The organism is Campylobacter concisus (assembly GCF_003048535.1).
Lineage (GTDB): Bacteria > Campylobacterota > Campylobacteria > Campylobacterales > Campylobacteraceae > Campylobacter_A > Campylobacter_A concisus_S.
Genome location: NZ_PIRQ01000006.1, coordinates 57,672 through 115,342 on the forward strand (window position 1 = coordinate 57,672; position 57,671 = coordinate 115,342).

52 protein-coding genes, 1 tRNA gene and 1 other RNA gene (2 of these 54 cut by a window edge) are annotated in these 57,671 nt (G+C 37.5%); 24 read left to right on the forward strand and 30 right to left on the reverse strand.

All coding sequences use genetic code 11. The features are described from left to right. The 8 genes from ccsA to pyrE all read right to left on the reverse strand — a co-directional run. Positions 1–1,056, reverse strand: the 5' portion of a protein-coding gene (gene ccsA / locus CVS93_RS06695; protein WP_107687050.1) for a cytochrome c biogenesis protein. 1,560 nt of this gene lie to the left of the window's left edge; only the first 1,056 of its 2,616 coding nucleotides appear in the window; its start codon is at positions 1,054–1,056; its stop codon lies off the left edge, out of view. Between the two features lie 14 nt (positions 1,057–1,070). Further along, positions 1,071–2,036 (reverse strand): NrfD/PsrC family molybdoenzyme membrane anchor subunit, encoded by a 966-nt coding sequence (gene nrfD / locus CVS93_RS06700; RefSeq protein WP_107687051.1) that lies wholly within the window; start codon positions 2,034–2,036, stop codon positions 1,071–1,073. A gap of 1 nt (position 2,037) precedes the next feature. Next, positions 2,038–2,709 carry a 4Fe-4S dicluster domain-containing protein gene (locus CVS93_RS06705; RefSeq protein ID WP_021090331.1) on the reverse strand — a complete coding sequence of 224 codons (672 nt, stop codon included), beginning with the start codon at positions 2,707–2,709 and terminating at the stop codon, positions 2,038–2,040. Between the two features lie 20 nt (positions 2,710–2,729). After that, positions 2,730–3,488, reverse strand: a complete 759-nt coding sequence (locus CVS93_RS06710) for an FKBP-type peptidyl-prolyl cis-trans isomerase (protein WP_072595292.1) — start codon at positions 3,486–3,488, stop codon at positions 2,730–2,732. 44 nt (positions 3,489–3,532) lie between these two features. Then, a complete protein-coding gene (locus CVS93_RS06715; RefSeq protein WP_021090404.1) occupies positions 3,533–5,599 on the reverse strand; it encodes a multiheme c-type cytochrome in 2,067 nt (688 codons plus the stop codon). 95 nt (positions 5,600–5,694) lie between these two features. Then, positions 5,695–7,122 carry a DUF3365 domain-containing protein gene (locus tag CVS93_RS06720; RefSeq protein ID WP_107687052.1) on the reverse strand — a complete coding sequence of 476 codons (1,428 nt, stop codon included), beginning with the start codon at positions 7,120–7,122 and terminating at the stop codon, positions 5,695–5,697. Next, positions 7,112–7,801: a response regulator transcription factor gene (locus tag CVS93_RS06725; RefSeq protein ID WP_054197345.1), complete on the reverse strand. Its 690-nt coding sequence runs from the start codon at positions 7,799–7,801 to the stop codon at positions 7,112–7,114. Before CVS93_RS06725 ends, CVS93_RS06720 begins: the two co-directional genes overlap by 11 nt. A 244-nt stretch (positions 7,802–8,045) precedes the next feature. Continuing rightward, positions 8,046–8,654: an orotate phosphoribosyltransferase gene (gene pyrE, locus CVS93_RS06730; protein ID WP_107687053.1), complete on the reverse strand. Its 609-nt coding sequence runs from the start codon at positions 8,652–8,654 to the stop codon at positions 8,046–8,048. A 119-nt stretch (positions 8,655–8,773) separates the two neighbouring features. Between pyrE and CVS93_RS06735 the strand changes: the two genes are divergently transcribed. The 3 genes from CVS93_RS06735 (at position 8,774) to thyX (ending at position 13,454) form a co-directional block, all read left to right on the forward strand. Continuing rightward, positions 8,774–10,141, forward strand: coding sequence for a Na+/H+ antiporter NhaC family protein (locus tag CVS93_RS06735; protein WP_103579966.1), 1,368 nt, complete (start codon positions 8,774–8,776; stop codon positions 10,139–10,141). A gap of 120 nt (positions 10,142–10,261) precedes the next feature. Continuing rightward, positions 10,262–12,706 (forward strand): flagellar hook protein FlgE, encoded by a 2,445-nt coding sequence (gene flgE / locus CVS93_RS06740; RefSeq protein ID WP_107687107.1) that lies wholly within the window; start codon positions 10,262–10,264, stop codon positions 12,704–12,706. 118 nt (positions 12,707–12,824) lie between these two features. Continuing rightward, a complete protein-coding gene (thyX, locus tag CVS93_RS06745; protein WP_107687054.1) occupies positions 12,825–13,454 on the forward strand; it encodes an FAD-dependent thymidylate synthase in 630 nt (209 codons plus the stop codon). Positions 13,455–13,503: 49 nt separating this feature from the next. Here the strand turns inward: thyX and CVS93_RS06750 are convergent, their stop codons facing one another. From CVS93_RS06750 to ruvC, 4 genes are all read right to left on the reverse strand, one after another. Beyond that, on the reverse strand, positions 13,504–14,610 hold the full coding sequence (locus CVS93_RS06750) for a DNA adenine methylase (RefSeq protein WP_107687055.1): 1,107 nt from the start codon (positions 14,608–14,610) through the stop codon (positions 13,504–13,506). A gap of 1 nt (position 14,611) precedes the next feature. Beyond that, entirely contained in the window at positions 14,612–15,127 is a 516-nt protein-coding gene (gene luxS / locus CVS93_RS06755; RefSeq protein ID WP_072595298.1) for an S-ribosylhomocysteine lyase, read from the reverse strand. A gap of 134 nt (positions 15,128–15,261) precedes the next feature. Beyond that, positions 15,262–15,951, reverse strand: a complete 690-nt coding sequence (locus CVS93_RS06760; protein ID WP_107687056.1) for an MOSC domain-containing protein — start codon at positions 15,949–15,951, stop codon at positions 15,262–15,264. A gap of 17 nt (positions 15,952–15,968) precedes the next feature. Next, positions 15,969–16,448 (reverse strand): crossover junction endodeoxyribonuclease RuvC, encoded by a 480-nt coding sequence (gene ruvC / locus CVS93_RS06765; RefSeq protein ID WP_188115405.1) that lies wholly within the window; start codon positions 16,446–16,448, stop codon positions 15,969–15,971. A 122-nt stretch (positions 16,449–16,570) separates the two neighbouring features. Here ruvC and dnaA point away from each other — a divergent pair, with 122 nt between their 5' ends. From dnaA to CVS93_RS06790, 5 genes are all read left to right on the forward strand, one after another. Next, the gene (gene dnaA, locus CVS93_RS06770; protein WP_054195855.1) at positions 16,571–17,881 is read left to right on the forward strand and encodes a chromosomal replication initiator protein DnaA; all 1,311 of its coding nucleotides are present in this window, start codon (positions 16,571–16,573) and stop codon (positions 17,879–17,881) included. 154 nt (positions 17,882–18,035) lie between these two features. Further along, the gene (dnaN, locus tag CVS93_RS06775; protein WP_107687058.1) at positions 18,036–19,103 is read left to right on the forward strand and encodes a DNA polymerase III subunit beta; all 1,068 of its coding nucleotides are present in this window, start codon (positions 18,036–18,038) and stop codon (positions 19,101–19,103) included. Positions 19,104–19,117: 14 nt separating this feature from the next. Continuing rightward, positions 19,118–21,427 carry a DNA topoisomerase (ATP-hydrolyzing) subunit B gene (gene gyrB, locus CVS93_RS06780; protein ID WP_107687059.1) on the forward strand — a complete coding sequence of 770 codons (2,310 nt, stop codon included), beginning with the start codon at positions 19,118–19,120 and terminating at the stop codon, positions 21,425–21,427. 52 nt (positions 21,428–21,479) lie between these two features. Beyond that, entirely contained in the window at positions 21,480–22,139 is a 660-nt protein-coding gene (gene queF, locus CVS93_RS06785) for a preQ(1) synthase (protein ID WP_234400104.1), read from the forward strand. Next, the gene (locus CVS93_RS06790; protein ID WP_107687060.1) at positions 22,139–23,374 is read left to right on the forward strand and encodes an HD domain-containing protein; all 1,236 of its coding nucleotides are present in this window, start codon (positions 22,139–22,141) and stop codon (positions 23,372–23,374) included. Before queF ends, CVS93_RS06790 begins: the two co-directional genes overlap by 1 nt. Here CVS93_RS06790 and ffs read toward each other — a convergent pair. Next, positions 23,361–23,458: signal recognition particle sRNA small type (gene ffs, locus CVS93_RS06795), an RNA gene on the reverse strand. The genes CVS93_RS06790 and ffs overlap by 14 nt on opposite strands. 113 nt (positions 23,459–23,571) lie before the next feature. Between ffs and CVS93_RS06800 the strand changes: the two genes are divergently transcribed. Then, a complete protein-coding gene (locus CVS93_RS06800) occupies positions 23,572–23,997 on the forward strand; it encodes a hypothetical protein (protein WP_107687061.1) in 426 nt (141 codons plus the stop codon). A gap of 44 nt (positions 23,998–24,041) precedes the next feature. Here the strand turns inward: CVS93_RS06800 and CVS93_RS06805 are convergent, their stop codons facing one another. The 3 genes from CVS93_RS06805 to CVS93_RS06815 are packed head-to-tail and all read right to left on the reverse strand — an operon-like array spanning position 24,042 to position 27,759. After that, positions 24,042–25,640 carry a flagellar hook protein FlgE gene (locus CVS93_RS06805; RefSeq protein ID WP_107687109.1) on the reverse strand — a complete coding sequence of 533 codons (1,599 nt, stop codon included), beginning with the start codon at positions 25,638–25,640 and terminating at the stop codon, positions 24,042–24,044. Between the two features lie 8 nt (positions 25,641–25,648). Then, a complete protein-coding gene (locus CVS93_RS06810; protein WP_021090228.1) occupies positions 25,649–26,356 on the reverse strand; it encodes a flagellar basal body rod modification protein in 708 nt (235 codons plus the stop codon). Between the two features lie 8 nt (positions 26,357–26,364). Next, complete coding sequence (locus CVS93_RS06815; protein ID WP_107687062.1) at positions 26,365–27,759, reverse strand: flagellar hook-length control protein FliK; 1,395 nt, start codon at positions 27,757–27,759, stop codon at positions 26,365–26,367. A gap of 161 nt (positions 27,760–27,920) precedes the next feature. Here CVS93_RS06815 and typA point away from each other — a divergent pair, with 161 nt between their 5' ends. From typA to CVS93_RS06845, 6 genes are all read left to right on the forward strand, one after another. After that, on the forward strand, positions 27,921–29,723 hold the full coding sequence (typA, locus tag CVS93_RS06820; RefSeq protein WP_107687063.1) for a translational GTPase TypA: 1,803 nt from the start codon (positions 27,921–27,923) through the stop codon (positions 29,721–29,723). 259 nt (positions 29,724–29,982) lie between these two features. Continuing rightward, a complete protein-coding gene (locus CVS93_RS06825; protein ID WP_107687064.1) occupies positions 29,983–30,612 on the forward strand; it encodes a hypothetical protein in 630 nt (209 codons plus the stop codon). Then, a complete protein-coding gene (gene proC / locus CVS93_RS06830) occupies positions 30,609–31,523 on the forward strand; it encodes a pyrroline-5-carboxylate reductase (RefSeq protein ID WP_107687065.1) in 915 nt (304 codons plus the stop codon). The genes CVS93_RS06825 and proC overlap by 4 nt, the downstream gene beginning before the upstream one ends. A gap of 20 nt (positions 31,524–31,543) precedes the next feature. Then, entirely contained in the window at positions 31,544–32,233 is a 690-nt protein-coding gene (locus tag CVS93_RS06835; RefSeq protein ID WP_107687066.1) for a tetratricopeptide repeat protein, read from the forward strand. A gap of 414 nt (positions 32,234–32,647) precedes the next feature. Beyond that, positions 32,648–33,217: a hypothetical protein gene (locus CVS93_RS06840; RefSeq protein WP_107687067.1), complete on the forward strand. Its 570-nt coding sequence runs from the start codon at positions 32,648–32,650 to the stop codon at positions 33,215–33,217. A 20-nt stretch (positions 33,218–33,237) separates the two neighbouring features. Further along, a complete protein-coding gene (locus tag CVS93_RS06845; RefSeq protein WP_107687068.1) occupies positions 33,238–35,679 on the forward strand; it encodes a molybdopterin-dependent oxidoreductase in 2,442 nt (813 codons plus the stop codon). A 31-nt stretch (positions 35,680–35,710) separates the two neighbouring features. Here the strand turns inward: CVS93_RS06845 and CVS93_RS06850 are convergent, their stop codons facing one another. Together CVS93_RS06850 and CVS93_RS06855 are read right to left on the reverse strand one after the other, a co-directional pair. Next, on the reverse strand, positions 35,711–36,019 hold the full coding sequence (locus CVS93_RS06850) for a YolD-like family protein (protein ID WP_234400105.1): 309 nt from the start codon (positions 36,017–36,019) through the stop codon (positions 35,711–35,713). Further along, positions 36,009–37,271 (reverse strand): DNA repair protein, encoded by a 1,263-nt coding sequence (locus tag CVS93_RS06855; protein ID WP_107687069.1) that lies wholly within the window; start codon positions 37,269–37,271, stop codon positions 36,009–36,011. The genes CVS93_RS06850 and CVS93_RS06855 overlap by 11 nt, the downstream gene beginning before the upstream one ends. Before the next feature lie 345 nt (positions 37,272–37,616). On the opposite strand from CVS93_RS06855, the gene CVS93_RS06860 reads away from it, so the two are divergent. Beyond that, positions 37,617–37,967: a hypothetical protein gene (locus CVS93_RS06860; RefSeq protein ID WP_107687070.1), complete on the forward strand. Its 351-nt coding sequence runs from the start codon at positions 37,617–37,619 to the stop codon at positions 37,965–37,967. A 201-nt stretch (positions 37,968–38,168) separates the two neighbouring features. On the opposite strand, the gene aroC is transcribed toward CVS93_RS06860, so the two are convergent. The 4 genes from aroC to CVS93_RS06880 are packed head-to-tail and all read right to left on the reverse strand — an operon-like array spanning position 38,169 to position 41,356. Continuing rightward, positions 38,169–39,236, reverse strand: a complete 1,068-nt coding sequence (gene aroC, locus CVS93_RS06865; protein WP_107687071.1) for a chorismate synthase — start codon at positions 39,234–39,236, stop codon at positions 38,169–38,171. Between the two features lie 8 nt (positions 39,237–39,244). Then, a complete protein-coding gene (gene rnc / locus CVS93_RS06870; RefSeq protein WP_107687072.1) occupies positions 39,245–39,916 on the reverse strand; it encodes a ribonuclease III in 672 nt (223 codons plus the stop codon). After that, complete coding sequence (gene rnhA / locus CVS93_RS06875) at positions 39,913–40,347, reverse strand: ribonuclease HI (protein ID WP_107687073.1); 435 nt, start codon at positions 40,345–40,347, stop codon at positions 39,913–39,915. Before rnhA ends, rnc begins: the two co-directional genes overlap by 4 nt. Next, entirely contained in the window at positions 40,325–41,356 is a 1,032-nt protein-coding gene (locus CVS93_RS06880; protein ID WP_234400106.1) for a tetratricopeptide repeat protein, read from the reverse strand. The genes rnhA and CVS93_RS06880 overlap by 23 nt, the downstream gene beginning before the upstream one ends. Positions 41,357–41,411: 55 nt before the next feature. Between CVS93_RS06880 and dnaG the strand changes: the two genes are divergently transcribed. The 8 genes from dnaG (at position 41,412) to CVS93_RS06920 (ending at position 50,247) form a co-directional block, all read left to right on the forward strand. After that, entirely contained in the window at positions 41,412–43,091 is a 1,680-nt protein-coding gene (gene dnaG, locus CVS93_RS06885; RefSeq protein ID WP_107687075.1) for a DNA primase, read from the forward strand. A gap of 104 nt (positions 43,092–43,195) precedes the next feature. Beyond that, positions 43,196–44,431 carry a M20 family metallo-hydrolase gene (locus CVS93_RS06890; protein WP_107687076.1) on the forward strand — a complete coding sequence of 412 codons (1,236 nt, stop codon included), beginning with the start codon at positions 43,196–43,198 and terminating at the stop codon, positions 44,429–44,431. Between the two features lie 10 nt (positions 44,432–44,441). Continuing rightward, positions 44,442–45,761 carry an amidohydrolase gene (locus CVS93_RS06895; protein ID WP_107687077.1) on the forward strand — a complete coding sequence of 440 codons (1,320 nt, stop codon included), beginning with the start codon at positions 44,442–44,444 and terminating at the stop codon, positions 45,759–45,761. Next, positions 45,758–46,456, forward strand: a complete 699-nt coding sequence (gene pepE / locus CVS93_RS06900) for a dipeptidase PepE (RefSeq protein ID WP_087580527.1) — start codon at positions 45,758–45,760, stop codon at positions 46,454–46,456. The genes CVS93_RS06895 and pepE overlap by 4 nt, the downstream gene beginning before the upstream one ends. Before the next feature lie 14 nt (positions 46,457–46,470). Next, complete coding sequence (gene dcuC / locus CVS93_RS06905; RefSeq protein WP_103582118.1) at positions 46,471–47,781, forward strand: C4-dicarboxylate transporter DcuC; 1,311 nt, start codon at positions 46,471–46,473, stop codon at positions 47,779–47,781. A gap of 11 nt (positions 47,782–47,792) precedes the next feature. Further along, on the forward strand, positions 47,793–49,016 hold the full coding sequence (gene pepT, locus CVS93_RS06910) for a peptidase T (RefSeq protein ID WP_107687078.1): 1,224 nt from the start codon (positions 47,793–47,795) through the stop codon (positions 49,014–49,016). 59 nt (positions 49,017–49,075) lie between these two features. Next, on the forward strand, positions 49,076–50,065 hold the full coding sequence (locus CVS93_RS06915; RefSeq protein ID WP_107687079.1) for an argininosuccinate synthase domain-containing protein: 990 nt from the start codon (positions 49,076–49,078) through the stop codon (positions 50,063–50,065). A 105-nt stretch (positions 50,066–50,170) separates the two neighbouring features. Next, positions 50,171–50,247, forward strand: a tRNA-Met gene (locus CVS93_RS06920). 731 nt (positions 50,248–50,978) lie between these two features. Here CVS93_RS06920 and CVS93_RS09955 read toward each other — a convergent pair. The 8 genes from CVS93_RS09955 to CVS93_RS06955 all read right to left on the reverse strand — a co-directional run. Then, positions 50,979–51,338 carry a hypothetical protein gene (locus CVS93_RS09955; protein WP_234400107.1) on the reverse strand — a complete coding sequence of 120 codons (360 nt, stop codon included), beginning with the start codon at positions 51,336–51,338 and terminating at the stop codon, positions 50,979–50,981. Positions 51,339–51,369: 31 nt separating this feature from the next. After that, positions 51,370–52,482, reverse strand: a complete 1,113-nt coding sequence (locus CVS93_RS06925) for a relaxase/mobilization nuclease domain-containing protein (RefSeq protein ID WP_234400108.1) — start codon at positions 52,480–52,482, stop codon at positions 51,370–51,372. 47 nt (positions 52,483–52,529) lie between these two features. Further along, positions 52,530–52,817, reverse strand: coding sequence for a plasmid mobilization protein (locus tag CVS93_RS10130; RefSeq protein WP_103604482.1), 288 nt, complete (start codon positions 52,815–52,817; stop codon positions 52,530–52,532). 407 nt (positions 52,818–53,224) lie between these two features. After that, positions 53,225–53,512 (reverse strand): type II toxin-antitoxin system RelE family toxin, encoded by a 288-nt coding sequence (locus CVS93_RS06935; RefSeq protein ID WP_103604483.1) that lies wholly within the window; start codon positions 53,510–53,512, stop codon positions 53,225–53,227. Then, positions 53,502–53,753, reverse strand: a complete 252-nt coding sequence (locus tag CVS93_RS06940) for a type II toxin-antitoxin system prevent-host-death family antitoxin (protein ID WP_103604484.1) — start codon at positions 53,751–53,753, stop codon at positions 53,502–53,504. Before CVS93_RS06940 ends, CVS93_RS06935 begins: the two co-directional genes overlap by 11 nt. Positions 53,754–54,379: 626 nt before the next feature. Beyond that, complete coding sequence (locus CVS93_RS06945; protein WP_107687080.1) at positions 54,380–56,407, reverse strand: AIPR family protein; 2,028 nt, start codon at positions 56,405–56,407, stop codon at positions 54,380–54,382. A gap of 9 nt (positions 56,408–56,416) precedes the next feature. Next, positions 56,417–57,325, reverse strand: a complete 909-nt coding sequence (locus tag CVS93_RS06950; protein WP_103604120.1) for a PD-(D/E)XK motif protein — start codon at positions 57,323–57,325, stop codon at positions 56,417–56,419. Beyond that, a protein-coding gene (locus tag CVS93_RS06955) for a Z1 domain-containing protein (RefSeq protein WP_103604119.1) crosses the window boundary here: on the reverse strand, positions 57,318–57,671 show its final stretch. Its footprint extends 2,310 nt past the window's final position; 354 of the gene's 2,664 nt are visible here — the last part of the coding sequence; the start codon falls outside the window, past its right edge; the stop codon is at positions 57,318–57,320. Before CVS93_RS06955 ends, CVS93_RS06950 begins: the two co-directional genes overlap by 8 nt.

A 57,671-nucleotide genomic window follows, 5' to 3' on the forward strand; every position in this document is an offset into this window, starting at 1 on the left:
GGCAAATTTGCTTGCATGAGCGTCTAAATTTTTATTATTTTCATTGGCAAAATTTGGAGTAGCATTTAAAAGCAAAATAGCCAAAAATACGATTTGCGAACCTTTTATAAAATTTAGCAGCCTAAAAAATCGGCTCTTTTTACTAAATAAATTTGCCACAAAGCCAAGACAAAGCAAGAAATATCCGATATAAGTTGGGATTTTGCCAGGATCACGGCTGATCTCAAAAGCGCTTCCAAGCTCATCAGGATCGTATGAAGACTGAAAAATTTTATAGCCATCAATCGTTAGTGGACTATTTAGCGAGATGTCGTACTTGCCGCCAGCGATACTTACTTTGCTTGTATAAGATGATGGACTATTTAGCCCCGCATATCGCTCTAAAATAAACTCGTCAAGCTTTAATGAAAATGGCAAAATTAAAGCCTTTGAGCTAAAGTAAAATTTCACCTCTTGCCCACCAAAACTTAGCACACTAGGCTCCAGCTCATATCCAGCTCCACCTTTTAGCTTAACGCTCTTTTTTTCGCCGTTAAAACTTATCTCTAAACTAAGCGTAGCAGGAGCGTTTTTCTCATCTTTTTTATATCCAAGCAAGTTAATTATAAATTCCTTGCCATCTATAAAATTTTTAAACTCAAAGTCGTTTTTACCAAATAAGCTTAATTTTAATGGATAACTAAAATTTTCTCCAAGCATTTCGACTCTAAGATAAGGCTTGACGCTTTGCATTACATTTGAGCTTTGCAAGGTTCTAAGATGCATAACGCCCTCTTCGCCAAAATACCTTGTAAGCGTAGCCCCGATGAAAATAACGATAAAAGCAAGATGTATCAAAAATGCGCCAAATTTTTTATACATCTTGGTTTTTACGATACTAATGGCTAAACAAATGGTGCAAGCAAACATAACACACTCGTACCAAAGCGCTTCATAAACAAGCACTCTGGCTGTTTGTGTGTCATAAAAATTTTCTAAAAAAGTCGCAAGCCCTGCACCAAAAGCAAGAATAAATAATAATATCAAAGACAAGCGGTAGATATTTAAAATTCTCATCGCTCGCCTCTGCTTTAAATGCTATAAGTTTGTCCCGCATAAAGTATAAACACCCTAAGCAGTAAAACACCGATAACAGCCGCTAATGAACTGATATAAAAGCTAAATTTTAGGCTAGCTACTTTTTTGCCAAATGCAAAATTTAAAACAAAAGGCACAATAAAGCCAACTAGCACAACACCAAGCCAAAAGAAATTTGCCCAAACGCCACTATAAAAAGCAACAGCTGCATTTTGCTGATAACTTGAACCAAGTAAAAGCGATACAAAAAGCATTAAAATGAGTAAAATTTCAGCTCCCAAAACGCTAAATTCTACGCTATGAAGCGAATGAAGGTCGCTTGAATGTGGATCTTCTTTAAATAAAGCTGCTGCGACCAAGCTACTGCCACTTATGCCAGCACTTAGTCCTGAAGCTATAAATAAAGCTGGAAGCACAGCTGTGTTTAAGAGTGGAAATCTAATCAAAACTGAGATCAAAAATCCAGTATAAGCACAAATTATTACAGCAAAAATAAGACAAATACGACTTAAAAATGGATAAAGCGGTATTAAAATTTTCATTATTAGCGCAAAAAGAGTGCTAAAGGATTTTAAACTTTTGGCTAAGAAATTTGAAATCTCATCATTAAATGCATAAAGGCACATCAAAAAGCTAAGCGGTATAAATACACAAAGTCCAGCAACACCGATAGACATAACTGATGTGAAATTATAATTAATTAAAATTTTCCAAAATAAAAGCGGTTTTTCAAGGTCAGCTATCAAGCAAACCATACCAAGCATGATACTAACAAATGCTAAAAGTGAAGCAGCCTTAAAAAATGGGCTAAAACTCTCTTGCTTTTTATAGTGTTTTAAAAGTATAGCAGCGATTAGCGCTCCACCACTCATACCAGCTAGCAAAAGATAAACAGCGATCGGCCAGCCCCATTCTACTCCATGCGAAAATGTTGCAGTAAAATTTAATACACCATCCATCTTACACCCCCATTTTTACTTTAGGAATATATCTAAGGCTTGGTTTTGTGCCAAGCTCTGCTCTTAGCCTTATGCTATCTTTTACGGCTAGTAGCTTACTGATGTGCGAATTTTCATCGTTAAGATCACCAAAGACGATCGCTTCATATCTACAAGCTTCTACGCAAGCTGGTTCTTTTTCATCCTTTAAATTTGTATCTACGCAAAAGTTACAGCTTTGAGCTGAGTGCGTAACCTTATCGATATATCTCACATCATATGGACAGGCTACGATGCAGTATTTACAGGCGATACAATCATCTATATTTGTAGTTTGTATGCCCGTTTTTTCGTCTTTATGACAAGCCTTGGTTGGACAAACAGCTACACAAGGCGCATCGACACACTGCTGACAAGACACTCTTACAAATCTTTTATCGAGTAAATTTTTAGGATTAGTCTTATCTTCTATAAAAAGTCTCATCTGTCCTTTTGGGACTAAATTTACCTTTCTGCAAGCTATCTCGCAGTCCGTACAGCCAACACATTTATTTTGGTCAAATATCATACCAAAGTGTGGTTTTTTTACACTTTCTTCACTCTTAAAAGCAAAACCACTACTTGCCGCACCAGCACCAGCAGCTACAACTACCATGCTTTTTAAAAAGGCTCTTCTATTTTTTTGATTTTGCATTTTTAACTCCATTTTATATCTTAATGAGGCTTTTTAATGCCCTCATTTAGTTCTTTCTCGTGAATTTTCTTTGCAGCCTCGGCTAATTCACCTGGCTTTAAGACCTTAACAAGCTCTATCTCAAAAACGATAGTCTCGCCTCCAGGTATGCCCTCCATGCCGCTATCGCCGTACGCAAGTTCTGGCGGGATAACAAATTTAAACTTATCGCCCTCTTTCATGAGCATTAAGCCCTCTTCAAGACCTGGGATCAAATTTAGCATAGAAAGATGAGCTGGAGCCTCTTTTGTCTCATCAAAGACCTTACCATCGATAAAACTAGCTTTGTAGTTTGCTATGATGATACTTTCTTGTTTTGGAGTTGCTCCCTTTTTGCTTGATTTTAAAATTTCATATTGCAATTTTGATTTTGTTGTTTTTACATTTTTATTTTTTGCATTTTTATCCATAAAAGCCTTGCCTTGCTTTAAATTCTCTTTAAGTATGGCGGCTTCTTTTTCTTTTACTATCTTGTCTAAATTTTCAGCTCTTTTGTTTAGTAGCTTTGCTATCTCATCATCGCTTAGTTTTAGCTCTCCTTTTAATGCATCACTAAAACCTTTGATAACAGCCTCAGCATCGTAGCTAATGCCTATTTGTTTTTGTTCAAGTAATCCTTTTAAAACATATCCACCACTTGTTGCTCCCATAGCATAAGACTCATTTGAATCTACATTTGCAAGCAAACCAGAAGCACTTAAGCTAAGAAGTAGCGTAAATTTTAAAACCTTATTTTTCATATCAAACCCTTAAGATTAAAGGGGCTAAAACTAGCCCCTAAATGCTATAAATTTTTATTCAAAATTCTTTGAGCTTCTTTTATATACTCTTTTGATGCATCGAGTTTTTGTTTAGTAAATTTAAATCCGTGCATACCCCACGAACCATCTTTTTCAACCATATCGATGATCTCTTGAGCATTTTGGATAAGCTCATAAACTCTTACTTTATCACTTGCATCAAGTTTTTTAGTCTCAAGTAGTGAGTAAAGTCCTTCAATACCAATCTTAACTTCAGAGAATTCATTCTTAACTGGAGTTTGCCATCCCATGACTTCATCATAAACTTGTTTTTGGTTTTTGAAGTGAAGTGTTGGTTTTAGCTCAGATAGTACTGGGCTGTGGCAGCCTTTGGTATCTTTCATATCTTTATCAGCCCAAGATGTTCTAGCGCACGCCCACATCAAGTCAACGTAGTTATGGCCATTTTTATCTCTCTCAAAGTGCCAATCTTTAGCATCTCTTGGACCTTTAGCAGCATCGCCTGGTACTAGAGATTTCTCTTTTGGATCAACCATGATCTTCCAGATGTGAGATCTTCTTTGAGTATCAAAGCCAGCGTTGTCTTGGAACTGAACAGCGTAGAAATTCTCACAACTCATCATAAATGGCATGTGGCAAGATGCACAAGTGTTATCTTTGTGAGTATCTGCTTTAGATGCGATATATGCTTGAGTCTCGTGGCAATCTTTACACTCTTTTCTAATTTTTGGCTTAGTATAGAATGAGCTTAGATAACCTTGTTCTGAGTTATAGTTCATACCAGTTACGCTCTTATCGCCGACAACTGGACCTGTATTGTCGTGTGGATCGTGGCAAGTAACACATCTCATACCTTTGTCGTAGTGAGCTGTAAAGTATGATTGTGAACCTTCAGAACCACATCCTGGTCCCATTGATTTAAATTTAGAACTTAAAGAAAGATCAAGCTTACCGTTATTAAGCGGATTAGCACGAGCTAGATCTGGGCTAAAGTTAAATCTTTGGTGGCAGCGTTCGCAGTTTGATGTTCTAAAATTTGTAGCCCCATCAAGGTGACCGCCAGCTCCGTGGCACTCCTCACAGCTTACGCCTTTTGAGATAGTGTGTTTTTGAAGCTCTTTAGCATTACCAAGTGCTGCGTAAAATTCTGCTTTTGATTTGAAATCGAATTTAACTGGGTGACAAACTTCACAATATGATGAGTTTGCTTGGAAAAACATTGATTTTTTATGTTTTGCGGCGTATGAAGCTAGACCTCTAACATATCCGCCATTGTCGCCGTACTCTTCAAGAGTGCCAGGAAATTCTGGGACAAGCTCTTTGATTTTCTTAACAGTTGCGTCGTCTAAATTTAACGCCCATGTTCTTTGCCATTGGTTACCACCAGCTACGATCTGACCTGTACCATCTCTTAGCAAACCGCCCTCAACGTAGTAAGTACCACGAAGTAGCCACGCATCAACGTAGCCCATTTTGGTTCTTAAGTGACCAACAGTTGCATAGATAACATCTGGAGTGATACCTTTTGGAAGGATAGAAGCGGTATCTTTGTCAAATACTGGCTCAGTTAGGTTGTTATTAACCTCTGGGTGCTCGCCAGGGAAGCGCATAGTAGTTGCGTGGCGAGATCTGCTCCACACTTCATACTGAGCTGGGTGACACTCACCGCACTTTTCTGGTCCTACAAATTTGTTAGGAAATTGAAGTGATGAAGTGGCTGGAATTCTATACATCATAGAGCTATAGCCCTTACCGCCATCTCTTTTACTAAGCTTTGACATATCAAAGCCATGTCCCTCGGCAAGCCACTCTAAGCCACGGTCGTGAACGACCATTTTACCGACGGTTTTACCACCATATTTTGTAAAAATAGGGTGGTTTTTAAATAACCAGTTATACATCTCTTGCTCTTCTACAACGTAGTCTTGCAAGGAGATAACACCTCTACTTTGCAGTGTGCCTTTAGGATTTGCGATAACATCACGTGCTTTATCGGACATCTGCATATTATGCTCTTCGCAACAGGCTTGTGAAGCGAAGATGCTAACACCCATGAGCAAACCAGCTAAGGCTTTTTGTAGATTTCTCATGTGCCCTCCTTTAAATTTTTATCCTAAAATCAAAATGATTTCATACTGATAATACTAACACCAAAAAAGGGTAGAAAAGGGGGAATTTTAATAAATTATAAATTTTCGAAACTAATTGTAAATGTAATACTATTTTCATCTACATTTCTAGCAAAGATTAGGGCGTTATTTTTGCTAGCGATTAGCCGACTCATATATAGACCAAGCCCGCTGCCAGACTCTTTTGTGCTAAAGTGTGGCTCAAAGATAACCTTTAAAAACGAAGCTTTTATCGCTCCCGCATTATTTTGCACGCATAAATTTTTACGATTATCTTTTATAAAAGTATAAATTTTTATTACTCTTGGCTTTACATAGCTTTGTTTAAATGCATCTTTTGCGTTATTTATAATATTTATTAAAATTTGGATTATTTCATTAAAATTTGCAAAAATCGTAAAATTTTCTCTTATATCGATCTCTATTTCGATTTGATATTTCTTAAGTGAGGCGTTTAGAATTTTTATAGTCTGATTTATCACTTCCTCTACGCTAAACTCCCTTTTTAAAGTATTTGGCTTAAAAAAGTTTTTAAAATCATCAACCGTTTCAGACATGAAATTTATCTGCTTGCTAGTCTCTTCTATAAACTCATAAATTTTTGCTTCATCAAGCTTTTTTCGCTCCTGATAGAGTTCTAAATTTATTAAAGCTGAGCTGATTTGAGCTAAAGGCTGCTTCCACTGATGTGAGATATTGCCTATCATCTCGCCCATTGAGGCTAGTCGGCTTTGATGTATCATTAGCTGCTCGGTCTGTCTTTTGCTCTCTTCTCCGCGCCTATGCATCTTATAAACAAGTAGTAAAAATAGCCCAAATATAAAGGCTATCGCGCTCATTATGATGACAACCTCTTTTAAATGATAAGCAAAAATGGCACGTAACGGGATTTTAAAAGATAGCATTGCCATCATCTCACTTGCTTCAGAAATTTTTCCATTTAAAATTTCATAACGATCCAACATCTGTTTTGGAGCACTTTCGCTATTGTGACAGGCTAAGCAAGATGTATTTTGACTTTTTATAGGAAGTCCTACAAAAAATTGTGAGCCGTTTTCATCTTTTATAATCTTTGAAAACTCACTAAATTTATTCTCTTTAAAGCCTCTTAACACCTGCGCTTCAAATTCATTTGGTTCATGAGCTTTATTTAAAGGCGCCATGGCGACTAGTTTGTAGTCAAAGTCAAGATTGTATTTTTTCTTTTGGATATTATAAATTTCACGGCTTATATATGAAGATGAAAGCAATCTCTCATCAAAAAAATCCTCTTTTATAATGCCATCACGCTTTAGCTGCTCTATTAGCGGACGCTGAACGCCTGCAATGTACTCTCTTACAGAATTTATACTCTCAAGCACATAATACGCCTCTTTTTTGGCATCTTTCATTGCAAGATTATTATAAAAATTTAAAACAAGTGCGGATATTAAGAGATAAACAAAGATAAAAACACCAACGATTAGCTGAAATTTATATTTCACAAAGATAACCTACACCGTATAAATTTTTAATCACATCTTTGCCAAGCTTCCTTCTAAGCTCTTTTACGATCGTCTTTATCGCCTCTTTGCTTGGCTGTTCATACTCCCAAATATAATCAAAAATTTGTTCATAAGTTATAGTTTGATTTTTATTATTTAAAAAATACTCTAAAAGCCTGCTTTCGCTCTTACTTAGATGAGAAATTTCACCATTTATATAAAGTACTTTTTTACCAAAATCGTATTCTAATTCATCATTTAGTCTAAGAGTCGGCTTGCGTCCAACAAGCTCTAAAGCAACGTCTTCTAGGGCTTTTATAAATGACTTTTTATCATATGGCTTTGCAAGATACCTTGTAATCTTTAGCTCAACTGCTCTCCACAAATACTCTTGCTCGATGTGGCTTGATAAGATCACGATAGGAATTTTTTGATTTATAGTTCTTACTTTTTTAGCGATCTCTAGGCCATCGATATTTGGCACGCTTATATCAAGTACCAAAACATCATAAGCATCGCTCATCGCTAGCTCAAGTGCATCATAGCCATCTGTTACGCCATTTACCTCGGCAAAAAATAGCTCCAAAGAAGCACAAATATTTTTTAAAATCGCCTCTTCATCTTCAAGGCAAAGGACCTTTTTATTTGATAAAACGTCTAAAATATCATATTCTTGCATAGCTTCATCTCGCTTTTTGAGCAGATATTATCACTTGGTAGCTTAAAAAATAAGATTATCTAAAAAATAATTCATACCAATATAAAAGACAGATTACTTTTAAAAATTAAACTATAAATTTTTGTTGAAGTGATTTGAAGTCTTGATTAAAATTTTTCTATGAGTACTATTTTTGGATTTTTCTAAAAATTTTAGCTATCGATCAATTTTAAAAAGAAAGATAGCTATATTTATAGTATAAATTTTAGTTGCCTCTGCTTCCAGGTTTGATCGCTTTGCTTCCATTTTTACAAAGTGGGCAATGCTCAGGCTCATAAATTTCAAACTCAAAATTTCCTAAAGCAAAAAATGGCTTATCGCTTGGTAGTTTAGCATTTGGCTTAGCCTCATTGTCTAAATTTACAACCTTACAAAAGCCACGGTTTGCAAGTGCTGCAAAGCCAACTACCTCACCACCAAGGCTCTCTATCACGTGCGCTGCTTCAAGTGCTGAACCACCAGTCGTGATAATATCTTCACAAACGATAAATTTCTCACCTTTTTTTACCTCAAAACCACGTCTAAGACTCATCACCCTATCAACGCGCTCTGTAAATATAAAACGCTTCTTTGCTGCGCGAGCTAGCTCATAGCCAGCTAAAATTCCTCCAAGTGCAGGTGAGCAAACGCTATCAAATTTAATGCCAAATTTCTCTATCACACGGGCAAGCTCATCAGCTAGCTTTCCAGCCAAAGCTGGATCTTCAAGCACCTTTGCACTTTGGAGGTAAAACTGTGAGTGATTGCCACTGCTTAGTAAAAAATGTCCCTCTAAATATGCCCCAGCCTCTTTATAAATTTTCTCTAAATCCATCGTTTTTTCCTTTTAAAATTTACTCAAAATCTTAACACAAGCCCACTTAAGCCACTCTTTTTAAAATTTAATAAGCCACACATTTGTATAATCTCTCAACACTCACAAAAAGGACGCTCATGCTTATATTTAACCCTGTTGTTTTTAGCATTTTGGTAATGACGATACTTTGTCTATTGCGTTTTAACATTTTGCTTTCTATCCTTATCTCTGCTCTTGTTGCGGGAGTAATGTATAAGCATGGATTTAGTGGATTTGAAAGTGGCATTGCAGGTGGGATAGATAGCCTCTTTACAGCCCTAAAAGAGACTACACAAAGCCTGATAAGCGGTATGCAAGGCAATCTTGAAACATCGCTTAGTTATATTTTGCTTGGTGCTTTAGCAGCCGCCATCGCAAATACAAATTTAACTGCTATTTTGATAAATGCTTTGAGCAAATTCCTTAGCTCAAATAAAGTGATTTTTATACTAACTATCGCATTTATAGCATGCTTATCTCAAAATTTAATTCCAGTTCACATAGCTTTTATACCTATTTTGATTCCACCACTTCTTGCTATTATGAACAAAATGGGAATAGATAGACGAGCCGTAGCTTGTGCTTTGACATTTGGTCTTCAAGCACCTTATGTAAGCCTTAGCGTTGGCTTTGGTCTACTTTTTCACAATATCTTAAAAAAAGAGCTAGCAAATAACGGCATAACCACATCTATTTCTGATATATCTTCTGTTATGTGGATAGGCGGCGCTTCGATGCTTATTGGACTTATCCTTGCCATACTTTTTTATGGTAAAAAAAGAGCTTATAAAACTTCAAAATTTGAAAAAGAAGAGCTTGATGAGATCGAGCGCTCAAAAAGCCTTGAGATGACTAAAAAAGAGTGGGCGGTTTTAGCTGGTGCAGTTGTGGCTTTTGGTGTGCAAATTTATACTGAGCTGCTACCTCTTGGCGCACTACTTGGACTTTTGGTAATGGTAGTTTTTGGCGGTATCGAATACAAAAAAGTAGATAAGATCATGGATAACGGCCTTGCTATGATGGGATTTATCGCTTTTATCATGCTAGTTGCTGCAGGTTATGGCACTATCTTAAGAGAGAGCGGCGGTATCGATGAGCTTGTAAAATATGCTAGCTTAGTATCTGGCGGCAAGATAGGCGGAGCATTTTTGATGCTTCTTATTGGTCTACTTGTAACAATGGGCATAGGCACTAGCTTTGGTACGATCCCTATCTTAGCTTCTATCTATGTGCCACTATGCGTTAGTCTTGGTTTTGGCGTACCAGCCATCATCTTGTTAGTTGGTATAGCTGCAGCTCTAGGAGATGCTGGAAGCCCAGCAAGCGATAGCACACTTGGGCCGACAAGCGGTCTAAATGCTGATGGTGAACACAACCACATATATGATACTTGTGTACCTACATTTGTATTTTTCAATATCCCACTCATCATCGGTGGCATCGTTGGAGCTATGATACTTGGATAAAATTTGGCGTTAATTACGCCAAATTTCTTTTTATTTCTTCTACTTTTTATCAATATAAATTTTGGAACATCTTTTGCTTTTGAAAAATATAAAAATTTAAAATGCAAAAAGGATAAGTCAATGATGAGATCACTTTGGTCTGGTGTTTCAGGCCTGCAAGCCCACCAGATAGCCATGGACGTAGAAGGCAACAATATCGCAAACGTTAATACCTATGGTTATAAATACAATCGTGCAAATTTTGCTGATATACTAAGCCAAACTCCAAGAGTCGCTACTGCTCCACAAGGTCAGCTAGGCGGTCAAAATGCTATGCAAATAGGTCTAGGAACGACTATAAACTCAACTACGAGAATTTTCTCACAAGGCACACTAACATCTACTGATAAGCAAACAGACCTTGCACTTCAAGGAAATGGTTTCTTTGTCGTATCTCCAGATGGTGGAACAACAAGATACTATACAAGAAATGGTGACTTTGTCCGTGATAAAGCTGGCAACTTCGTAAACAACAGCGGCTATATCGTTCAAGGCTGGACAAGAGATGAAGAGACTGGTACTATCGACTCAACTGGACCGATAAAAAATATCGTGATAAAAGAGGGTCTTACCACTCCAGCAAGAGCGACAACAGAAGTAAAGATAAAAGGCAACCTTGACTCAGGCAATACCATAGGACAAAGAAGCACTCCTATTTATTCACTAGACTCTGTTGCTGGCGGACGTGACTATAACAATGACGGAATTTTAAATGCAAACGAAGTCCATAACGAGAATGATGTAAATAATGATCAGTTTTATACGAACTCAAGAAAAGAGCAAAGCTTAACAGAGCGTGGTGTAGATCTTGGTGTTACATTTGATGAGCTTGGAAATGGTCTTGCTTTAAGAGATGGACAAGGCATCTGGGTGAGCTATGCAAATGCTAAAACTGAAAAATTTACAGTAGGAAGTGGATTGCCACAAAGTATCGGACAGATAAACCCAGCAGCAACACTTGATATTACGATCAATGGTACAAACATCAAATCTCAAGCTAACACAATAACAAGCATAAGTGATGTTGCAGCTGCTATTAACGCCCAGTATAATAAAACTGGCGTTAGAGCTGAAATTTCAGAAGGTAATAAACTAACACTTATAAACAGAAATAACTCAGGCACTACTGAAGAGACAAAAAATATCCATCTAAAAGTAAATGGCGGAAATACTGTTACTGGTTTAGCTGATAAAGATATCATTACAGCTTATCAATATGTCTATACAAGCTCACAAACAACAGCTGTTCACCCAAATAACGATAAAATCGCAAGACAAGTAACAACAACAGAAGATCTTCGCGCTGCTATGCAAGAAGATGCTAGAAACCACGTTGACTATAATGGCGACGGCCAAATAAACGCGAACTCAGATGCACTTGATGCGGCAAAACTAGCAACCGCAGCACATAGAATAGCACCTGGAACTGGTGGAGCAGCCATAACTAACACTGCATATCGAACAGCTTATAATACAGCATATGCCGCTGCAGCTGGTACTCCAGATGCAAAACACGCAGCTGGTATCGCAGCACTTCAAGCACTTGCAGGTGATGACACAAACGATGGCGTAAAGATCACTGTAAATAAACTAGGTCAATTTCAACTAGAAAACCCATCAAATGAAGTAGCAGATCATGCACTTTATATGACAACAACTGGTCTTACAAAGCCAGCTCAAGGTACAAATAATTCAGCTATAAATGAAAATGTTAGGCTCACAACTATTATGAAAGCACTTGATGGCGCATTAAGCCCAGGCCAAGCTCTAAGAGCAAGTGGAAAGATGATGATGTCAAGCCACGGCTCAACGGCAGAAATTTTTGACTCACTTGGCTCAAAACACACAGTTAGTATCAAATGGACAAAGACAGGCACCACAACAGATGGTGGAACTGAGTGGAGCATGGTTATACAAGTACCAGAGCCAGCTAAGATAAACTACACAGGTGAAGGTCCAGATAACGTTATAACTGGAACAGCTAGATTTAACGCAAATGGCTCACTTGCAAGTTTTCATCCAGCAACGATAACATTTTCAGCTAACAACGGCTCACAAAGTGGCCAAAATATTAGTTTAAATTTTGGTCTTGGAACTGACTTTAACGGCTTAACAAGCTTTGATAAAGACTCATCAACTGAATCAATCTCGCAAGATGGCTACACAGGCGGCACATTAAACGGCATAAAAATAGATGAGACCGGAACGATAATAGGCTCATTTTCAAATGGTCAAAGCTTTGGCCTAGCTAAAGTAGCACTTGCTACCTTTACAAATAACGAGGGTCTTCAAAGCGAGGGTGGAAACGTATTTTCACAAACCGCAAACTCAGGTGAAGCAGTCATCGGTGCAGCTGGTACAGGCGATAAGGGAACGATCGCAGCTTCAAAACTTGAAGCTAGTAACGTCGATCTAAGTCGTGCGCTAACAGATCTTATCGTTATTCAAAGAGGTTTCCAAGCAAACTCAAAAACGATCACAACAAGTGATGAGATGCTAAATACACTTCTTCAATTAAAACAATAATAACTAAGACTTTTACAAAAGGGAGCGTTTGTCTCCCTTTGAAATTTATGCTTTAAATTTACAAATAAAATCAGCCTTTTTTTTGTAAAATGTTAAAAAATTTTACAAAAGAGAAAAAATGCAAGTAACACTACTAAATCACACTCCACTAAATATCTGCTCTCACGCGATCCGCACATGCTGGCAAAGCTTTGAAAAAGGCGACAATGGCGGCGAAAAAGATGTTGAGCTAATAGATAGAGTAGGAAATAAATTTAAACACGCCTCGACCTTAGAGCACCTATACTACAACTTCTACATCCAAGGCATCTCTCGTGCGCTACTTCAAGAGCTAGCTCGTCACCGCTTGGCAAGTCTAAGCGTCAAATCAACTCGCTACACACTAAAAGAGCTAAAAAAAGAGGAGAAATTTGAAGTAGGACAGTTTGAGCGTGCGGCTAAATTTATCGTGCTAACAAATGACGAAATGGTCGATAACGCAAGCATAAAAGCACTTGAAAATTTGCGTGAAATTTTAGCCTCAACTACAAAAAGCCTTGACATCGTCAAATACTGCCTGCCAGAGTGCTATAAAACCGAGCTTACATGGAGTATAAACGCTAGAAGCTTACAAAATTTCATCTCTTTAAGAAGCTCAAAATCAGCCCTTTGGGAGATAAGAAATTTAGCAAATGCTATCTACTCTGCCTTACCTGATGAGCATAAATTTATATTTGAGAGATGTTTGCCAGATGATGAGTCAAACTAACACTTATGTTAGTGCGGTTTGTGGTTTAGAAGTGATGAAATAGGCAAATTTACTTTTGTAAAACGTAAATAAGTTCGTCTACGTGGATATTTCTAGCTTTTAAATTTCTGCTACCACGGTAGGCGTTGTATTTTTTACGAAGCAGATGAACCTTGCCCATTTTGTTTAAATTTTTATCAAACTCATCTTGGTTGATAAAGCCCTCTGAGTTAAACGAAATGAGTACAAATTTTGCTTTTAAATTTGCTATCAACTCGAAAAATGCCTCACTTGCTGATGATTTTTTATTAAAAACTGATCTGTTCCAGTCCTTTGCGATGCCTGAAACTTTTGAAATTTTACTTGGCTCTTCATAACTTGCGATGAGATTTAGCATGAAATAGTTTGAACCGTATGGGTGCTGATTATAAGGCGGATCAAGATAGACTAGATCAAGACCATCAAGCTCTTTTGCGAGCAAATTTGCGTCCTTTTGATAGACCTCAAAAGGCACGTTAAAATTTGAAAAAATTGGCTTAGTCAAATTTATATCAGAAGTGATCCTTGAGATGGCATTTTGCCCCCTGCCGCCAAACTGACCGATGCCCTCTTTATTTTTATGAAAACCTTTAAAAATTCCACTTGTATTTGCATGTACGCTTGCATTATAAAGAAGTGGAGCTATGAAGAAATTTTTCATTTCAGCTGGCACTAACTCATCTATGAGCCTTCTTGCTGTATCAATAAAAATGGCATTTTTTCTAGTATAAAAAACCCTCTCACCCTCGGTAATATTTTTATCATCTTGTGGGGCGTAAAGCCTTGTTATAAAGCCTTCAGAAAGGTTATTTTCTATCTCTTTTTCAAGCTTTTTTTGCCAGAAATTTATCTCATTTTTTAGCTCATTTGTGGCGTTTTGTAGGTAGCATGAGTTTGTGATGAAGCTGTAAAGCTCCAAGTCGTTTGCCACTAGAAATTCGCTATTTTGCTTTAAAAACCTAGCCACCACGCCACTTCCACTAAAGAGGTCGCAGCAGCTAAGTTTCTCTTTTTTAAGCTCGTCTTTTGCGTATTTTACACCTAGATCTATAAAGCCTAAAAGAGAGCGTTTGTTACCAAGATAGGTTAAAATTTGCTCTTTTAAATAGGCTTGATTTTCTTGTTTTGTTGGCTTCAAATCAGTGCTTTTTTAGTCCCATAGCATCAACGTCAAGCTTGATCTCATCGTTGTTTATGATGACTAGACCAAGATCAAGAATTTTCTTTGCTATTGCGTGTGCTTCATCAAGTGAGTGCATCTTATAAGTACCGCATTGAAATTTATTTAGCTCTGGAATTTTATCTTGATCTTTGACCTCTAAGATATCTTTCATAGAGGCTAACCATGCTTTCTTTACAGCTTCTTCGCTAGGTGTACCGATCACACTCATATAAAAGCCAGTCCTACAGCCCATCGGTGAGATGTCTATGATCTCTACTCCATTGCCGTTTAGATGGTTTCTCATAAAGCCAGCAAAGAGGTGCTCTAATGTATGAGTACCTTTCTCTGGTAAAATTTCTTCATTTGGCTTGCAAAATCTCAAGTCAAAAACACTGATATCATCGCCCTTTGGCGTTTTCATACTTTTTGCTAGTCTTACTCCTGGGGCTTGCATTTTTACGTGATCTACACAAAAACTATCGAGTAGTGGCATATCTTCTCCTTTAAATTTTTGGTAATTCTAGCGTAAAAAATGTTTAAAATTTAAAGGCTCATGCAAAATTTCACATAAGCCTTGTAATATTTGAATGTTTGTGAGTATTAAAATAATAAAAATTTTACTTAATATTATAAATTTCTCATATATTCTGTACTATAAATACCTTGAATACGTCTTTCCATGTCACTATACCAACTTTTTGGAAGAGTAGTGAGAGAGTTAAATTTCTCTAGTAAATTTAAATTTTCATTTGGTGTGAAAAAGAGCCTATTTATCTCCAAAATGCTCATGCCAACTTCATCCTTTTTGATGATCTCTATGGTGTCACCTGCCTTGCACGATCCTGGTGTTATTACGCGGTAGTACCAGCCAGTAAGGCCAGTTTCAAAGATGTGGGTAGCCATATTTTCATTGCCCCATCTTTTTGAGAGCTTAAAGCAAGGCTTTCTTGGCTGTGATACTTGAAGGATTAGTGAACCGATTTTATGTATATCACCTACACAGACACTACTCTCATCAAGACCGTCAATGCATAAATTCTCACCCATAGCTCCATAAGCCATATTTTTTAATCCTAAAAAACTCTCCCAATCGGCGTAATTTGCAAATGAATTTGCAAAAACTGCCTTTTCAGGGCCGCCATGGTGCTTTGTATCAGCGACACTATCACCCTCAAAGCCAAGCTCATTTGCAAAAATTTCACCATTTTGAGCTACTTTAAAAATAGCTGAGCTCCAAGGTAAATTTAGCTTATCAGTCGCACTTTGCGAGCCGTAGTTTTTTACCTTGCCGATTAATAATGCTTTTACTATTGCCATTTTTTTCCTATCAAAATTTAGCTTACTCTTAAATTATTTGCGTGAGTTAGCGCGATTGCGATCGCATCAGTTATATCAAGTGGTTTTATCTCTTTGTTTATACCTAAAATTTTCTTCACCATAAACGCCACTTGCTCTTTGTCAGCTTTGGCCTTGCCAGTGACAGTTTTTTTTACTTGAAGTGGTGTATACTCGGCAAAATCGCCATGAAGCTGTAAAATTTTAAGGCTAAGTGCACCACGAAACTGAGCGAGTTTTAAAACTGTCTTTGGGTTGTAAGCAAAAAATATATCTTCGATCGCAACCTCATCGAATTTATGATTTTTAAAGATGAGATCAAGCCCCTCACAAAGCTCGGTAATCTGATACTGAAGTGTATTTGGTTTTATTTTTATGAGTCCTGCTTCAAGAAGTGTAGTTTTAAATTTATTTTTTTCAAGTATCGCATAACCGCAATTCTTCGTTCCTGGATCGATTCCTAAAATTTTCATAACTATCTTTTCAATACTTTTTCACGACTTTTTCACGATGTGAAAAAGTTTGTCAGAGTTTAACAAAGGTTTTATTAAATTTAAGATAGTATCACTATAAAAATTCTCGAAATTTAAGGCATAAAAATTTGATAGCAGACGAAATTTTAGAAAATCTTTCAACACAAATTTCACCTGAAGAATACCAAAGTTATATCAAGCAATTAAAATTTAACGAAAAGGCTTCAGACGATCATATTATAGTATTCACTGCACCAAATGAGTTAATGGCTAAATTTATAAATACAAGATATGCTGATAAGATCGCTCATCTATATGAAGTTAGAACAGGGATAAAGCCAAATATTGAAATTTCATCTACTAAAAGTAGCAAGGTATCGAAGCAAAATCAAATAAATGTTAAGCAAATAAAAACACAAAGTAGCATTTTAAATCCAAGCTACACATTTGAAAATTTTGTCTGTGGAGCGTCAAATCAATACGCATTTTTAAGCGCAAAAGCAGCCGCTGAAAAACCTGGCGTACTTTATAATCCACTTTTTATCTATGGCACGACAGGGCTTGGCAAGACTCACTTACTCCAGTCAGTCGGAAATCACTGCCTAAATAAAGGAAAAACCGTTATTTGCGTAACTAGCGAACAATTTATGATAGATTTTACCAGTCATATAAATAACCACTCAATGCCAAAATTTCGTGAAAAATATAGAAACTGCGATGTTTTACTAATAGACGATGTACAGTTTCTTGGTAAAACTGATAAAATCCAAGAGGAATTTTTCAACACATATAATGAACTTTTAGCAAAAAATGGTCAAATAGTTATGACTTCAGATCGACCTCCAAAGACACTAAAAGGCTTTGAAGATAGGATGATTTCAAGATTTGATAAGGCTTTTATGGCTGATATTACGCCACCTGAACTTGATACAAAAATAGCCATCATCATCAAAAAATGCGAATTTGATAAAATCGATCTAAATAAAGAGGTCATAAACTACATAGCTACAAACATGGGAGATAATATCCGTGAGATCGAGGGAGCTATCATAAATTTAAACGTATTTAAAACTCTTATGAAAGAAGAGATCACACTTGATCTTGCAAAAAGTATATTAAAAGATCTGATCAAAGAAAAACGTGAAAATATAAATTTCGATACTATCGTTGAAATAGTTAGTAAAGAACTAAATATCAAACAAAGTGATATAAAAAGCAAATCAAGAGTTACAAATATCGTAGAAGCAAGACGAATCATCATATATCTTGCAAAGATGCTTACAACAAACTCAATGCCACAAATTGCAAACTATTTTGGCATGAAAGATCACAGTGCCGTTAGTCATAATATTAAAAAGATAAATGAGCTAATACAAACTAATGAAATTTTTAGTCTAAAAGTTACTGAATTAAAAAACAAAATTTTGACAAAAGGATAAAATACAATATGAAATTTGTGAATAAATGTGAAAAAGAAAATATAATTTTTCACATTTCAAATAGCTGTATTTCGGTGTTTAAAAGCACTTTTCACTTTTTAACATCACCTACTAAAACAAAAAAATTAAATTTAAAAATAGAAGGAAGTTTTTAATGAAAGTTTTAATAAACAAAAATATGCTTGAAAGCATAGTAACAAATACAAACCCATATCTTGAAAAAAGAGATCTTAGTGCTATAACTTCTCACATTTATATCTCAGCAAAAGATGGAGTTTTAAATATAAAAGCAACTGATCATGAGATAGGACTAGCATATAAGCTAAGTAATGTAAAAATCGTTGATCAAGGCTATGCAACTGCAAATGGTAAAAAACTATTAGACATTATAAAAAGTCTAAAAGACGAAGAAGTGATGTTAGAAACTGTAAATAACTATCTTTATATAAAACAAAAAAACTCAAAATATAAACTTCCAATGTATAAATTTGAAGATTTTCCAGAATTTCCAACGATTGAGGGTAAATCAAAATTTGATGTTGACGCTGTTATGTTAGGAAGAAGTTTAAAGAAAATTTTACCAAGTATTGATAGTAATAACCCAAAATTTGAACTAAATGGTGCTTTCCTTGATATTAAACAAGACTTTATAAATATCGTTGGTACTGATACAAGAAGACTTAGTGTATTTAAATTTCAAACACCAACTGAAAAAGAATTTTCACTTATAATCCCTAAAAAAGCTATCAATGAAATACAAAAACTATTTTTTGACAAGATAGAAATTTACTATGATGAGAATATTTTAATCGCGCAAAGCCAAAATTTTGAGTTTTTCACAAAACTTATAAATGGTAAATTTCCAGACTATGAGCGTGTCATACCAAAAGAGGTAAGAAAAAGACTTCAATTAAGTAGAGATAAGATGATAGAGGGTATAAAAACTATCTCAATGCTAAGTGATACAATGAAAATAACTTTTTCAAAAGACAATATAACATTTGAAAGTGTTATAGAAGATAACTCTGAAGCAAAAACTATGATTGATTATCAAACTGGCTTAGAAGATGAATTCTTTATAGGCATAAAAAATAGATATCTACTTGACTTTTTAAGTAGCATCGAGGATGAAAATTTTGAGCTTGGATTTAATGAAAGCTCACTAGCATTTGTTGTAAATTCAAAAGAATTAACAACAGTAATAATGCCGATAAATTTATAAGATAAGGCAAGATTATGGAAAATAATTACGGCGCAGAAAATATCAAAGTACTAAAAGGGCTTGAGGCGGTTAGGAAGCGCCCAGGCATGTATATAGGTGATACTAACATAAGTGGTCTTCACCATATGATCTATGAAGTCGTTGATAACTCTATTGACGAAGCGATGGCAGGATACTGTGATACGATAGATGTTGAGCTTACACGTGAGGGCTCAGCGATCATTAGCGATAATGGCCGTGGTATCCCAGTAGATATGCACCCAACTGAGAAAATTTCAGCTGCGACTGTTGTTTTAACTGTTCTTCACGCTGGTGGTAAATTTGACAAGGATACTTATAAAGTCTCAGGCGGTCTTCACGGCGTTGGTGTATCTGTCGTAAATGCACTTTCTAAAAAGCTAGTCGTAAATATCAAACGTGATGGAAAACTTCACAGACAAGAATTTGCAAAAGGTATTCCTCAAAGCGATCTTGAAGTTATAAAAACTACAAACCGCACAGGTACGCAAGTTGAGTTTTGGCCAGATGATAGCATATTTGAAGTGACTGAATTTGACGATGAAATTTTAGTAAAAAGATTTCGCGAGCTAGCCTATCTAAACCCAAAGATAACTATAAATTTTAAAGATCAAAGAAATGGCAGAAGCGAGAGCTTTCATTTTGAGGGCGGACTTGAGAGCTTTGTAACTGATATGAACAAGGCAAATCCTGTTAGCAAAGCTGTCTCATTTAGCGGCGGCGAAGATGACGTTATGGTTGATTTTGCGCTGCTTTACAACGACACTTATAGTGAAAATTTACTAAGTTTTGTAAATAACATCAAAACTCCAGACGGCGGTACTCACGAGGCTGGCTTTAGAGCGGGTCTTACAAGAGTTATCACAAACTACGTTCAAGCAAACGCTGCTGCACGTGAAAAAGATACAAAAATAACTGGCGAAGATATCCGCGAGGGATTAATTGCAGTTGTTAGTGTAAAAGTGCCAGAGCCTCAGTTTGAGGGACAAACAAAGGGAAAACTAGGCTCAAGCTACGTAAAACCTATCGTTCAAAAGATGGTTTTTGACGTGCTTACAAAGTATTTTGAAGAAAACCCTATCGAAGCAAGAGCGATAATGGAAAAAGCTCTAATGGCAGCTCGTGGTCGCGAGGCTGCTAAAAAAGCTAGGGATCTAACTCGCAAAAAAGAGAGCATGAGCGTAGGCACACTCCCTGGTAAACTAGCTGATTGTCAGAGTAAAGACCCAGTCATTAGCGAGCTATACCTAGTGGAGGGCGACTCTGCAGGCGGTTCTGCAAAGCAGGGACGTGATAGGGTTTTTCAAGCGATATTGCCGCTTAAGGGTAAAATTCTAAACGTTGAAAAGGCAAGACTAGATAAAATTTTAAAATCTGACGAGATAAAAAATATGATAACAGCGCTAGGTTGCGGTATTGGAGATGAATTTGACGCTGAGAAGCTTAGATATCATAAGATCATCATCATGACCGATGCTGACGTCGATGGTAGCCACATCCAGACGCTTCTTTTAACATTTTTCTTTAGATTTTTAAATAAAGTTGTAGAAAATGGCCACATTTACCTAGCTCAGCCGCCACTTTACCGCTATAAAAAAGGTAAAAAAGAGATTTATTTAAAAGATGAGAAGGCATTAAACGAATTTCTTATCGAAACTGGCATCGAAGGCGTTGATATAGAAGGTATCGGTAGTGCGGATTTGATCGACTTTTTAAAGATCGTTGCAGCTTATAGAAGCGTCTTAAAAGAGCTTGAAAAACGCTTTAACGTCCTTTCAGCGATCCGCTATATGATAGAAAATCCAGACATCGTTTCAAAAAGCTACAATGAAATTTTTGAAATTTTAAAGAATTTCTTAAAAGCTGAGGGTCACAACATTCTAAACCACTACGTTAGCGATGATGAGGTTAGAATTTATGTCCAAACTGAAAGCGGCCTAGAAGAGCTTGTGGTAAATGAAAATTTATTCACAAATCCACTTTACGAAGAGGCGCTTTATATCAGCCAAAAGATAAAAGAGCGCGGCCTAGACTTGCATAGTGACGTTATAGACGTGCTTGATGAAGTAGAGAAAAATGCTAAAAAAGGTGCATATATTCAGCGCTACAAAGGTCTTGGTGAGATGAACCCTGAGCAGCTTTGGGAGACTACGATGAACCCTGAGAACAGAAGACTTTTAAAGATCAATATAAACGATGCTATAAGCGCCTCTGACACGTTTAATCTCTTCATGGGCGATGAGGTCGAGCCAAGAAGAAACTACATCCAAGACCACGCAAAAGACGTTAAACACTTGGATATTTAAAAGGTGATCAAATTTAAATTTGACCTAATTAGCAAAAAATAAAGGATAAAAAATGAGTGAAGAGCTAGAGATAGAGATGAAATACGGCGAGAAAATTTTGAAAGAATTTGACGTAGAGAGTGACCTTGAGGTCTGGGAAAATAAGCAAACAAGGGACTATGTCATAAAGATCACTCTGCCTGAGTTTTGCTGCCTTTGCCCTCGCTCTGGTTATCCTGACTTTGCGACGATATATCTTGAGTACATCCCAAATAAGCTTGTAGTCGAGCTAAAAGCGATAAAGCTTTATATAAATAGCTTTATGAACCGAAATATCAGCCACGAAGATAGTATAAATGAAATTTACTCTGTTTTAGAAAAAAAACTTGAACCTAAATTTATGAAGATAGTTGGTGACTTTAACCCACGTGGAAATGTCCATACGGTTATTGAGATCAGCTCTGATCTAGTAGTGAAAAAGCCAGTTGAAGAGAAAGAATTTACTCCTAGAACTAGAGAGAGAAGTAGCTTTGGTGATAAGCCACGTGAAAGACGTAGTACGAGTGATCGTGGCAGTAGCAGGAGCAGCAGTAGAACTGGTGGCAGCAGAGGTGGCAGAGATGATAAATTTCAAAAAGATGACAAACCAAGAAGAAGCTCAAACAAAGAGGGCTTTAGAAAGATAAGCTACGCAGATAATAAGAAGCCAAAAGTAGTCAAAAAGGATAAATGATGATAAGTGCTAAGCTTATAGAACATATCTTTAAAGCAGCATCTATATCACGTTGGAACGACTATCCAAAGATGGCAAATTTAGTCGAGCTTGACAAGCAGGCTCATAAATTTATCATCGCTTATTTCATAGCAAAACAAGAGCAAGACGCCGATATGAACTATATCATTGAGGCTGGAATTTTTGAGTTTTTAAGTAGGGTCGTAGTCACTGACATACGACCAGATGTCTTTCATCACATACAAAAGACAAAAAAAGAGCAGATAAATAGCTGGGTCTTAAGCAACCTAGAGGAGCTGATCTCAGAGATCGAAGATGGCAAATTTTTAGAGAGATTTAAAAACCACTTTAAAAATGATAAAAAGCATGAAAAAGAGCGCCTGATCCTAAAAGCAGCCAGCTATCTTGCCACGAGGTGGGAATTTTCCATCGTCTATCAAACGAGCCAGTTTTTAAGCGATATCGACGAGCTTAAAGCTAAGGTTGAGGAGGAGATGGAGGATTATTATGAGTTAATTGGCGTTAGAAAGATCGCTATGAATCAAAAATTAGCTCGCCTAGTTGATCTAAGCGGTAGACTAAGGTTTCAAAAGCGCTGGGCACAAACGCCTCGCATTCCTGAAACTGCGGTCTTAGGACATATGCTAGTAGTTGCGATACTTAGCTATTTTTATTCACTCAAAGCAAAAGCTTGCAAAAAGCGTCTAGAAAATAACTTCTTTTGTGCGCTATTTCACGACCTACCAGAGAGTCTCACAAGAGATATCATAAGCCCTGTAAAATACGGTGTAAAAGGCCTAAATGAGATCATCAGCGAGTATGAGATGAGGCTTATTGATGAGAGGATTTTGCCATTTGTGCCTGAAAAGATCAAAGATGAGTTTAGCTACATCCTTGGTATCAGAAAAGATGGCGAGAAATTTATAAAAGATGAGTTTGAAAATAGAACTTATGAGCGCAAGATCATCTGCCACGAAGGGACGATGGAAAACGTAAATGAGGATAAATTTAACCCGATCGACGGCAAAGCGCTAAAATACTGCGACAAGCTCTCAGCTTACATAGAAGCCGGAATTTCTATAAGTTATGGCGTCAAGTCAAAAGAGTTAACTGATGGTTTTAATAATATGTATAAATTTTTTAGCGAAAAACCTAAGATCGACGGAGTGGATTTTTTAGAAATTTGTGATGATTTTAATGAGCATTTTGGTTTAGAAAGACCCCCTCTCAGATAACTGCGGCACACACTTAATACAAGTGCTCTGCTGTGTTCCCACCCTGAAGCGGTGCTCATAAAAAGCATTGCACAGGTCTAAGAAGGAGCTTCGCAATCATACAGAAACTATACTTAAATTTTGTTTTATAGTTACATTTTTAAAAATTTAGCTTTAAGAGTATATAATCTCACATAAATTTCACGAAAAGTAGGGCAATGCCAGGAAAGATCAAACTTCGTTTTTTATCAGCTTTTAGAGATTTTTTTATCTATCATCACAAATCTTTAGAATTTCGTGCCAAAATTTTTGCCGCTATGATCTCTGCTAAATTTGACCCAGACGAAGATGATTTTTTTGTTTTAAATGACATTACAAATGAAATTTATGAAAATGACCAAACCAGAAAAGATTTTTTAATCCAAACTGTTAAAGAGTATGTAGCAAGAGTTAAAAGAAACGATAGGATCACACTTGATGCACTACTTTTAAGCATTGATAAAGACCTAAAAGATCACAAAAGATATGCCAAAAAGATAGATTTTTCTCACCTTCGTCGCTTGATGAGTGGCTGTGAGGAAGAAATTTTAGTTCAGCAAAGAGTTTATGAGTTTTTAATAAACGAAGTTAAACTCTATTCTTAAAATTATCATTCATTTTAAATTTTTAATCATCAACTAGCATAAAATTATTTCTTCATCTGAATAGCAGTCTGAATCATCTCATCACTTGTTGTGATACTTTTTGCACTAGCCTCATAAGCCTTTTGTGTGACTATAACCTCACTTAGCGCTTGACCAAGATCGACATTACTCATTTCAAGCTTGTTTGCTAAAATTTGCGCTCCATAAATGGTCTCACCAGCTTTATTTTTGTAAAAAAATGCTTCACCTGAATTTGGAGTTGCTTCATAGAGATTATCACCCACTTTTGATACGCCTTGCTCATTTTGGAAGTGAAATAGAGCTATTTTTGCAGCTATAAATGAGCGAGAATTGTCAAAATTTGCCATGATATTTCCACGATCATCGACACTATATTTTGAGAGATTTCCTTCGGCGTAGCCATCTGCTTTTATGACAAAATCTTTTTTTGAATTAGCCGAGCTTGTTATGCCATTATAGACATTTGCATCTCCATCGCCAAGAAAATTTAAAGCTACGTTTCCAACGCTTGTTAATGTATTTGTAACAAGCCTGCCACTACCATCAAAAGTAAGTGTTCCCATAGCTGTATTTTGTACAACACCATTAGCATCAGTTATCGTAGCTGTGGCATTCCAGATAGTTTGATTGCCACCTTGAGGGATTTGCTTTGTAAAATTTATAGTTACTAAGCTTTTTGTACCATCGCTGTTATATATCTCTGAGCTTAGTTTTTCTTTATTAGCTACTTCAACTAGTGATGTAACTTCTGCTTTTACATCTAAGCTAGCAAAATTCATAAATTTTAGGCTTTTATTGTTTATATGCCAGCTGCCATCGCTCTCTAGTGTGGTTGAAAACTCACTAAATTTACCATCACCATCTTTTACTTTTACTACTACGCTATCACCTGCTTTTGCACCAAATCTTGTCTGACTTAGCGGAATTTGTCCATTTAGTGAGATAGTTTTGTTTGTATTATCGAGTGTATAATTAAAATTTGCCGCATCAATGGCTGTTGTTCGCTTATCTGCTATAAGGCTTGAGTCTAGGTTGCCTTTTAAATTTATATTTTTTGTTTGCTTGGCTGGCATATATAAAAAATGAGGTAAATTTATGCCTTTTTGTGAGCCAGTATCGCCTAGTTTTAGATCTTCTTCTTTTGCAGTAAATGCCTGCGTGGTACCTTTTGTTTGACCATATTTTCTAAGAGCATTAGCACTTGGAGTAACTGGAGTAAAACTTGTTAACGTACCAAGAAGCAAGTTGCCTTTATTATCTACTAAATTTCCAGCCCCATCTATATCGAAGCTACCTGTTCTTGTGTAGTAGTTTCTACCATTTTTATCAACGACACCAAAAAAGCCTTTACCGCCTATGGCTAGGTCAAAGTTATTATCAGTATTTTGAAAACTACCATTTGTCATCTTTAAAGCTGTCGTTTGTTTCGTAGCTCCAAGACCTACTTGATTGTTAGTTGGACCACTTCCAGCTGAAGCCATATGTTGATTGATTAAATTTTTAAACTCAGGGATTGAAGCTTTAAAACCTACGTTGTTGATATTTGAGATATTATTTGCCCAAACATCCATGCCAAAGCTTTGTGTTTTAATGCCACTAATTCCGTTGTAAAAACCTCTCATCATGGCTTTTATCCTTCGTAAAATTCAGATATTTTATCCATTGGGACATATTCGCCTGCGATTTTTATCATAGCTTTGCCATCTACAAATTTTACTGCCTCGACTGGATAGCTACCTACTTGAGTCTTGTATGAATTACCATCTTTTCCAGTGTAATTAACAGAAACTGTATATGCACCATTTGGTAATTGTTTTCCAGAATCATCTTTACCATCCCAAGATATTCTGCGAACTCCTGATTTTAGATCTTTTATATCGATTGAACGAACGACCTCTCCATTTGCATTTTTAATTTCAAGCTTACCATTTGCAAGATCTGATTTAAAATAAAGTGCAAAATTTACAGTTTTTTGCTCATCTGTTAGTAAAACTGAGTTTGAACCAGTTGAGACCATTTTGCCAAGGGCTGAGATAGCGTAGGCATTTGCATTTGATTTTAACTGATTTACAAGCTCTTTCATAGCTGAGTTTGTATTTTGTTGCATCTCTAGTGAAGCTAGCTGGCTAGTTTGTGTGAGCATCTTTTCAGTATCCATAGGACTTGTTGGGTCTTGATACTGAAGCTCTGTTAAAAGTAGCTTCATAAATGCATCTTTATCTAGCTGTGCATTTGGGTTAGTTCCTGTGCCAGCTGCTGCATCTTGCTTTGCTTTTGCCTTTTTCTCGGCATTTTTTTGTTGTGTTGTTTGTGTAGTTATATCTGAAACTGAAGCCATGATCTCTCCTAAATATATCTTGGTATTACTAGCTCAAGCAAGCTTTGTTCCGCTTGAGTGTTTTCGCTCTCATCGCTTTGATTTGAGCTGTATTTGTTTTTTGCTTGTTCTCTTTTGCCTTGTCTTTGATTTTGATCTGAGAAATTCATCTCAAGCTCGGTAAACCCCATATTTACAAGGCTATTTTTAAACTCGGCTTGATTTTGTAAAAAGAGATTCATCGTAGCCGTAGTTGAGTTAAAATTTACATGTAAGTTATTGCCGCGATTTACCATCGTGATCTCAACCTCGCCTAAATTTAGAGGATTAAGCGTTATGTTAAAACGAGTGATCGGAGCTTTGTAGTTTTGCACCTGCTCTTTTAGTGTAGAAGAGAAGTTACTAAGCGTCTCTTTTATCTCAGCCTTTGTTTGAAGCTGGTGTTTGGCGCTACTAGCGATATCTTTTACCATTTGATTTAGTTCTGATTTATTATCGCTGTTAAGTGTCTCTTTGCTCTCAAAATTCTCATTTTTTTGTTGTTCTCTTTCAGGGAAGAGTAGCGACTCAAGAGTTGGGACTTTTTGCGCCTTTTGCTCGTGTAAATTTACCTTTACTTTTGGCTGCTCATCTGGCTCAATATCCACTATCTCATCATCAAGCTTTACTTCACTATCATCTAGCTTTTTAGGCTCTTCTTTGACTAAATTTTTAACCTCGCTGGTTGGATTTGCCACCACCTCTTTTAGCAAAGTATCAAGTTTTACGACCTCTTTTGGCTCGTTTTTGATGATAGTTTGCTCGACCTCGTTTTTTAGCTCTTTTAGGTAAAAAGGCTTGTCCTCAGTCTTTATCGGCGTGAAAAATTCCTGCTTGCCCAAATTTTTAAACATCTCGTTTAGTTTTGGCACATCTTCATTTGAAATTTCTATATTTTCAAGGCCAAGGTCAAATTTCTTAGCAAGGTTGATAAGATCGCTAACGCTTTTAACGTTGCTAAGCTCTTCGACGTTTTGGGGCACACTTAAGAAATTTGCTATTTTGTCGCTGAAATTTGGAAATTTGCTTACTTTTTCATTGCCATTTAGTATCTCTAAAACTTGCAAAAGCTGCATGAAATTTGCATTTTCATAGAGCTCATTTTTTGTATCTTCGTCCAAATTTTCTTCAAGTGCGGCTGAAATTTTTGCCACGCTTTCGTTTTGCGCTTTTTGCAATGTCTCTTTTTGAGTTGTAACCGTTTTTGTTATCTCTTTGACATCTTTTTCAGTGATTTTTTGGCCGCTATTTGCCTTACTCGCAGCTGCATCTAAAACCATCGATAAAAATTCGCCATTATTTTGAGATTTTTTAGAAATAGAGGGCTTTTTACCTCCAGCAGGAGCCAGCAAATCTACGTTATTTTTCGCTGTATAAGCTTGCATTTAAACCTTTCAAATTTTTAAACTTAATGCCAAACATGCAAAATCTATTCCAAAAATTAATTTCTTGATATCAGCTTAAAATTTATAAAAATTTAGCTATAATCTGCCCCTATTTTAAAACTGACAAACGAAAAATAGCAAACTAATAAACGGAGAAAAATTTGGAAAAGATACGAAATATAGCCGTTATCGCACACGTCGACCACGGTAAAACAACAATGGTTGATGAGCTTTTGAAGCAATCAGGAACATTTAATGAGCATCAAAACCTTGGCGAGCGTGTAATGGATAGCAACGACATCGAAAGAGAGCGTGGTATCACGATCCTTTCTAAAAATACCGCCATTCGCTACAAAGATACAAAGATTAATATCATCGACACTCCAGGCCACGCCGACTTTGGTGGCGAGGTAGAGCGTGTTCTTAAGATGGTTGATGGCGTTTTGCTACTTGTCGATGCGCAAGAGGGCGTTATGCCACAAACTAAATTTGTCGTCAAAAAGGCGCTCTCACTAGGACTTCGTCCAATCGTCGTCGTAAATAAGATAGATAAGCCAGCAGGCGATCCAGACCGCGTTATAAATGAAATTTTTGACCTTTTTGTAGCACTTGACGCAAACGATGAGCAGCTAGAATTTCCAGTCGTTTATGCAGCTGCTAAAAATGGCTATGCAAAGCTAAAACTAAGCGATGAAAATGTAAATATGCAGCCACTTTTTGAGACTATCTTGGCTCACGTACCAGCTCCAAGCGGTAGTGATGAAAACCCACTCCAGCTTCAAGTTTTCACGCTTGATTATGACAATTATGTCGGCAAGATTGGCATTGCAAGAATTTTTAACGGTAAGATCGCTAAAAACCAAAATGTTATGCTTGCAAAGGCTGATGGCACAAAGACAACTGGTAGAATTTCAAAGTTAATTGGCTTTATGGGTCTTGAAAGAACCGATATTAACGAAGCTGGTACTGGCGACATCGTAGCGATCGCTGGTTTTGATGCGCTTGACGTTGGCGATAGCGTCGTTGATCCAAACAACCCTCATCCACTAGATCCTCTTCACATCGAAGAGCCGACACTTAGCGTTGTATTTTCTGTAAATGACGGCCCATTGGCAGGTACTGAGGGCAAACACGTCACATCAAACAAGATCGATGAGCGCCTTGCAAACGAGATGAAGACAAATATCGCGATGAAGTATGAAAACATCGGCGAGGGCAAATTTAAAGTAAGCGGTCGTGGCGAGCTTCAGATCACTATCTTGGCTGAAAATATGCGCCGTGAGGGCTATGAGTTTTTACTTGGCAGACCTGAGGTCATCGTAAAAGAAATAAACGGCGTAAAATGCGAGCCATACGAGCTTTTGGTTATCGATGCACCTGATGATACGACAGGCACAGTCATCGAAAAACTAGGCAAAAGAAAAGCTGAAATGGTCTCTATGAACCCAACAGGCGATGGTCAAACAAGGATCGAATTTGAGATCCCAGCGCGCGGACTTATCGGCTTTAGAAGCCAGTTTTTGACTGATACAAAAGGCGAGGGCGTTATGAACCATAGCTTTTTGGAGTTTAGACCACTAAGCGGTACCGTCGAGCACAGAACAAACGGCGCGCTAGTTTCTATGGAAAACGGCGTAACGCTTGCTTATTCGCTATTTAACTTGCAAGATCGTGGCGTGCTATTTCTTGATCCGCAAGCAAAAGTCTATGTGGGTATGATCATTGGCGAGCATAGCCGTCCAAACGACCTTGATGTAAATCCTATCAAGGGTAAAAACCTAACAAACGTGCGTGCTAGTGGTAGCGACGATGCGATCAAGCTAGTGCCACCTAGAAAGCTAAGCCTTGAGCGCGCACTAGAGTGGATAGAAGATGACGAGCTAGTCGAGGTTACGCCTATAAATATTCGCGTTCGCAAGCGTTATCTAGACCCAACAGAGCGCAAAAGAAAAGCAAAACTCTAATCAAAATTTGTCATCTAGCCCCTTTGTAAAGGGGCTAATAATTAAACTCTAAAAACAGCAAATAAATTTATATAAATTTCTCATACTTTTTTTGCATTATTTATTTAAGTTGGCTTTGTTTAAGACGATTAAAATTTATCAACCTTAAAACTATTTATGCTTTAAAATACCATACTTACTTTTCTATTTTTACTTTTAATATAATCAATATAAAAATGCTTAGTTTATGCTAGAATCGGCGAAAATTTAAAGGAAACCGATGAAAAAACTAAAATTTATCTTTGCTCTCGCCGCGGCGTTTATTTTTGGCGGTTGCTACGAGACGACGTTACTTACGCGCATACCGATCTCCGCGCTTGTTTCGGATAAAGGCTCGGACGTGAAATCCACGCTCGTACTAACGGATATAACGCCGCAGACGCACGTTACGAAAACAGTAACGGACAACGTTCGTATTTTCGTCCCGGACGCTAAATTTAAGGATTTCCCGACGGGAGAAACCGCCTATGAGATGAGCGTTAGCGCCGGCAAGGGCGAAAAGGGCGGCAAAAACTCGGATAAGCGCGCCGTGCGGATATATCTAAGCCAAGACGGCGACGTCTACGGCAAGCTTAGTAAAAACATGCTCGAGCAGTACGCGGGCGCGGCGAAACAGAAAATGGAGCCGACGCTAAAAGCGGCGATCAAATTTGAAAACGACACGAAGGACGTCTATGAGCTGGTCGTGGGCAACGAATTTAAGGCTAGCGACGAGGCGCAGACGGGCGGCGTTTATACCTTGGCGCCGGGGCAGGTCACGGGCGCGATCTGGGCGGATAGCGCGGCGGTACGCGAGGCGATCGCTGGCAAAGCGGTAAAAATCGGCACTCTAAGAAAGTCGGCGAAATGAAAAGCGTAAAAATCGGCTTCATCGGCGGCGGAAATATGGGTGGCGCGATGATAGAGGCGCTTTGGCGAGCGCAATACGGTGAGGCTAACGCGGGGCGAAGCTTTGCCGAGGACGAGCGAAAATTTGACGGCGGTAGCGAGGCGTGCGGGATGGAAAATTTAGTGCAAACGGATAAAGCCCCGAGACCGCGCGAATGCGAAAAAAAGGCGAAATTTGAAATCCTAGCCTGTGCCAGAAGCAAAAACGAAGTCTTGCGGCAAAGATTCGGCGTAAAAATAGCCGCGAACGAAACTGATCTAGCGCGCGAAGCGGACGCGGTCGTGCTGGCTACTAAGCCCGCTAGCTACGAGGCTATCTTGCGCCTGATCGCGCCCGAACTTGTGGACAAAATTTTGCTTCTTTTGGCGCCTAATTTTGGCATAAATCGCGCTAGGCAAATCGTAGGCGAGGGCGTTTATATCGCTCGCGCGATGCCAAATATAGCAGCTAGCATCGGAGCGTCGGCCACGGCTCTTTGCTTTGACGCTAGGTTTAGCGAGGCTAAGAAAGAGACCGTGCGCGAGATAATCTCTAAAATCGGTAAAATTTACGAGATAGACGAGGCCGAGTTTGCCGCATTTACAGGCATCGCGGGAAGCCTGCCCGCGTATGCGTGCGCCTTTATCGAGGCTGCGGCCGATGCCGGCGTGCGAGGCGGACTGCCTAGGCGGCTTTGCTACGACGCCGTCTGTGCGGCCGTGGAAGGGACGGCGCGTCTGATCCAAAGCGGCAAGCACCCTGCCGCGCTAAAAGACGAGGTCTGCTCGCCGGCGGGAACCACGATAGAAGGACTTGCCGCGCTTGAAAACGGCGGATTTCGCGGCGCCTTGATGCAGGCCGTCGCCGCTTGCATCGCCAAAGCGCGGGGTTAGGCAAATTTTTAAGGATAAAAATGAAAAATTTATTATTTGCGCTACTTGCGGCGATAAATTTATTCGCTAGCGAGCCGGGCCTTTCGCCATTGCTGGCCGCAGATACGCTAGAAAAGGTCAAAAAATGCAAAAATCCCGACCTAAACGCTACCAAAGAGTGCGTGCAAGCGGGTATGGTAGCGGCTAACTCAAAGCAAGACTACGGCGCGGCGGAGGGGTTATTTAGCCTAGCCTGCGCTAAAGGAGACGGCGAGGGCTGCTTTTATCTTGGCGAACTTTATAAAAATAATCTAGTAAAAGCCGCGGATAAGAGCGAGCGCGAGACCAAGATTAGCGCGTATTACAAGGCTAGCTGCGTCCTTTACGAGTATTTGCCGGGTTGCTTGGCGCTAGCCAATTTCATACAAGAAGAGCTAGGCGACGAGGTGCAGTCGTTTGCGATAAACAATACCCTATGTAACAAAAAATACGCTCCGGGATGCTACAACGTGGCCTGGATGATAGAGCGAACGGGGGGCGATATAGGCGAGATGATGGAGTATTACGAGCGCTCGTGTAAGCTAGGCTACGCAGGCGGCTGCGAGAGGGCGGCGTGGCTGTATGAGGGAAATTTCAACGAAAACAGATACGAGCAAGTAAAAAAAGATGCGAAAAAGGCAAAGCAAATGCGAAAAAAGGCGTGCGAGCTAGGCGATAAGCAAAGCTGTTAAATTGACAATAAGGCGTTTTGACAAAAATTTTAAAATGATAAAACTCTAGAAAGTCTTAGCATAGCCAGCAATGTAGAGTAGTAACTTTTAGCATATTTATAAATACTGTAAGAAGTTTACTAATTTGTATTTTTAAGTTTATCAAAGTCTTGCCACATTTTTTTGTGGTAAGTAGTGAAGTAAAGTCAAGTTTTTACTTCACTAGACTCAAAAGTAAAATTTTTAAAGAGCTTGTGTTTGCTTATATTTTTAGCTATCAAAACAATCAACAAAACCCATTGATAAATTTTCTACTAAATCTTATTTTAAATAAAAGTAAATATTAATTTTCTTAAATAAAGCTAAATATAACAATGTGATTTTAAGTTATTAGGTTATAAAATTTTTTTAAATTTTATTTTTAAGGATTGCAACATGAAAATGCTATTTTTAGCCCCTGTCTTAGCATGTAGTCTTGCTTTTAGTGCCGATGTCATCGCAAAAGATGCCAATATAACGCTAGATGGCAAGATGATAGGAAAGATCGAGGTTTTAACACCAGTTGAAGTCGTCGAAAAAGGCGATAAAACGAGCAAGATCAAGGTTAGTGGCGTCGTATCGGCAAACTACTTAGCCCAGCTTCAAAGAAGCGTAGAAGATCCTGAAGTTTTTGTAGCTTTTAATGACGAGAGCGAGGCAAATTTCAAAAAAGTAAAAGATCTTGAAGATGACTACGGCGAGGTTTGGTACCAAGCAGATGGTGTTTACGAAGTGCCAAATGACGCACTTGGTGGCGACACAAAAAAGCTTTACGTAAAAGCACAACAAATTTATGAAGAGACCTGCTCTGCGTGTCATAGACTTCATGAGCCAAATAGCTTTACAGCGGCTCAGTGGCCAGCAAATTTAGCTGGAATGGTCGATGCGAAATTTGTAGCACTAGATGAAACTGACCTAAATTTAGTGCTCAAATACTTACAACACAATGCCAAAAAAGTAAAATAAATTTTCATAAGGGAGAAAATATGAAAAGACGAGATTTCATAAAATTTTCTGCACTTGCAGCCACTGCAGCGCAGGCAAACAAGATAGAGGGCGTGACAAAAACTATTTTTGACCAAAACAAAACTTTTGGAGCAAATAGATTTGGTCTATTTTGGGCAAATACCAACTCAAATCAAATCGTATCCGTTGATCCATTTGATGGTGATAAATTCCCAAATACAATGAATAACAGTTTGCCAGATCTCATCCAAAATGAAAGTCGCGTACTCTATCCGTACGTAAGAAAAAGCTACTTAAAGGCAAAAGGCGCAGCAAAAAGTGAGCTTCGTGGCAAAGAAGAATTTGTACGTGTTAGCTGGGATACAGCACTTGACCTTGCTGCAAAAGCCTTAAAAGAAAATTTTGACAAATATGGCCCTGAAAGCATTTACGGCGAATGCTACTGGTGGGGTGGTAGTGGTAAGATCAGCTGGGGTAGGACTGTTGGTCACAGGATGCTAAAAGTGCTTGGCGGATACGTCGAAGAGAGCGGCGACTACTCAACTGGAGCTGGCCTTGTCATCATGCCTCACGTCCTTGGAAATAGTGCGGTTTATGACGCTCCTACAAAATGGGAAGCTATGGTTAAAAATGCTAAGAACATTGTATTTTGGGGTACTGACCCGCTTGTAACTGGTCAAATTTCATGGCAGCCACCAACACATGATGGTTATCTTGGTATTAAAAAGATAAAAGATGCTGGCATTAAAACCTATAGCGTTTGCGTCTTTAAAAACGACACCACAAGATACCTTGACTCTGAAACTATCATCGTTCGTCCAAACACTGACGTAGCAATGATGCTTGGTATGTGCCACTATCTTTATGAAAACAATCTTTATGACGAGGAATTTATAAAAAAATACACAGTTGGTTTTAATAAATTTAAAGACTACTTGCTTGGTACGACCGATAAAGTGGTAAAAGATATAAACTGGGCTAGCAAAATTTGTGGCGTAAAAGCTGAAGAGATTGCAAAATTTGCTACTGCACTTGCAAAAGAGCCAAGCACTATTATCGCTGGTAGATCACTTCAAAGACAAGACCATGGCGAAATGAGCTTTTGGGGTATCGTAACTCTTAGTGCGATGCTTGGCCACATCGGTAAAGAGGGTCTTGGATTTGAGTTTAACCTCTACTACGGAAACGGCAGCACTGATAAGATAGCACCTGCTCTAAAAGGTATCAGCACTAGGATAAGCGAGAAATATGAAAACGTAGATGGTGCTCCGTGGAAAAAATTTAAAAACGTAACCATCCCGTCTTCAAGATCAATCGAAGCCTTGCAAAATCCTGGCAAAGAGATAGACTATGATGGCTCTAAGATCAAACTTCCACATATGAGAGTAGCTTACATGGCTTCTGGTTCAATGTTTACAAGGCACCAAGATGTAAATAACGCCGTTAAAGCGTGGCGTAAATTTGATACTGTAATAACTGCTGAGCCATACTGGACAAGTACAGCTAAACTAAGCGACATCGTCTTACCAGTGGCGCTTGAGGTAGAGAGAAATGACATCAACCAAAGTGTCCCATCGAGCGAATACATCGTGGCATACAAACCAGTAGTTGAGCCAATGGGAGAAAGCAGAAGTGACTACTGGATATGCTCACAAATTTGCAAACGCTGGGGCAGAGAAGAGGTCTTTACTGAGGGTAAAGATGAGCTTGGCTGGGCAAAAGAATTTTACGCAGACGCCGTAGAGCAAGCTAAGGCACTAGATCTTAAAATGCCAAGCTTTGATGAGTTTTGGAAAGAGGGCTATGTCAAATTTGACAAAGACAATGAAGAGACAAAATACTACACAAGACTTAGTGCATTTAGAGAAAATCCGCACAAAAATCGCCTTGGTACGCCATCTGGCAAGATAGAGATATACTCTCCAACTATCGCTAAATTTGGCTACAAAGACTTTGCCCCACACTTTGCTTGGATCGAGCCGTTTGAGTGGCTTGGTAGTGAAAAAGCTAAGAAATATCCATTTAGCATCACAACCCCACACTCAAGATATCGCCTCCACTCTCAGCTAAATAACTCAATAATCAGAAACTACGCTGAAGTTTGTGCTAGAGAGCCGATGTTAATAAACACAAACGACGCTAAGAAAAAAGGCATCGCAACTGGTGATGTAGTGAGAGTCTTTAACGATAGGGGCGAAATTTTAGTAGGAGCGCTTGTTACTGACATTGTCCCAGAGCACGTCATCGCTATTTGCGAAGGTGCATGGTATGACCCTGAAGTACTTGGCGAAAGAAGCCTTTGTAAGCACGGATGCATCAATGTCCTAACACGCGACAAAGGTACGTCTAGCATCGCTCAAAGTAACTGCGGACATACGATACTAGCGGATCTTGAAAAATATAAAGGCGAGATCAAGCCAATAACTGCGTTTTCTAAACCAAAAATTTTACAATCTTTGTAGAATTTATATAAATTTAGCCCTCGCATGGGGGCTAAATTATTTTTAGGTCATTTATATCTTCAAATTTGATCCTAGTTTTTACAACCATAAGAGTTTTGTTTTTGGAATTTACGTCAGAGATTAGTCCACTAGCACTTGTATAGGTGTAGCCGTCATGGTAGCTTACGTATACTTCATCAGCTGCTCTTAGCCTGCTTATCTTTTTTAAAATTTCATCGACTTTGCTCTCATCAAGATCTAGTTTTTCGCATTTTTCTCGCTCTTTTTGTCGCAAGGCTCGCTCTAGGGTTGATAGGGGATTAAACGAGCTAAAAATTTTTGCTCTATCTTTACTCGCCACTTTTGTGCCCTCCGATCTTTTTATTTCGGTCTTGCCCAGTGGCTTCTGGCAGTAGATCGATAGCTCTTAAAACCGAGTTTTTACCAAATTTTTCTTTTATGAGATTTAGGGACTTTAAAACTGCCTTTTCTTTAGTATCATCCTCAAAAAGACTAGAGTGAGCTAGGCTCTCTTTTACTACGTCATTTGCACTGATGCTAATTTGCCTAATCAGCCCAACATTTTTTATCTTGTTTAAAAGCAGCTCTTCGGCCAAACTCATCAGCACACTTGAGACATTTGTTGGCGTTTTAAACCGAACGCTTGCACGCTGTAGTGGCTCAAGCTTATCGGCAAATTTTATATTTATCGTTATTCCACTTGCCATTACTTCTTTGTTGATCATCCTAAGCGCTAGCCTATCAGCCATCTCTTTTAGTACGACTACCGCCTCGCAACGCTCATAATCTCTTGGTAAAATTTCAGAGCTAAAGTAGGATTTTGTGTTTGGTTTATATGCTTTTATATCAGCTATTGTCGTTGGCTCTATGCCATTTGCGTGATCTATCGTTATATAGGCATCAACTCCAAAAAAATTCTCAAGTAGGCTTCGTGGAGCATTTGCTATATCTTTCATACAAAAAATTCCATGTTTTTCCAGCTTTAGCCTAGTTTGCTTACCGATACGCCAAAAATCATCTAAGGGTTGATGCGTCCAAAGACGCTCTTTATAAAGCTGCTCGTCTAAAAATGCAATCCCATCATCACTGTGCTTAGCCAGTATATCAAGGGCGATTTTTGCGAGGTATAAATTTGTACCCATGCCACAGGTGGCCGTCACGCCAGTAGTTTTTAAAATTTCATCCATTATCTTTTTGGCTATGGATTTTGCATCGGTATTATAAAATTTAACATAAGAAGTAAGATCGATAAAGGCCTCATCGATAGAATAGACATAGATATCATCTTTTGAGACATATTTTAGGTATATCTCATAAATTTTAGCCGCATAGTCGATGTAAAACTGCATTCTAGGCGGTGCAATGATAAAATTTATAGCCTTTGGTATTTCAAAAAGCCTGCATCTATTTTTCACACCTTTGGCTCTAAGAGCTGGGCTAACGGCTAGGCAAACACTTCCGTTGCCGCGACTATCGTCAGCCACGACCAGATCGGCTTTAAACGGATCAAGCCCTCGCTCCACGCACTCAACTGAGGCGTAAAAGGACTTTAGATCAATGACGGCATAAAATTTTTGTGCTTCGTTTTTCATTGGGTGATTATAGATGAAAATTAGTAAAAGTTCGTTTTTGAAAAATTGATCTTAAGGCTAAAATTTCTAATAAAAATTTTTTAGAAACAAAATAAGTAAAATAGATAAATTTTACTAGTGGAGTTAGGGTAAATGTAATGCATAAAAGAGTTAATACAATTAGCCCTTCTATTGAAAAAAGTAGACAATCAGGTGTTTATATTGGTTTAACAGATAGAAGTGATGTAAATTTTAGTAAAGTAAAAATAAAAATGGCGAGTCTATGCTTGGAGCTTTTGCTATGCCAACATTTGATAACAGCAATGAAGATGCTAAAATAGATGGCAGAGTTAGAAATTATGGATTTTGTATTTTTCAAGGCTAAATTTACCACGTGATTTTTATATCGATCTCATGGCAAAAGCTGGTAGAAGCCAAACTAAGGTTGATGCAAAAGATGTAGATTATAAAATCTCAATGCCATATTACAATGCTAGCTTTGGCGTCGGCAAAAAGATAGAATTTGATAGTTTTATGCTTGATAGTGGGCTAAACTACGCACTCTCTTATGTCGATAGCGATGAGGCAGATATCAGACAAAGCACATTAAAATTTAGCAGCGTTACATCAAGTAGAGCTAAAATTTACTCAAAAATAGCCTATGATGCTGGTAAATTTAACACCAAGTCAAAAATAGCAGTGATGCAAGAAGACTAGAGATCAGCCTAACTCAAAAAGGCACGAGCTCAGAGGTTGAGGTCGGTCTAAGATATACGCCAACTTATGCAACACTCATAAATTTTGGCATAGCACAATCTTTTGGTAAAAAAGATCAAAGCAGCGCAAAACTTAAGTTTGCTTATAGATTCTAAAAATTTAGTGGCTTTTTGGCCACTAAATTTACTTATTTTTATAGATTTAGCCGTAAATCTTCTTTAAATTTTCAAGCTTTGTGCTAGCATTTAGTAGTAACATATCGGCGATAACTAGCCTTATCATCGCGGTTGCAACGACGCTTCCTCGTATGCCTATACAAGGATCATGCCTGCCTCTTAGCTCAAAATCTACCACTTCGCCAGCTAAATTTAGCGTCTTTTGCTCTTTAAATATCGAAGGCGTAGGCTTAAAATGGCTCTTTAACACGATCTCAGCGCCGCTACTTATACCGCCAAGTATGCCACCAGCGTTGTTGCTCAAAAAGCCAAGCTCGTCCATCTCGTCGTTGTTCGCTGAGCCAAGCATAGAGCTTACATTCACGCCAGCACCGATTTCTACGGCTTTTACGCCGTTTATACCCATCAAAGCCGCTGCTAAAGCGCTATCTAGCTTATCATAAAGTGGCTCGCCAAGACCAGCTGGCACGCCTCTAGCCACGCTTAAAACCACAGCTCCTACGCTATCGTGCTCGCTTCTAGCTTTATTTACCACTTCTTTCATCGCTTCTTCATTACCAAGAGCGTAAATTTGAGAATTTTTAGCAAAGTTAAAGTCTATTTTGTCACTAAAAACTTTGCCTATACCAAGCACTCCACTTAAAATTTCTATATTAAACTCATTTAAAAGTAGCTGCGCAAAAGCTCCACCAGCTACTCTAACGGCCGTTTCTCTTGCGCTTGAGCGTCCGCCGCCTCTGTGATCTCTAAAACCATATTTTTTGAAATATGTAAAATCCGCATGGCCTGGACGGAAAATTTCACGTAAATTTTCATAGTCGTTTGACTTTTGATTGTTGTTAAAAATGGCAAAACCTATCGGCGCTCCAGTGCTTATGCCATCAAAGACACCGCTAAAAATTTCTATTTTATCGGCTTCATCTCTTGCGGTTGTGAAATTGCTTTGTCCAGGGCGACGCTTGTCAAGCTCACTTTGGATGAAATCTGTATCGATCTTTAGCCCAGCTGGAAGTCCATCTATCACGCCACCGATCGCCACCCCATGGCTCTCGCCAAAGGTTGTTAAGGTTAGTTTTTTGCCAAATGTATTCAAAATTTTTCCTATTTTTTGATTTTTTCTAGTGCGATTTTTGCTGCAAGCTGTTGGGCTTGCTTTTTAGAGCTGCCAACGGCGCGTGAAATTTCTTTGCCATTTAGTAGCAAGGCTATCTCAAATTCTTTCTTGTGGTCAGGACCTGACGTGCCGATGAGTTCGTATGTTGGGATGACACCAAGATTAGCCTGAGTGACCTCTTGAAAAGCGGTTTTGTAGTCCTTTTCGAGGTGTGCAAAGTCGATCTGTGGATAGCAAAGTTCAAGCAAAGCGATCGAAATTTCTCGCACTTTATCAAGTCCGGCCTCAAGGTAGATAGCGCCCATCACTGCTTCAAATGCATCACTTAAAATGCTATCTTTCTCGCGTCCGCCATTATTCTCTTCAGCCGTGCTTAGCCTTAAAAATTTACCCATTTTTAGATGCCTTGCCATATTTGCAAAGCTTTTTTCATTGACAAGTGCGGCTCTTAGCTTGCTCATGTCGCCCTCTGCGATCTTGCTAAATTTTTTAAAAAGATACTCAGCCACGAGCAGATCCATCACCGCATCGCCCAAAAACTCGAGTCTTTCGTTATTTAATGCCTGCTTGGTACTTTTGTGCGTTAGCGCCTCTTCTAAAAGTTCAGTTTTTTTAAATTTATACCCAAGACTCTTTTCAAATTCTTCTAAAATTTTCATCTTTCATTCTCATCTTTTATTTTTAATGCCTCATCTCTTGCCATCTGGTCGCACTCCTCGTTTTCAGGGTGTCCAGCGTGCCCCTTAACCCAGTTAGCCACGACTTTATGTGGCTTTGAAATTTCTAAATACTCCTGCCAAAGCTCGACATTTTTTACGTTTTTAAAATTTCTCTTTTGCCAGTTAGAAAGCCACTCATTTATGCTATTTACCACGTATGAGCTATCGGTAAAAAGCCTTACTTCGCAGGGCTCTTTTAGCGCTTTTAGCCCCATTATCGCAGCTTTTAGCTCCATTTGGTTATTTGTTGTGTATGCCTCGCCTCCGCTTGCTTTTTTCTGCGCTTCGTTAAATCTCAATATATACGCCCAGCCACCAGCTCCAGGGTTTCCAAGGCACGAGCCGTCACTAAAAAGTGTTACTATCTTCACTTGGTTTTTCTGTGATGTGGGATAAAATTTTGACACTTCCTAGCTCGTGACAGACCGGACATCGGTAAAAATGCATAGGAAATGAGTTTTTGCAGCTTTTGCAAACGTAGTTAAAGCTTAGCCCAGCCGCGTCAAATTTAGCGTCTTTTAGTTTTTTGATAACGTTTAGCTCAAAGCCATCAATTTCACATGGCTCATCTATATCGCCCTTTGCGTAAAAGAGTGATTTGTATTTTGCATCGTCTAAATTTATAGGCGTTTTTAGATTATAAAGCAGATCGATCACATCTTCAAAACGAGCAAAATCTTTTAAATTTTCTAAATTTTCATTGTGTCTTATGAAAAGGGCTAAGATCATGCGTTTTAAAAGCTCAAAATTTTGGCTAAGACGAGTGAGAATTTCTACCTTTTCGCTAAAGCTTAAATTTCTATCATCAAGCGTGCTAATAGCCTTTATATAGGCTTTTTGATCTTTTACATTTACACCAAGCTCTTCAAGAGAATTTAACGCATAAAGGGCTTCTTTGTAGTTTTTAAGTTTTTCATCTATCATCGTTAAAAAGCGAAGTGCAAGCACATTTCTTGGGCTTAGTTCAAGCACTTTTTCAAAGACTTCGCTAGCTTTTTTTAAAAATCCGGCCTTAAAATAGACCTCTCCAAGCTCGTTTAGGATAAATTCTTTTTCATTTTTATCTCTAACTTTGCCAAGTGCGATGAGATAAACACTAATTGATTTTTCAAAATCACCATTTTTAGCAAAAGTTTGCCCTAGCATGCAAAGGCTTTGAGCGTCTATCTCCGGACTTTGTAGCATCTGTTTATGCTCGCTACTTATGCCATCTTTGCTGTCAAATTTTCTTATAAATTTTTCGATTCTTTTTTTCTCATCTTTGCTAGAAAAAATACCCCAAGCATAGCTTAATGCGGCTATCATCAAAATAATGCTAAATAAAATAATAAGGCTAAATATCGGATCTCTATGCCCAATGAAAAAAATATCCACGCTCATACTTTGTAATAAAATTTTACTTTAATTATAACAAAGCGGTTGTATAATTTTGCTTATGATAGATCCAAAATCCATAGAAAAACTCAAAAATCAAATCGATATCGTTGACATTATAGAGCACTATTTGCCAGTTAAAAAAATGGGTGCAAACTATAAATGCGTCTGCCCATTTCACGATGATAGAAATCCTAGTATGAGCATAAGTCAAAGCAAACAAATTTTTCACTGTTTTGCTTGCAAGGCCGGCGGAGATGCGATCAAATTTGTAATGGATTATGAGAAATTAACCTATCCAGAAGCTATCGAAAGAATAGCTAGCCTTGTAAATTTTAGTCTCGAATACACAAGCGACAAAGCCCCAACACAAAAAGAAAATAAGCACATTTTAGAAAAGGCGAATGCCTTTTATAGGAGCGAATTTTTCAAGCATGAAGCCGCTGTGAGATATATCTATTCTCGTGGTATAAATGACGCGATGATCGAGAAATTTGAGCTTGGCTGGGCAGGGGAGAGTGCTAGTACTATTAGGCTTTTACAAAATGAAAATATCGAGCCAAAAGAGGCGCTTGAAGTTGGAATCGTAAAGCAAAACGAGAAGGGAATTTATGCTAGTTTTATCGAGCGTATCACATTTCCCATATATGCGCACACGGCAAAACTAGTCGGCTTTGGTGGCAGAACGATCTCAGATCATCCCGCTAAATATGTAAATTCTCCACAAAGTATGGTTTTTGACAAGTCAAAGCTACTTTACGGCTATCATTTAGCTAGACAAAGTATTTTTGAAAAGAAGCAGATCATCATCACAGAGGGATATTTAGATGTTATCATGCTACACTTTGCTGGCTTTACAAACGCTGTTGCCGTGCTTGGGACTGCGCTTACGACTAATCACTTACCACTTTTAAAAAGAGGCGAGATAAGCGTAGTGCTTTGTTTTGATGGTGACTCGGCTGGTATAAATGCCGCTATAAAATCATCTCGTCTTTTGGTTCAAAACGAAATAGATGGAAGCGTTGTAATCATAAAAGATGGTGCAGACCCTGCGGATATGGTTTTTGCAGGTAGAAGCGACGAGCTAAAAGAGATGTTTGGCTCAGGGACTGAGCTTGGCGAGTTTTATATTGAGCAAATTATAAAAAAATATGATATTACGCGCCCAGTGCAAAAGCAAAAATGTTTAGAAGAGATAGTGGAATTTACAAATTCTCTAAAGCCAATAATCGCAAAAAGCTACGAATTGCTGGTCTCAAATTTACTCAAAATAGAGCTAAATACTTTTAGCCTTCACGGACAAAGATATATAAACAGACAAGATCAAAATTTTGCAAATGCTGCAACGACAAATAAACAAACGGCTCAAAAAAAGGATAAAACTGATATTTTAGAATTTAGCGTTTTAAAGAGCATGCTAGCAAATAAAAATTACGAAGCTATCGTTTTAAACGAGCTTGAGGAGAAATTCTTCTTGCACCATAAAGATTATTTTCAGGCTGTTTTATTGCCAAATATTGAAGATAACGCGGTGCTTGTTAGAGAAATTTATGTTGATGAAAGCTCAAACGTAGCTTCTAGTGAAGATAGCCTTAAAGAGGCCATTTTAAAGCTAAAACTAAAATACTACGAGAAGCTTCGTGAAGATACCAGAAAATCACAAAAGCCAAATAAAATCGAAATAATGCAAAAAATTTCAGAGATTATTAAAGGCTTACACAACAAGCTACAAAAAAATTAGATTTAAGAATTTAACACTTATTCAGCTTTAAATCATAAAACTAAATGTAAAATGTTCAAAGTAATAAATGTTTTTAAGATTAGTTTTATTTTTAAGGATTTATTATGATAAATTTTAAAAGATTTGAGGCAAATTTTAATGCTATAAGTAGATTTGGAGCATTAAAAGGTGGAGGGCTAACAAGGCTTGCATTTAGCAAAGAAGACTTGGAGGCTAGAAATTTTCTTATAAATTTAATAGAAGAAAATGGCTTTAAACTTAAAATTGACAATGTTGGCAATATCTTTGCCATATATGACGATGGCTGTGAGCCAGGCGAGAAGCCGGTTTGTGTGGGCTCTCATATCGACAGTGTGCCAAATGGTGGCTTTTATGATGGTACGCTTGGTGTCATGGCAGGACTTGAAGCATTAATCTCGATAAAAGAAGCTGGCATTAAAACAAAGCGTCCGCTTTGGTTAATTAACTTTTGCTGTGAAGAGTCAAGTCGTTTCAAGACAGCGACCATTGGCAGCAAGATAATAAGCGGAAAACTTGGCCTACAAAGACTTCATGAATTAAAAGACGAAGATGGCATTTCGCTTTTTGAAGCGATGAGTAAATTTGGACTTGAGCCACAAAATTTAAATGATTCTATTTTAAAAGAACACTCACTTCATTCATATTTAGAACTTCACATTGAACAAGGTCCAGTGCTTGAGCGAAGTGGTATAAGCGTTGGTGTAGTAAGCGGTATCGCCGCTCCTATAAGATTTGAAATTATTATTCATGGCAAGGCAGATCACAGCGGTGCAACTCCGATGAATATGCGTAGTGATGCGCTGCTTGCTGCTTCACACATCATAATCGCTGCCAATAAATTTGCTAAAAACAAAAAAACAGCTGTGGCTACTGTTGGTTACGCACATGCAAAGCCAGGCGTTTTAAACGTCGTACCAGGCGAGGCAAGGCTTGGAGTTGATCTAAGAGATATTGATAAGGCAAGCCTAGAAGAGCTAAATTTAGAGCTTAGAAATTTTATAAAAGAGCTAAGTGGTGAGCTAAATTTTAGTTATGAGATAAGAGAACTAAGCAGTGACGAGCCAGTAAAACTTAGCGAGCATGCTATAAATTTACTAAGCGAAGAGGCTGCTAAACTGGGCATAAAAACGCTTACTTTGCCAAGCGGAGCCGGACACGATGCGATGAATCTAACAAAACTTGCAAGTAGCGTTGGCATGCTTTTTATACCTTGCGTTGGTGGCATTAGTCACAATATAGCAGAAGCTATAAATTTTGATGATGCTTTCAAAGCTACACAAATTTTAACAAATGCACTAATTAAACTATCAAATGAATAAGGAGAAACCTATGGACAAGATAGCAAATTTGGCTCTTTCTTTAAAAGATGAGCTGATCAAGGATCGCAGGTATTTTCACTCGCATCCAGAGACTGGCTGGTTTACATTTTTTACAACAGCCGTACTAGCAAAGAGGCTTAGTGATCTTGGTTATGAAATAAGCCTTGGTGACAAAGTCGTTAAAGCTGATGCACGGCTTGGTCTTGGCTCAAAAGAGCAATGTGAAAAAGCAATAGAAAGAGCCAAAAAGCTCCTAAGTCCTGAAGAGGCAAAATATCTTCCTTATATGAAAGATGGACTAACTGGCCTAACAGCCTTTATAGATACAAAAAGGCCTGGTAAATTTACAGCATTTAGATTTGACATTGATAGTGTTGATGTGACAGAGAGTGCAGACGCTGATCACAGACCTTTTAAAGATGGCTTTGGTGCAGATATCGCTGGTATCATGCACGCTTGCGGACACGATGGACACGCATCTATTGGCTTAGGTCTAGCAAAACTTATAGCTAAGAATTTAGATGAATTCAATGGCAAATTTAAATTTATCTTCCAAACGGCAGAAGAGGGCACAAGAGGTGCTGTGGCTATGGAAGCTGCTGGCGTGCTTGAGGGGGTTGAGTATTTGCTTGGCGGACATATCGGCTTTCAGGCAAAAACTAGTGGCGGCATCATATGCGGAACAAACAAGTTACTTGCAACTTCTAAATTTGACGTGCATATCACTGGTCGTTCAGCTCACGCAGCCGGAGCACCACAAGACGGCGCAAATGCTCTTTTAGCCGCAGCTCAAATGGCTTTAAATATGCATGGCATCACAAGACATGCAAAAGGTGTAACTAGGATAAATGTGGGCGTTTTAAAAGCGGGCGAAGGCAGAAACGTCATCGCTCCAAACGGCTATCTAGCTTGCGAAACAAGAGGTGAGGATACAAATTTAAACGAATTTATGTATGAAAAATGCATGGATATCGTTAAAGGCGTTAGCCAAATTTACGGCGTAGAGAGCAAAGTCGTAATGACTGGTGGCACAAGCGGAGCTGATAGCGACAAAGAAGTAACTGAAATTTTCTATGAAGCTGCAAAGCAAAGCCCATTTATAGATGATGACAAGATCGTAAAAGAGCTTGATTTTGGTGCTTGTGAAGATTTTGCTCATTTTATGAGAGCTTTGCAAGACAGAGGTGCAAAGAGCGGCTATATGATGATCGGTACAAATTTAAAAGCAGGCCATCACAACTGCAAATTCGACTTTGATGAGGAGTGTTTGGTGGCTGGAGTTGACGTCTATCTAAGATCTGCTTACAAACTAAACGGAGTAAAAAAATGAAAAACGCTTTACTAATCAGTGCTTCAAGCTACCAAGATACTGGCTACTTGAGACACTGCAAAAACTGGGTTAAGGAATTTTTAGGTGAATGCGGCAAGGAAGAAATTTTATTTATCCCTTACGCTGGAGTTAGGCGAACAAATGACGAGTATGAGCAAAAAGTAATTGATAGATTAAAAAATAGCAATATAAAATCAATCCATCACTACGAGGATAAAATTTCAGCTATCAAAAATGCTAGCAGTATCGCAGTTGGTGGCGGAAATACCTTTATGCTGCTTTACACGCTTTATAAGCTAAATTTGATTGAGCCTATAAAAGAAGCTGTGGCAAATGGCACAAAGTATTTTGGCTGGTCGGCTGGCGCAAACATAGCTGGCAAGACGATGATGACGACAAATGATATGCCTATCATCATGCCAAAGTCATTTGATAGCTTAAATATCTTCCCATATCAGATCAACCCGCACTTCATAAGTGGCAAGCTAGCAGGCCATAACGGCGAGAGCAGGGAGGAGAGGTTGGAGGAATTTTTAATAGCTAATCCAAAAGATACTATCTACGCACTGCCTGAGGGCACAGCTTTGCTTATAGCGGACAACGAGGCTGAGGTCATAGGACATAGTGAAATTTTAAAATTTGAGTATCAAAAAGAGATAGAAAAAATAGAAGTTGGAACTAAATTTAAAATCTAAGCAAGGAGAGAGGTATGGAAACATTTAAGCTAATTGCTGCCATTCTTGGCATCGCAGCTGTTGTGGCACTTCTTGTCTTAAAAAAAGAGACAAGAACGGTGCTAATAGGTGTTGGTTTGGTGCTTTGTATAATCGCACTAAAACCGATGGGGGCACTAAGTGCTTTTACTGACTATATGACTAAAGCAGGGCTTATAAAAGCGATTTGTGCTAGTATGGGTTTTGCGTTTGTTATGAAATACACAATGTGTGATAAACACCTTGTTGCGCTTCTTACAAAGCCACTTAAAAATGTAGGCTTTATACTAATCCCTGCAACAACCGTGCTAACTTATTTTATAAATATCGCTATCCCTTCAGCTGCAGGATGCTCCGCTGCTGTTGGTGCTACGCTTATACCACTTCTTATGGCTTCAGGCATCCGCCCAGCTATGGCTGGTGCTGCTGTTTTTGCGGGGACATTTGGTGGAGTCTTAAGCCCAGGATCGGCTCACAACGTCTATGTGGCTGATCTTGTTAAAAAGACGGTTGAGGGCTACACAGTTCAAGATGTCATAAAAGTGCAAATTCCAAGTGCATTTACTGCTCTTGTTATCGTAGTGATCGCATTAGTTATTGTTGCGATACTACTTAAAGACTATCAAAAAAATACAAATTTCACTCTTGAAAGTAGTGCTGCTAGCGAAGAGAAACCGCTATTTAAAGTAAATTTTATCTACGCTATTATGCCTTTAGTTCCACTTGTTATCTTGGTTATTGGTGGAACAAGCCTTGCGAAAGATTATAGCTTTCTTGCATGGACAAAGATGGGCGTTGCTGAGGCGATGATACTAGGTGCTATCATAGCTATTTTTGCTACACTTACAAATCCGCAAAAGATCACAAAAGAATTTTTTAACGGAATGGGCCATGCTTATGCTGATGTTATGGGCATCATCATCGCAGCTGGTGTCTTTGTCGCTGGCCTAAAGGCATGTGGAGCCGTTGATGTGGTCATCGCATGGCTAAAAACAGATCAAAGTTACGTTAAATTTGGCGGAACATTTGTGCCATTTATCATGGGTATAGTTACAGGTTCAGGCGACGCCGCTACATTTGCATTTAACGAAGCTGTCACAACAAACGCCGCTGCACTTGGCTTTGAACAAGATAAGCTTGGTATGGCAGCAGCTATTGCTGGTGCTTTAGGTAGATCAGCTTCTCCAATTGCCGGTGCTGCTATCGTTTGTGCAGGTATTGCGATGGTTAGTCCAGTTGAAATCGCTAAAAGAACATTTTTAGGTATGTTTATCTCTGTTGTAGCGATTGCATTTTTTGTTATCTAAAAGGATGAAAAATGGATATCGTAGAGAGATTTTTAAACTACACAAAATTTAACACCACAACAAATAAAGAGAATGGATTAAAAGGCGTCATGCCTTCTAATCCAACCGAGTACGAGCTGGCTAAGTTTTTAAAAGATGAACTTAGCTCACTAGGCATAAAAGATATCATCTTACAAGATAATGCTATCTTGATAGCAAAAATTCCTGCAAACTGCGACAATGCTCCAAGTATCGCCTTTTTTGCGCACTTAGATACAAGTAGTGAGCAAAAAAACGATACAAAAGCTAAGATAGTAAAATACACAGGCGGCGACATCTGCCTAAATGAAGAGCAGGGCATCTATCTTAAATTTAGCGACAACCCAGAGCTTAAAAAATACGTTGGCGACGAGATAGTCGTGACTGACGGCACTAGCTTGCTTGGCGCTGACGATAAGGCGGCGATCGCTAGTATTGTAAATATGGCTAGCTACTTTATGCAAAATCATGATGTAAAGCATGGTAAGATCGTGATCTGCTTCGTGCCAGATGAAGAGCAGGGCTTGCTTGGGGCAAAAGCACTTGATGTAAATTTGCTGGGAGCTGATTTTGGTTACTGCCTAGACTGCTGCGAGATAGGCGAGCTAATATATGAAAACTGGAATGCAGCTGACTGCACGATGGTCTTTAAAGGCGTTTCGGCTCATCCAATGAATGCAAAGGGCAAGCTTGTAAATTCGCTACTTCTTGCGCATAAATTTATCTCGCTTTTGCCAGGCGGCGAAGTGCCAGAGTGCACCGAGGGCAAAGAGGGCTATTTCTGGGTGAAAGAGCTTAGCGGAAACAGCGCAAAAACGACGCTCAAGATCGACATAAGAGAATTTGACGAGGCGAAATTTCAAAAAAGGCTTGAGTTTTTAAGCGATATGGCAAATTCTTTTAACAAAATTTATGGAGAGCGTTGCGAAATCACGCTAAAAACACGCTATGAAAACGTCTTTAAATTTTTAAAAGATGAAAACTCACTGCCTATAAAATTAGCAAAAGATGCCTTTAGCGAGCTAAATATCGCGCCAAATATAAAGCCGATGCGTGGCGGATATGACGGCGCTGTGATATCTGCAAAAGGTGTGCCAACGCTAAATTTATTCACAGGGGCAAATAACTTTCACTCCGTCTTCGAGTATTTGCCAGTTAGCAGTCTAAAAGCTGCTAGCGAAGTGATTAAAAAAATCGTAATTAACGCTGTTAAATAAACTTCATAAAAGCCTAGATTTAGTAAATTTAGGCTTTAAATTTTACTTTCAGGACAAAAATGAAGGCTTTAGCTTTGTTTAGTGGAGGGCTTGATAGCATGCTCTCAATGAAATTAATAAGCGATCAAAACATCGAAGTAGTCGCACTTTATATGGATACCGGATTTGGCGTGGATGAAGAAAAACATGAAATTTTAAGACGCCGTGCAGCTTTGGCTGGGGCTAGTTTAAAAGTGGTTGATATGAGGAATGAGTATCTTCGTGATGTGCTTTTTAACCCAAAATACGGCTATGGCAAGCAGTTTAACCCATGTATTGATTGTCACGGATATATGTTTAAAACAGCTCTAAATATGCTAAAAAGTGAAAATGCAAATTTTATAATCACAGGCGAAGTTTTGGGTCAAAGGCCGATGAGTCAGCGAAGAGACGCACTCTTTCAGGTTAAGCGCCTAGCTGATGACGAGGATGATTTGGTGCTTCGTCCGATGTGCGCTAAGCTCTTGCCGCCAACAAAGCCAGAGCGCGAGGGTTGGGTCGATAGAGAGAAGCTGCTTGATATAAGTGGGCGTGATAGAAAGCTGCAGCTTGCTTTGGCAAAGGAATTTGGCTTTGAGGACTTTGCAACGCCTGGAGGTGGGTGCTTGCTAACGATCGAGAGCTTTGCTGTGAAGATAAAGGATTATCTAAATTTTGATAAAGAGATGCGAGATATCGATGTAACGTGGCTAAAGCTTGGTAGGCATCTGCGCTTGCCAGATGGTGCAAAAATGATAATAGGCCGTGATGAGAGTGATAATAACGCACTTTTAGCACATCCAAATGATAAATTTGATCAAGTAAAATTTAAAGAGAGTGATGACATCGTAGGAGCCGTTAGCTTCATAAGCAAAAACGCTAGTAAAGCTGACAAAGAGCTGGCCGCAAGGCTCGCATTAGCTTATACAAAAGCAAGTAAAGAGAATGAATTTGAAGTTAGCATCGCTGGAGAGAAATTTAGTATCACACCTGAGGATAAATCTCTAGCTCAAAATTATTTCGTAAAATAGACGTTTTGTCGATTCTTGGTGCTTTTACTTTGTGTTTGTAGATAAAGATGGTTTTTATCTACAAATAAGTTTAAAAATTATATAATCCGAAACTTATTTTAAAGTGTCACGGTAGCTCAGCTGGTTAGAGCGCTGGTCTCATAAGCCGGAGGTCGGGAGTTCAAGTCTCCCCCGTGACACCATAGATGTCCTACTTATCGATACTTTAACTGCCCTTTTTGCAGTTTCCCTTTCTTTAAAATTTCCTAAAAGTATGGTACACTTTTTAAAAAAGTGGTACAGTTTTTTAGAATTGTTTTATTTTATAAAAAAGATTCTATGAAATTACTTTAAACTACATATATAAATTCAATCTTTATCTCTTTTTATTTGGGTGCTATACTGGAGTCAAAAATATCTGTAAATATTATTTTGGTTAGTTTAAAACAAGATTGACTTATTTATGATAAGTAATATCAAATATATTATATTTAAGTGGTTGGTTTATATGTTATGTTTTGAAGAAAATACTCTTAGCTTTCATATCCATACCTTCCTGTTTATTAATAGGGCGAGCATACTCTATGTAGCCACAAAATGTTATCATTTGCAGCTCCATAGAGGCTCGCAAGGAGAGCTTGTCGCTCCCTTGACCCACGCTTAAAAAATATTTTCTTTATTAAAATGGCCATATAAGATAGGCTATTTTAATAAAAATTTAAATTTATGGATGGCAACCATAAGGACAAAATATTTTATAGATTTTAAAATGACAGCATAATAAATATGGCTTTGGAAGTAATAAATGAGATGATTATGTAATAAACTTAGTAGAGTCTCTACGTTTAAAACATATCTAAGCTTTGGGTCTTTTCCTTGCATGCATCATCCGTATGGTGATGTATGCTGGCTTTTTGGGCGTATTCACGCTCCTTTATAAATTCTCTACATATTCTTGTAGCCTCTTGTACTCCATCTGTAAGTTCTTGTATTTTTCTCTCAAATTTTGGAATTCTTCTTCTGAATTTTCTAATTTTTCTTCCAAACGAGATATTGAACTCTCGTACATATCTTTTTGTTGCTGCAAAGACTCCGTTAAGGCATCGTTGCAATCTTTGCTCAAACTCTCGACTTTCTTTGTTAGCTCTGTCATCTTTGCCCGTAATATCGAGAGCTCCTTCTCGCAGTCTTGTTGCAAATTCATTGTTTCTAATTCGTGCTTGCTCCTTTCGTCTTCGATCATCTTCGTCAAGTGCTCGTTCTCTTCTAGTAATGCCTTCTCTAATGTTGTCATTCTCTACTCCGTTTTCATTAATATGAATTTTCTACTCTTGTTCTCTATTATCTCTTCGTCTTTTGGAATCGATATGTAATATTCCCTCTGGGTCTTGTCTGCAGCAGGTTGGCTGTATCTCCACTGTTTTGGTATCGCCCAAACCATTTCGTCCTCTAACTTCTTCTCTTTTATCATCCAGCCAGCTACTGCTTCCAAAATTATTGAGATAACCACTGACAGCAAGATTATCACCAATCTGTCCTTGTGGTGTAGAGATATTGCTTTTTGAAGTTCTTTCGACATATCTTTTTTGATTAAATCTATCTCTTTTAGCAATAAGCTCCTCAAGTTTTCGCCTATTTTCTCTACACTCTGTTTGTGTATTTTTATCATGGAATTCTCTAATTCTTCTGCTTGAGCTTTGGCTGAGTTCTCCAAGTCTTTGAGTGCTTGTGAAATTTGCATCGTATATTCCTCCTTTGAGACGATTTTTTGTTTTTTTATTAGGCAGTATGATCGTCATGCCTTTTTTGTTGATTCTAGTTATTTCGATACCACTTTGTGTAAGAAGCTCAACTACATGATCTCTATTTTTAATAGAACCTTGCTTAACTAGATCGTGCAACTTTTGATCTAGCTCTTCCAAATTTTTATAATGATTGATGTTTTTCTTGCTAGATAATATAGTTTGCTCTTTTGCTGGATCATCTGGACTTGATAGTCCATACTCATCGTTAATGATCTTTTTAATTAGATCTATTCTAGTTTGATCATATTTGGCAAAATATGGATTAAACGATTTTCCTGTTTTAAGATCGATCTTTGGAACCAGGAAATTTAACTCAAGCCGACCATCCTTGTCTGAGTGTTCTACCCATAATACATTTGTGCGTTCAAGCATATACTCACCCAAAAGAGTATATTCAAAATCTTTGATAATTTTTAATTTCTGCTCTTCAGTCAGAAAGTCGTGCTTCTCTTCAAATGATAAAACACCAAAACAGGTCTTTTGTTTATAGGTGATGCCTTTTATAATGGCTCTAGTTAAATTTTCATCACCTTTTATAACTCTTGCTGTTCCAGCAGCCTTTCTCTCATTTAAAAGGTAATTTATGCTCCCAAAGCCACCACCAGTATAAGTACGAAGAAATTTAACTAGCATCACTAGCGCCTTTATTTGTATTGGTATAAGGCAAATCAAGCAACATATTATTTACTCAATGCTTCATAAACTTTATGTAAGATATCATTATCGTCTGCTATGATCTCAATACCAACTCTATCTAGGCTTTGTCCACTATTTAATTTGGTGGCTATTTGGTTTATGTTTTGTCCATGTCTAGATAGTTCAGTTAAAAGCTCCCTCTTGATTGGTGCATGAATCTGCTTAGATAACATAGCTCTTAGGGCAAATTTTGAGAAAGTTAGGCCACTTTCTTGTAATTTATCATTAATTGCCGACCATTCTGTGTTACTTAGCCTAAGTCTTTTAGTTATGACTTTGGTTACCTTGCGTTTTTTGTCTTTTCAGAACTCACGTAAATTTACTCCTAATCTAAGAAAAGCCACTCAAAAATCCTATGTCATAAAATTTTTGGCAGACTTGCTCTTTAAATATCTTTTAAGGTTATTTTATAAAATTTCACAGCCTAAAACAAGGAATTCGGTAGGCTTTAGGCGGCTAAAATGCGTGTTTTTTAAAAATACTATGAAATATATAATATAATTTTTGTAGCCTCTGGATCTTCTCTTGGAAATTTAGTCTAGTATGAAATTAAAAAAATAAAATAATAAAAAATATAGGGGTTATGCTCATCATAAAAGAGCATTTTAGATAGGACAAACTAGTAACATGAAATTAGTTACTAGCAAATCACAGACGACTAAGGGTCTAGCTTTTATGCTTAGTTAAATTTATCCTTTAGCATCTCGTATGCTTCGTTGTTCTCTCTTTTGCCGACAACTAGCACTAACACTACAATCTCATCATCTTTTACTTGATAGGCCAAGCGGTAGCCGACATCTCTTAGCTTGATCTTATAGACATCTTCATAACCTCGTAGCTTGTCTTTGGTAACCTTTGGGTTTTCTAGACGCTCACTTAGCTTCTTTTTAAACTGCACTTTTATGCTATTGTCAAGCTTTTGCCACTCTTTTAAAGCGCTTGGCAAAAATTCTAACTCATAGCTCATCTAAGCTTACTTTTACTGGTTTTTCACCACTTGCTAGAGTGGCATCTACTGCTTTGCTTAGATGATACTCTTCTATTATCTCTGTCATCTTCTCGTAGACAGAGCTAGGTACTAGATAGGCACTAGGGACATTGTGGTTTAGTATAGCTACGACATTATCTCCAGCTTGTTTTAAAATTTGAGCTGGGGACTTTTTTAGCTCGCTTATGCTAGCTGTGAAATTTGCTTGTATGGTTTGCATTTTTATCCTTTATTTAATACCTAAAATAATACTAAATAAGATATAAGAATAGTCTTAAAGCTTATACCTTGCAATTTATACTTACTCATTTTCGTACGATACCATCTCTACTTTAGTCTTTAGTGTATCGGCATTGATAGGCTTAGCATAATATCTTAAGATGAGCCTTATTTTTTTAAGACATTATCTACCATAAGCTACAAATGATTTCATTATAATCATAATAAGTTTATTACACCGATAAAATTCTGGAGTACGTGCAGAGTAACTACCAAGCAGAGCTATTGGTATAATTTTATAAATCAAATAAGCTAATGTGCGAATAGAGGCTTTCAAAATCTAAGACAATAGATCTATGATTATAAGCCTTCGGCACATTCTAACGTTAAGATCCTAAATTCAACATACCATAAACTTGATATCTTAAAGCGTGACACTTTTAAAAAAGAATACTAAAAGCTCTCTTCTATTTGGTTTTATGATATTTTATTTTATGCATTTTTAATATTCAGTTAAAATTAATTTTTATCTATAATCAAGGAAACATAGTTTCCAAAATAGTTTTAACACTATACATACAATTGCTGGGTATATTTTCTTATTGACTGGTGTAAAATAAATAGCCACTATATCAAAAAGCCTTCTTTTATAGCATTCTCATAAAGATCATATAAAATAATAGCTTGCTTTATAGAAGGAAGTCCTATACTTCCATTTGCAATTTTTGCCAATATATCCATTTGCTTCATAGATATTTGGTGTCTTATTTCATCTTTTTCATAATATTTTAAAATCTTGTCCCAATCTTTAAATTTAACGACGAACGATTGAACTTCTATATTGTCATCAAGTTTCTTGTCTTTTCTTGCTTCTTTTTTTATATACTTTTCTTCTTCTGCGCTACTTAATATCTCATCATCAAATTCCAAACTTATTTCAATATCTTTTATACTATCCCAGCACAACTTCTTTTTACACCATTGACCTATATTTGCATTGCCTTCTGGCGGGTTAGTTATATTAGTATATATTTTGCTAGCAACTATAGAGATTATATTCTCTAAATTATTAGATATTTTTTGTTCATCCCATATTTTAGAAAAATTTAAAAATAATCTATTTTTTTCTAAATAATACGATAAGTACGATAGGGTATAGGCTACGCATTGTGCCCTATAACCACCATTGTACCAAGTGGCGTAAGAAACAAGTTTTTCAACTTGTTTAAACATTATAATTCTAGATACTGCTTCTTTAAAATAGTTGCTCGTTATACAAAGCTCATCTTTTTCTAACATTTGAGTAATATGTTTTGCAAAAGCCATAAAGCTATATTGTGCGCCTTTTGATACAATATCCGGCGATTGTAGCCAAGCGATTTCGCTTTTAGCTAAAAATGTTTTATCTATAAGTTGTGACTTGGGGTTTTCTATTTGAAATTTCTTTTTATCTGTGCCACTTAAATATGCTTGTTCATTTAAGTATTCACCCCTTACCCTCTCATAAAACCAATGAGTTCTTACTTGTATTCCATCAACAGCTGGTGCCAAATTTCTTCTTGAGCATTCTTTGAAATCTTTATGGAAAGGACTGTTTGAAAAAAAATCTGATTGATTTATCTTGTTTTGAGTATTTGCGTATTCGCTAACTTTTGAGACAAATTCATCTTGTTTTTCGGTGTCAGCAACTACAGATAGTTTCATCTGAACATAAATTTTTGATACGTCTAGCTTTGAATTTTTACTTGAGGCGTATATGGCCGATACGGTCTGGCCTCCATTGACAATCTGAAAATTTGATATTTTTATAATTTTGCCATCTTGTAAAATAACATCATTAGCTGTTGCAGTTATGCCATTATTGTATGCGAAAAACATCTCTGGCTTATATTCTATAGTGTTTCGCAACCCCTTATTGACGTTGCCTCTAAATTGCAAAAAAGTTCTGACGTTTTGTTCTAAAAGTCTAGAGCCAAATGTATCATAAATTTCAACTATTGTCCTGCCATCTATTACGCTTAAATAAGATCTGTAGTCTTTCGCCGGCGTGTCTACTACAAGCGCCGGTAAATCAACCTCAACGTCAAAGTTGTTTTTTGAGTTATTTATAGTATAAATTTTATATAAAAACTCAATATCTATGATGCGATATTCCGCATCAATGCCAGATAGTACTTTATTTGGGATACTTGCTAAATTTTTAGTAATTTTTCCATCTGTTATAATAATAAGGCGGATTTTTTTAATTTCATTTTTAATTAAATACGAATATATATTATAGGCCATTGAGTAATGCTCAAAACCCTCCTCCATAGTATCATAAAGTTTTTCGAAACTCCTTAAAAGGAAATTTTCCAGCTTTTTAAATTTTGATTCTATCTGCGCTTTTATGAGAGTTTGTATATCATCACTTTGAAAAAAACAATGCACTAGAAGGCTAAGCTTACCACGCTCTACATCAAAGTCATATCCACTTACTTCCATATCTCTTTTATTGTATTCAGCAATCATATAGTCTTGCGATAGCTCTCCTTCGTCAACAAGAGAGTCACAGACCGACTCAAAAAATGCTTCTTGTTTGCTTATACCTCGGCTTTGGGCTTGACTCACGATATCCTGCATAAAATCTTGATGAAAGTCATCTAAACTAACCATTTTTTGCCTTTAAAGTTTTATTCTCTCCAACAAAAATTCATTGCATTTTAATAAATCTACCGTATATTTTACGTTATGAATTCTGGAATCTATATCTATGGAAGTAATTTTTGGAAATTTATTATCTACATTAAAAAATAAAATTTTATCTATTTTAAATTTTAATAGTTCTACTTGGAAATTTGATTTATAGCCATACGAAAAAAGCTTTTTATAAAATGATTCTACGTCAGCGACCTTTACTTCTATACTCTTTATGATGTCCTCAACACTAAGTCCTTGCGAATTTATAGATAAAGAGTATACTGCGAGATATAATTTTTCTTTAGTTGTATAAAGTTGATAAGCAGATGAAATTGTAACATGTGGTGATTTTGAAGCTTTATACGTTTTAATCTCAACAGCGCAGTCATTAAATAAAAAGTCTTGTTTATCAAAATCTGCCCCAACCCAAGAACTTAATGCCTCTTCAAAACCAACTTGTTTAGCTGCAATATTATTTAAAAAGCTAAGTTCACCAAATAGCCCCATTTGCCTTTCTGCCCCAAAATCATCATCATTTAAAATAAAAAATTTTTTCCATTTTAGGAGTCTTGTTTCTATATTGTCTAAAACATTTTCATTATTATTGCAAGTATTTAAAAGAGAAATAATATCGTTGCAAACCAATACAAATAGTTGCCAATTGGAATTATTGTTTAGTGCTATATAAAATTTGGTAGCATCTTTAAAATCTTTTCTTAGTGTATTTAAACCAATAAATTTTATACTCTTTTTACTAGTTTTTATACAAAAATCTAGTTCAATGCCAAAAGTATATCTTCCATCCAAATCCACTATCCAAAAAATATCATATCTATTGTCACCATTAACCCTTCTTCTGGTATTATTTTTCATATCATTCCAAGGATTAATCATCTTGCTCTTCTAGCTCATCAAATTCCAAAAGCATCTCTTCTTGGCATACTTTATTGATGAAATATTTAATAGTTTGAGAGCTACTACAAACACCATCATTAGGAAAACAAACGCCATAGGCTGGCAATATATTGCAACCAAATCCGATTTGATTATTTTTGGTGTCTAATATATGCAACATTAAAATTGGATTTTTCAAATTTTTTCTTAAAAATGAAGACCTGTCGCCCCTTTTTTCTTTCTTGCTTTGTTCATAAATTTCATCATCTAGTAATGCTTTCTCAGGATCTCCTGCCGATAGTTTTCTATTCCCAAGTTCTATATAATCACCTCTATCTTGCAATTT

Coding starts and splice junctions, on each gene's coding strand:
- nrfD (WP_107687051.1), bottom strand. CDS start 2,036: ATGGATGGTGTATTAAATTTTACTGCAACATTTTCGCATGGAGTAGAA.
- CVS93_RS06705 (WP_021090331.1), bottom strand. CDS start 2,709: ATGCAAAATCAAAAAAATAGAAGAGCCTTTTTAAAAAGCATGGTAGTT.
- CVS93_RS06710 (WP_072595292.1), bottom strand. CDS start 3,488: ATGAAAAATAAGGTTTTAAAATTTACGCTACTTCTTAGCTTAAGTGCT.
- CVS93_RS06715 (WP_021090404.1), bottom strand. CDS start 5,599: ATGAGAAATCTACAAAAAGCCTTAGCTGGTTTGCTCATGGGTGTTAGC.
- CVS93_RS06725 (WP_054197345.1), bottom strand. CDS start 7,801: ATGCAAGAATATGATATTTTAGACGTTTTATCAAATAAAAAGGTCCTT.
- pyrE (WP_107687053.1), bottom strand. CDS start 8,654: ATGGATTTAGAGAAAATTTATAAAGAGGCTGGGGCATATTTAGAGGGA.
- CVS93_RS06735 (WP_103579966.1), top strand. CDS start 8,774: ATGCTTATATTTAACCCTGTTGTTTTTAGCATTTTGGTAATGACGATA.
- flgE (WP_107687107.1), top strand. CDS start 10,262: ATGATGAGATCACTTTGGTCTGGTGTTTCAGGCCTGCAAGCCCACCAG.
- thyX (WP_107687054.1), top strand. CDS start 12,825: ATGCAAGTAACACTACTAAATCACACTCCACTAAATATCTGCTCTCAC.
- luxS (WP_072595298.1), bottom strand. CDS start 15,127: ATGCCACTACTCGATAGTTTTTGTGTAGATCACGTAAAAATGCAAGCC.
- CVS93_RS06760 (WP_107687056.1), bottom strand. CDS start 15,951: ATGGCAATAGTAAAAGCATTATTAATCGGCAAGGTAAAAAACTACGGC.
- dnaN (WP_107687058.1), top strand. CDS start 18,036: ATGAAAGTTTTAATAAACAAAAATATGCTTGAAAGCATAGTAACAAAT.
- gyrB (WP_107687059.1), top strand. CDS start 19,118: ATGGAAAATAATTACGGCGCAGAAAATATCAAAGTACTAAAAGGGCTT.
- queF (WP_234400104.1), top strand. CDS start 21,480: ATGAGTGAAGAGCTAGAGATAGAGATGAAATACGGCGAGAAAATTTTG.
- CVS93_RS06790 (WP_107687060.1), top strand. CDS start 22,139: ATGATAAGTGCTAAGCTTATAGAACATATCTTTAAAGCAGCATCTATA.
- CVS93_RS06800 (WP_107687061.1), top strand. CDS start 23,572: ATGCCAGGAAAGATCAAACTTCGTTTTTTATCAGCTTTTAGAGATTTT.
- CVS93_RS06805 (WP_107687109.1), bottom strand. CDS start 25,640: ATGAGAGGTTTTTACAACGGAATTAGTGGCATTAAAACACAAAGCTTT.
- CVS93_RS06810 (WP_021090228.1), bottom strand. CDS start 26,356: ATGGCTTCAGTTTCAGATATAACTACACAAACAACACAACAAAAAAAT.
- CVS93_RS06815 (WP_107687062.1), bottom strand. CDS start 27,759: ATGCAAGCTTATACAGCGAAAAATAACGTAGATTTGCTGGCTCCTGCT.
- CVS93_RS06825 (WP_107687064.1), top strand. CDS start 29,983: ATGAAAAAACTAAAATTTATCTTTGCTCTCGCCGCGGCGTTTATTTTT.
- proC (WP_107687065.1), top strand. CDS start 30,609: ATGAAAAGCGTAAAAATCGGCTTCATCGGCGGCGGAAATATGGGTGGC.
- CVS93_RS06835 (WP_107687066.1), top strand. CDS start 31,544: ATGAAAAATTTATTATTTGCGCTACTTGCGGCGATAAATTTATTCGCT.
- CVS93_RS06840 (WP_107687067.1), top strand. CDS start 32,648: ATGAAAATGCTATTTTTAGCCCCTGTCTTAGCATGTAGTCTTGCTTTT.
- CVS93_RS06845 (WP_107687068.1), top strand. CDS start 33,238: ATGAAAAGACGAGATTTCATAAAATTTTCTGCACTTGCAGCCACTGCA.
- CVS93_RS06855 (WP_107687069.1), bottom strand. CDS start 37,271: ATGAAAAACGAAGCACAAAAATTTTATGCCGTCATTGATCTAAAGTCC.
- rnc (WP_107687072.1), bottom strand. CDS start 39,916: ATGAAAATTTTAGAAGAATTTGAAAAGAGTCTTGGGTATAAATTTAAA.
- CVS93_RS06880 (WP_234400106.1), bottom strand. CDS start 41,356: ATGAGCGTGGATATTTTTTTCATTGGGCATAGAGATCCGATATTTAGC.
- dnaG (WP_107687075.1), top strand. CDS start 41,412: ATGATAGATCCAAAATCCATAGAAAAACTCAAAAATCAAATCGATATC.
- CVS93_RS06890 (WP_107687076.1), top strand. CDS start 43,196: ATGATAAATTTTAAAAGATTTGAGGCAAATTTTAATGCTATAAGTAGA.
- CVS93_RS06895 (WP_107687077.1), top strand. CDS start 44,442: ATGGACAAGATAGCAAATTTGGCTCTTTCTTTAAAAGATGAGCTGATC.
- pepE (WP_087580527.1), top strand. CDS start 45,758: ATGAAAAACGCTTTACTAATCAGTGCTTCAAGCTACCAAGATACTGGC.
- dcuC (WP_103582118.1), top strand. CDS start 46,471: ATGGAAACATTTAAGCTAATTGCTGCCATTCTTGGCATCGCAGCTGTT.
- pepT (WP_107687078.1), top strand. CDS start 47,793: ATGGATATCGTAGAGAGATTTTTAAACTACACAAAATTTAACACCACA.
- CVS93_RS06915 (WP_107687079.1), top strand. CDS start 49,076: ATGAAGGCTTTAGCTTTGTTTAGTGGAGGGCTTGATAGCATGCTCTCA.
- CVS93_RS09955 (WP_234400107.1), bottom strand. CDS start 51,338: ATGACAACATTAGAGAAGGCATTACTAGAAGAGAACGAGCACTTGACG.
- CVS93_RS06925 (WP_234400108.1), bottom strand. CDS start 52,482: ATGCTAGTTAAATTTCTTCGTACTTATACTGGTGGTGGCTTTGGGAGC.
- CVS93_RS06935 (WP_103604483.1), bottom strand. CDS start 53,512: ATGAGCTATGAGTTAGAATTTTTGCCAAGCGCTTTAAAAGAGTGGCAA.
- CVS93_RS06940 (WP_103604484.1), bottom strand. CDS start 53,753: ATGCAAACCATACAAGCAAATTTCACAGCTAGCATAAGCGAGCTAAAA.
- CVS93_RS06945 (WP_107687080.1), bottom strand. CDS start 56,407: ATGGTTAGTTTAGATGACTTTCATCAAGATTTTATGCAGGATATCGTG.
- CVS93_RS06950 (WP_103604120.1), bottom strand. CDS start 57,325: ATGATTAATCCTTGGAATGATATGAAAAATAATACCAGAAGAAGGGTT.